Annotated in this window: 54 protein-coding genes (1 of these 54 running past the window's edge); 24 read left to right on the top strand and 30 right to left on the bottom strand. The window is 63.2% G+C overall.

The annotated features are described in order from the left end of the window. Positions 1–751: the start of an alpha/beta hydrolase gene (locus B8784_RS08755; protein WP_158085638.1), read on the bottom strand. 1,037 nt of this gene lie to the left of the window's left edge; only the first 751 of its 1,788 coding nucleotides appear in the window; it begins with the start codon at positions 749–751; its stop codon lies beyond the left edge, outside the window. Between the two features lie 262 nt (positions 752–1,013). Between B8784_RS08755 and B8784_RS08750 the strand changes: the two genes are divergently transcribed. After that, a complete protein-coding gene (locus B8784_RS08750) occupies positions 1,014–2,270 on the top strand; it encodes a multidrug effflux MFS transporter (RefSeq protein WP_084397743.1) in 1,257 nt (418 codons plus the stop codon). Here the strand turns inward: B8784_RS08750 and rimK are convergent. Together rimK and B8784_RS08740 are read right to left on the bottom strand one after the other, a co-directional pair. Continuing rightward, entirely contained in the window at positions 2,267–3,640 is a 1,374-nt protein-coding gene (gene rimK, locus B8784_RS08745; protein ID WP_084397493.1) for a 30S ribosomal protein S6--L-glutamate ligase, read from the bottom strand. The two genes, B8784_RS08750 and rimK, sit on opposite strands and share 4 nt — an antisense overlap. Positions 3,641–3,716: 76 nt before the next feature. Next, the gene (locus tag B8784_RS08740; protein ID WP_084397491.1) at positions 3,717–5,036 is read right to left on the bottom strand and encodes an MFS transporter; all 1,320 of its coding nucleotides are present in this window, start codon (positions 5,034–5,036) and stop codon (positions 3,717–3,719) included. A 242-nt stretch (positions 5,037–5,278) separates the two neighbouring features. Here B8784_RS08740 and mltF point away from each other — a divergent pair, with 242 nt between their 5' ends. From mltF to B8784_RS08725, 3 genes are all read left to right on the top strand, one after another. Continuing rightward, entirely contained in the window at positions 5,279–6,661 is a 1,383-nt protein-coding gene (gene mltF, locus B8784_RS08735; RefSeq protein WP_084397488.1) for a membrane-bound lytic murein transglycosylase MltF, read from the top strand. A gap of 125 nt (positions 6,662–6,786) precedes the next feature. Then, the gene (locus tag B8784_RS08730) at positions 6,787–7,092 is read left to right on the top strand and encodes a hypothetical protein (RefSeq protein ID WP_143435380.1); all 306 of its coding nucleotides are present in this window, start codon (positions 6,787–6,789) and stop codon (positions 7,090–7,092) included. A 162-nt stretch (positions 7,093–7,254) separates the two neighbouring features. After that, complete coding sequence (locus B8784_RS08725) at positions 7,255–8,337, top strand: hypothetical protein (RefSeq protein ID WP_084397484.1); 1,083 nt, start codon at positions 7,255–7,257, stop codon at positions 8,335–8,337. Here the strand turns inward: B8784_RS08725 and B8784_RS08720 are convergent. After that, positions 8,334–10,325, bottom strand: coding sequence for a protein meaA (locus B8784_RS08720; protein WP_084397482.1), 1,992 nt, complete (start codon positions 10,323–10,325; stop codon positions 8,334–8,336). The genes B8784_RS08725 and B8784_RS08720 overlap by 4 nt on opposite strands. Positions 10,326–10,417: 92 nt before the next feature. Then, positions 10,418–11,329, bottom strand: coding sequence for an aminotransferase class IV (locus B8784_RS08715; RefSeq protein ID WP_084397480.1), 912 nt, complete (start codon positions 11,327–11,329; stop codon positions 10,418–10,420). A gap of 147 nt (positions 11,330–11,476) precedes the next feature. On the opposite strand from B8784_RS08715, the gene ccrA reads away from it, so the two are divergent. The 3 genes from ccrA to B8784_RS08700 all read left to right on the top strand — a co-directional run bounded on the left by ccrA (position 11,477) and on the right by B8784_RS08700 (position 14,812). Further along, entirely contained in the window at positions 11,477–12,748 is a 1,272-nt protein-coding gene (gene ccrA, locus B8784_RS08710; RefSeq protein WP_084397478.1) for a crotonyl-CoA carboxylase/reductase, read from the top strand. Between the two features lie 82 nt (positions 12,749–12,830). Next, complete coding sequence (locus B8784_RS08705; protein WP_084397476.1) at positions 12,831–13,232, top strand: hypothetical protein; 402 nt, start codon at positions 12,831–12,833, stop codon at positions 13,230–13,232. Positions 13,233–13,318: 86 nt separating this feature from the next. After that, positions 13,319–14,812: a M20 family peptidase gene (locus tag B8784_RS08700; RefSeq protein WP_084397474.1), complete on the top strand. Its 1,494-nt coding sequence runs from the start codon at positions 13,319–13,321 to the stop codon at positions 14,810–14,812. A gap of 125 nt (positions 14,813–14,937) precedes the next feature. Here the strand turns inward: B8784_RS08700 and B8784_RS08695 are convergent, their stop codons facing one another. From B8784_RS08695 to B8784_RS08660, 8 genes are all read right to left on the bottom strand, one after another. After that, positions 14,938–15,819 carry an ion transporter gene (locus B8784_RS08695; RefSeq protein WP_324611913.1) on the bottom strand — a complete coding sequence of 294 codons (882 nt, stop codon included), beginning with the start codon at positions 15,817–15,819 and terminating at the stop codon, positions 14,938–14,940. 45 nt (positions 15,820–15,864) lie between these two features. After that, a complete protein-coding gene (gene pheT / locus B8784_RS08690) occupies positions 15,865–18,261 on the bottom strand; it encodes a phenylalanine--tRNA ligase subunit beta (protein WP_084397472.1) in 2,397 nt (798 codons plus the stop codon). Positions 18,262–18,264: 3 nt separating this feature from the next. Continuing rightward, positions 18,265–18,870: a hypothetical protein gene (locus tag B8784_RS08685; protein ID WP_084397470.1), complete on the bottom strand. Its 606-nt coding sequence runs from the start codon at positions 18,868–18,870 to the stop codon at positions 18,265–18,267. Positions 18,871–18,886: 16 nt separating this feature from the next. Next, the gene (gene pheS, locus B8784_RS08680) at positions 18,887–19,960 is read right to left on the bottom strand and encodes a phenylalanine--tRNA ligase subunit alpha (protein ID WP_084397468.1); all 1,074 of its coding nucleotides are present in this window, start codon (positions 19,958–19,960) and stop codon (positions 18,887–18,889) included. Positions 19,961–19,963: 3 nt separating this feature from the next. After that, the gene (locus B8784_RS08675) at positions 19,964–20,422 is read right to left on the bottom strand and encodes a GNAT family acetyltransferase (RefSeq protein WP_084397466.1); all 459 of its coding nucleotides are present in this window, start codon (positions 20,420–20,422) and stop codon (positions 19,964–19,966) included. Positions 20,423–20,430: 8 nt separating this feature from the next. Beyond that, positions 20,431–20,793, bottom strand: a complete 363-nt coding sequence (rplT, locus tag B8784_RS08670; protein ID WP_084397464.1) for a 50S ribosomal protein L20 — start codon at positions 20,791–20,793, stop codon at positions 20,431–20,433. A 97-nt stretch (positions 20,794–20,890) separates the two neighbouring features. Then, entirely contained in the window at positions 20,891–21,091 is a 201-nt protein-coding gene (rpmI, locus tag B8784_RS08665; protein ID WP_084397462.1) for a 50S ribosomal protein L35, read from the bottom strand. Positions 21,092–21,247: 156 nt separating this feature from the next. Next, on the bottom strand, positions 21,248–22,342 hold the full coding sequence (locus tag B8784_RS08660; protein WP_084397460.1) for an AI-2E family transporter: 1,095 nt from the start codon (positions 22,340–22,342) through the stop codon (positions 21,248–21,250). A 199-nt stretch (positions 22,343–22,541) separates the two neighbouring features. On the opposite strand from B8784_RS08660, the gene B8784_RS08655 reads away from it, so the two are divergent. Beyond that, positions 22,542–22,892 carry a hypothetical protein gene (locus B8784_RS08655; protein ID WP_158085637.1) on the top strand — a complete coding sequence of 117 codons (351 nt, stop codon included), beginning with the start codon at positions 22,542–22,544 and terminating at the stop codon, positions 22,890–22,892. Between the two features lie 19 nt (positions 22,893–22,911). On the opposite strand, the gene infC is transcribed toward B8784_RS08655, so the two are convergent. The 3 genes from infC to B8784_RS08640 form a co-directional block, all read right to left on the bottom strand. Next, positions 22,912–23,454 (bottom strand): translation initiation factor IF-3, encoded by a 543-nt coding sequence (gene infC, locus B8784_RS08650; RefSeq protein ID WP_084397456.1) that lies wholly within the window; start codon positions 23,452–23,454, stop codon positions 22,912–22,914. A 61-nt stretch (positions 23,455–23,515) separates the two neighbouring features. Further along, a complete protein-coding gene (locus B8784_RS08645; RefSeq protein WP_233356034.1) occupies positions 23,516–24,544 on the bottom strand; it encodes a glycosyltransferase family 9 protein in 1,029 nt (342 codons plus the stop codon). Between the two features lie 14 nt (positions 24,545–24,558). After that, positions 24,559–25,743, bottom strand: coding sequence for a glycosyltransferase family 4 protein (locus tag B8784_RS08640; RefSeq protein ID WP_084397452.1), 1,185 nt, complete (start codon positions 25,741–25,743; stop codon positions 24,559–24,561). A gap of 150 nt (positions 25,744–25,893) precedes the next feature. Between B8784_RS08640 and B8784_RS08635 the strand changes: the two genes are divergently transcribed. Together B8784_RS08635 and B8784_RS08630 are read left to right on the top strand one after the other, a co-directional pair. Continuing rightward, on the top strand, positions 25,894–26,655 hold the full coding sequence (locus B8784_RS08635; RefSeq protein WP_084397450.1) for an alpha/beta hydrolase: 762 nt from the start codon (positions 25,894–25,896) through the stop codon (positions 26,653–26,655). A gap of 16 nt (positions 26,656–26,671) precedes the next feature. Continuing rightward, complete coding sequence (locus tag B8784_RS08630) at positions 26,672–27,184, top strand: DUF6265 family protein (RefSeq protein WP_084397448.1); 513 nt, start codon at positions 26,672–26,674, stop codon at positions 27,182–27,184. 3 nt (positions 27,185–27,187) lie between these two features. Here the strand turns inward: B8784_RS08630 and dnaJ are convergent, their stop codons facing one another. The 3 genes from dnaJ to B8784_RS08615 form a co-directional block, all read right to left on the bottom strand. Beyond that, positions 27,188–28,357, bottom strand: a complete 1,170-nt coding sequence (gene dnaJ / locus B8784_RS08625) for a molecular chaperone DnaJ (RefSeq protein WP_084397446.1) — start codon at positions 28,355–28,357, stop codon at positions 27,188–27,190. A 93-nt stretch (positions 28,358–28,450) separates the two neighbouring features. Continuing rightward, the gene (gltB, locus tag B8784_RS08620; protein ID WP_084397444.1) at positions 28,451–32,977 is read right to left on the bottom strand and encodes a glutamate synthase large subunit; all 4,527 of its coding nucleotides are present in this window, start codon (positions 32,975–32,977) and stop codon (positions 28,451–28,453) included. A 48-nt stretch (positions 32,978–33,025) separates the two neighbouring features. After that, a complete protein-coding gene (locus B8784_RS08615) occupies positions 33,026–34,486 on the bottom strand; it encodes an NAD(P)-dependent oxidoreductase (RefSeq protein WP_084397442.1) in 1,461 nt (486 codons plus the stop codon). 243 nt (positions 34,487–34,729) lie between these two features. Here B8784_RS08615 and B8784_RS08610 point away from each other — a divergent pair, with 243 nt between their 5' ends. The 3 genes from B8784_RS08610 to B8784_RS08600 all read left to right on the top strand — a co-directional run bounded on the left by B8784_RS08610 (position 34,730) and on the right by B8784_RS08600 (position 37,229). Further along, positions 34,730–35,584 (top strand): undecaprenyl-diphosphate phosphatase, encoded by an 855-nt coding sequence (locus tag B8784_RS08610; RefSeq protein WP_084397440.1) that lies wholly within the window; start codon positions 34,730–34,732, stop codon positions 35,582–35,584. An 81-nt stretch (positions 35,585–35,665) separates the two neighbouring features. Next, positions 35,666–36,226, top strand: coding sequence for a PA2169 family four-helix-bundle protein (locus tag B8784_RS08605; RefSeq protein ID WP_084397438.1), 561 nt, complete (start codon positions 35,666–35,668; stop codon positions 36,224–36,226). A 400-nt stretch (positions 36,227–36,626) separates the two neighbouring features. Further along, a complete protein-coding gene (locus tag B8784_RS08600; protein WP_084397436.1) occupies positions 36,627–37,229 on the top strand; it encodes an energy transducer TonB in 603 nt (200 codons plus the stop codon). Positions 37,230–37,232: 3 nt separating this feature from the next. On the opposite strand, the gene B8784_RS08595 is transcribed toward B8784_RS08600, so the two are convergent. After that, on the bottom strand, positions 37,233–38,234 hold the full coding sequence (locus B8784_RS08595) for a complex I NDUFA9 subunit family protein (RefSeq protein WP_084397433.1): 1,002 nt from the start codon (positions 38,232–38,234) through the stop codon (positions 37,233–37,235). A 203-nt stretch (positions 38,235–38,437) separates the two neighbouring features. Here B8784_RS08595 and B8784_RS08590 point away from each other — a divergent pair, with 203 nt between their 5' ends. The 7 genes from B8784_RS08590 (at position 38,438) to B8784_RS08560 (ending at position 43,886) form a co-directional block, all read left to right on the top strand. Next, complete coding sequence (locus tag B8784_RS08590) at positions 38,438–39,052, top strand: ribonuclease D (RefSeq protein WP_084397432.1); 615 nt, start codon at positions 38,438–38,440, stop codon at positions 39,050–39,052. Positions 39,053–39,138: 86 nt separating this feature from the next. Beyond that, on the top strand, positions 39,139–39,837 hold the full coding sequence (lptC, locus tag B8784_RS08585; RefSeq protein ID WP_084397429.1) for an LPS export ABC transporter periplasmic protein LptC: 699 nt from the start codon (positions 39,139–39,141) through the stop codon (positions 39,835–39,837). Next, positions 39,830–40,357 carry an LptA/OstA family protein gene (locus tag B8784_RS08580; RefSeq protein WP_084397427.1) on the top strand — a complete coding sequence of 176 codons (528 nt, stop codon included), beginning with the start codon at positions 39,830–39,832 and terminating at the stop codon, positions 40,355–40,357. The genes lptC and B8784_RS08580 overlap by 8 nt, the downstream gene beginning before the upstream one ends. A gap of 87 nt (positions 40,358–40,444) precedes the next feature. Next, on the top strand, positions 40,445–41,179 hold the full coding sequence (gene lptB, locus B8784_RS08575) for an LPS export ABC transporter ATP-binding protein (protein WP_084397425.1): 735 nt from the start codon (positions 40,445–40,447) through the stop codon (positions 41,177–41,179). 5 nt (positions 41,180–41,184) lie between these two features. After that, positions 41,185–42,696 (top strand): RNA polymerase factor sigma-54, encoded by a 1,512-nt coding sequence (gene rpoN, locus B8784_RS08570; RefSeq protein ID WP_084397422.1) that lies wholly within the window; start codon positions 41,185–41,187, stop codon positions 42,694–42,696. 106 nt (positions 42,697–42,802) lie between these two features. Next, positions 42,803–43,396 (top strand): ribosome hibernation-promoting factor, HPF/YfiA family, encoded by a 594-nt coding sequence (gene hpf / locus B8784_RS08565; RefSeq protein WP_084397419.1) that lies wholly within the window; start codon positions 42,803–42,805, stop codon positions 43,394–43,396. Positions 43,397–43,412: 16 nt separating this feature from the next. Then, positions 43,413–43,886 carry a PTS sugar transporter subunit IIA gene (locus tag B8784_RS08560; RefSeq protein WP_084397417.1) on the top strand — a complete coding sequence of 158 codons (474 nt, stop codon included), beginning with the start codon at positions 43,413–43,415 and terminating at the stop codon, positions 43,884–43,886. 79 nt (positions 43,887–43,965) lie between these two features. On the opposite strand, the gene B8784_RS08555 is transcribed toward B8784_RS08560, so the two are convergent. Then, complete coding sequence (locus B8784_RS08555; protein ID WP_084397414.1) at positions 43,966–45,009, bottom strand: alpha/beta fold hydrolase; 1,044 nt, start codon at positions 45,007–45,009, stop codon at positions 43,966–43,968. 69 nt (positions 45,010–45,078) lie between these two features. After that, the gene (locus B8784_RS08550) at positions 45,079–45,819 is read right to left on the bottom strand and encodes a HesA/MoeB/ThiF family protein (protein ID WP_084397412.1); all 741 of its coding nucleotides are present in this window, start codon (positions 45,817–45,819) and stop codon (positions 45,079–45,081) included. A 41-nt stretch (positions 45,820–45,860) separates the two neighbouring features. On the opposite strand from B8784_RS08550, the gene B8784_RS08545 reads away from it, so the two are divergent. Next, positions 45,861–47,210 (top strand): ATP-dependent DNA helicase, encoded by a 1,350-nt coding sequence (locus B8784_RS08545; RefSeq protein WP_084397410.1) that lies wholly within the window; start codon positions 45,861–45,863, stop codon positions 47,208–47,210. Between the two features lie 8 nt (positions 47,211–47,218). After that, complete coding sequence (locus tag B8784_RS08540) at positions 47,219–48,121, top strand: alpha/beta fold hydrolase (RefSeq protein ID WP_158085636.1); 903 nt, start codon at positions 47,219–47,221, stop codon at positions 48,119–48,121. Here B8784_RS08540 and B8784_RS08535 read toward each other — a convergent pair whose 3' ends face one another. The 6 genes from B8784_RS08535 to ubiB all read right to left on the bottom strand — a co-directional run bounded on the left by B8784_RS08535 (position 48,122) and on the right by ubiB (position 53,028). Continuing rightward, positions 48,122–48,361, bottom strand: coding sequence for a hypothetical protein (locus B8784_RS08535; protein WP_233356032.1), 240 nt, complete (start codon positions 48,359–48,361; stop codon positions 48,122–48,124). It abuts the gene before it with no gap. A 69-nt stretch (positions 48,362–48,430) separates the two neighbouring features. Next, positions 48,431–48,886: a dUTP diphosphatase gene (dut, locus tag B8784_RS08530; protein WP_084397406.1), complete on the bottom strand. Its 456-nt coding sequence runs from the start codon at positions 48,884–48,886 to the stop codon at positions 48,431–48,433. A 49-nt stretch (positions 48,887–48,935) separates the two neighbouring features. Then, positions 48,936–49,127: a hypothetical protein gene (locus B8784_RS08525; protein WP_084397404.1), complete on the bottom strand. Its 192-nt coding sequence runs from the start codon at positions 49,125–49,127 to the stop codon at positions 48,936–48,938. A gap of 114 nt (positions 49,128–49,241) precedes the next feature. Further along, complete coding sequence (gene coaBC / locus B8784_RS08520) at positions 49,242–50,474, bottom strand: bifunctional phosphopantothenoylcysteine decarboxylase/phosphopantothenate--cysteine ligase CoaBC (RefSeq protein WP_084397403.1); 1,233 nt, start codon at positions 50,472–50,474, stop codon at positions 49,242–49,244. Between the two features lie 151 nt (positions 50,475–50,625). Further along, entirely contained in the window at positions 50,626–51,375 is a 750-nt protein-coding gene (locus tag B8784_RS08515) for a UrcA family protein (protein ID WP_084397401.1), read from the bottom strand. 120 nt (positions 51,376–51,495) lie between these two features. Continuing rightward, entirely contained in the window at positions 51,496–53,028 is a 1,533-nt protein-coding gene (ubiB, locus tag B8784_RS08510; protein ID WP_084397399.1) for a 2-polyprenylphenol 6-hydroxylase, read from the bottom strand. A 71-nt stretch (positions 53,029–53,099) separates the two neighbouring features. On the opposite strand from ubiB, the gene B8784_RS08505 reads away from it, so the two are divergent. Next, entirely contained in the window at positions 53,100–53,288 is a 189-nt protein-coding gene (locus B8784_RS08505) for a hypothetical protein (protein WP_143435377.1), read from the top strand. 5 nt (positions 53,289–53,293) lie between these two features. Here B8784_RS08505 and ubiE read toward each other — a convergent pair whose 3' ends face one another. Continuing rightward, positions 53,294–54,082: a bifunctional demethylmenaquinone methyltransferase/2-methoxy-6-polyprenyl-1,4-benzoquinol methylase UbiE gene (ubiE, locus tag B8784_RS08500; protein WP_084397395.1), complete on the bottom strand. Its 789-nt coding sequence runs from the start codon at positions 54,080–54,082 to the stop codon at positions 53,294–53,296. Between the two features lie 49 nt (positions 54,083–54,131). Between ubiE and mutM the strand changes: the two genes are divergently transcribed. Continuing rightward, positions 54,132–54,980: a bifunctional DNA-formamidopyrimidine glycosylase/DNA-(apurinic or apyrimidinic site) lyase gene (gene mutM / locus B8784_RS08495; RefSeq protein ID WP_084397393.1), complete on the top strand. Its 849-nt coding sequence runs from the start codon at positions 54,132–54,134 to the stop codon at positions 54,978–54,980. A 304-nt stretch (positions 54,981–55,284) separates the two neighbouring features. On the opposite strand, the gene B8784_RS08490 is transcribed toward mutM, so the two are convergent. Beyond that, entirely contained in the window at positions 55,285–56,235 is a 951-nt protein-coding gene (locus B8784_RS08490; RefSeq protein ID WP_084396263.1) for an IS110 family RNA-guided transposase, read from the bottom strand. Positions 56,236–56,438 lie beyond the last annotated feature (203 nt).

Genomic DNA, 56,438 nt, shown 5'->3' with positions numbered 1-56,438 from the left:
AGACGTCGAGCTTGGTCAGGATGGCGCGGATCTGCGTGCGCACCGTTGCGAGCTTTGCAGAGCGCGCCCGGGCAATCTGCTCAGGCGCCTCGCCGCGAACCAGCCTGAAGGCCACATCGAGCTCGGCCGCGGAGAAGCCGTAGATCTCGATCAGCCGGTCGCCCATGGTCTGGTCGAGATGGATGTCGACCGCCGCCATCAGCGTGGCATCCTCATTGGCGGTCCCCGGCCCGGAATTGAGACTGATGCGCGTCAGCAGCAGCCGGGATACCGTGCCGTTCGGCCCAAAACTGCTTGGCAGGAAAAGAAAGGACTCCTGGGCATCGGGGGCGGCGTTCGGCTTCAGCCAGGCACGCAGGGTTTCCATCGCGGGACCATCGAGCTCGAGATCGGCCAGACGGGCGGGTTCATGGCCCCCGAGCAGGTCGAGGCAGGCCTTGTTGACGTTCAGGATTTCACCATCCGCCTTCATGACCAGCGCCGGGCCGGGCATCTGGCCGGCGATACGCCGCGCGGTTTCCTCGCGCTGTTCCGCCCGGCCCATCCGGTCGAGAATGGCCAGCGCGCGCTGGAAATGCGCACTGACGCTATCGGTGCGAAAGGCGTCGTCGCTGCTGTTTTCAGGCAGGCTGGCGATATAGGCATACCAGGCGCCCAACAGGGCTTCATAACGCTCTGGATCGAGCGTGGTCGCATAGGTCTCCTCGACGACCCTGTCGCCCATATTGCGCTTACCAGATGGCTCGGACACCTGCCTGCTCCCCCTGTCCCCCGACATGCCAGCTCTGTCCGCAATCGCGTGATTACGTGACAAAACTTCAGACACATCATCAATTTTGATGATGCGAGCTATTAACCGTGAATGCAATAGAGACTGTATAAACTGTAATGCAGTGCGAGGGACGCATGCAGAGGGACAGGCGGGACCAGCAAAAAAGCCGGTTCCGCCTGTTGCCGTTTCAGGCATGGATGACCAGATAGGCGTTCTTCTAACGTCCCAAGGCGGTTTTTTCATGCGCAGCGATGATGCGTCCCTTCCGGCGGCCGGCCTGGCCCGCCCTACCCTTCCATTGCCGCTATGGGAGTTCGTCGGCATGATTGCCGCGATGATGGCGCTGAACGCGCTGGCCATCGACACCATGCTGCCGGCCCTGCACGACATTGCGCGCTCCTACTCGCTGCAGCAGGAGAATGACCAACAGCTCGTCATCTTCGCCTATGTCGCCGGATTCGGGGCCCCGCAACTCGTCTTCGGGCCGGTCTCCGACAGTTTCGGGCGCAAGCGGGTCGTACTCGGCTGTATCGTTGCCTACACGATCGCTGCTTTCTTCTGCATGGGCGTGACGAGCTTTACCATGCTGCTGGCGACGCGCTTCTTCCAGGGCATTGCCGCCTCCGGCATCCGCGTGATCGCCGTCTCGGTGGTGCGCGACCTGATGGGCGGGCGCGCCATGGCGCGTATCATGTCGCTGGTCATGACGGTCTTCATGGTCGTGCCCATTCTCGCGCCGTCGGTCGGCCAGGGCGTGATGCTGCTGGCTTCCTGGCAATGGACGTTCGGCGTGCTCGGCCTCGCCGGGATCGGCATGTTCATCTGGATCTGGATGCGGCTACCCGAAACACTGTCGGCCGACAACCGCCAGCCGCTGAACTTCAAGGCCTCCTTCCGGGCTTACCGCACCGTCGTCACGACGCGGGAGACGCTGGGCTATATGTGTGCCAGCGGTGTCCTGTTCGGGGCGCTCTTTGCCTATGTCGCCTCGTCGGAACAGGTCTTCCGCGATGTCTTCGACAAGACCGACACTTTCGTGCTCTGGTTTGCCGGGATCGCGTGTGTGATGTCGGGCGCGAACTTCATGAACTCCCGCATTGTCGAGCGCCTCGGCCAACGGCGGGTCAGCCACACCGTGCTGCTCGTCTTCCTGGCGATTTCCAGCCTGAACACGGTCCTGATGATGACCGTCGGTGAGAAGCTGGCCATCTTCTACCCGCTCTTCGCGGTAACCTTTGCCTGCTTCGGCATGATCGGCGCGAACTTCTCCTCGCTGGCCATGGAGCCGCTCGGGCGGATCGCCGGGACGGGCTCGGCCGCCTATGGCTTCATGACGACAACGGTCGCGAGCTTCTTCGGCTGGATGGTCGCAAGCCGCTTCGACGGCAGTGTCGTGCCGATCCTCGAAGGTTATATCGGGCTCGGCCTGACCTGCCTTGTCATCGTGCTGGTCACCGAACGCGGCAAGCTGTTCGGCACGCGCGAGGATGCGCTCTAGCGCTTCTGGCTCAAGGTGCGGACGCGCGCCTCCAGAAGACGGACGACCTTGCCGGCGACATCCTTGCCCGTCGCCGTCTCGATGCCTTCCAGGCCCGGCGAGGAGTTGACCTCGAGCACAACCGGGCCGGCCTTCGACTGCAAGAGGTCGACCCCGGCAATGTTGAGGCCGAGCCGTTTGGCCGCTGTGACCGCGATCTTCTTTTCCGCCGGCGTCAGCTTGATGGCCTGAGCCTTTCCGCCGCGGTGCAAGTTGGAGCGGAACTCGCCGTCCGGCGCCTGACGCTTCATTGCCGCAACCACCTTGCCGCCGATGACCAGGCAGCGCACATCGGCGCCTGCGGCTTCCTTGACGAATTGCTGGACGAGGAAGTTGGCATCGAGGCCCCGGAAGGCATCGACAAGGCTCTCTGCGGCTTTCTTGGTCTCCGCCAGGACGACCCCGCGCCCCTGCGTCGACTCCAGCAGCTTCAGAACGACAGGGCCGTCGCCGGCGAGGCGGACAAGGTCTTTCGTGTCCTTGGGCGAATGGGCAAAGGCGGTGACCGGCATGGCGATGCCGGCCTGTGAGAGAAGCTGGTGGGCGAGCAGCTTGTCGCGCGAGGCCCCGATGGCGGCAGGCGGGTTGAGACACCATGCACCCATCGCCTCGAACTGGCGCAGCACCGCCATGCCATAATTGGTCATCGAGGCCCCGATGCGCGGGATCACCGCATCGTAGAAGGGCAGCGTCTTGCCATCATAATGGATTTCCGGCGCGCGCGCCTCGATCTTCATATAGCAGCGCGAGGTGTTGATCGGGTCGATGACATGGCCACGGTCGCGGGCCGCTTCCATCAGGCGCTTGGAGGAGTAGTTGTCCGGCTCCCGCGTCAGCAGCGCCAGGCGCAGGGGCCGCTCGGCCGGGGCCTTGGTCTTCAGCGTGTCGTAGAGGCTGTAGTCGAGCTTCGGCTGGATGAAGGAGCGACCGGGCAGCACCACGGCATTGTCACCGATCGCGCCCCGCCCGAGCAGCATCCGATAGGACATGGTCTCGCGATTGGTCAGCGTAACCTCGATCGTGCGCTGGACATTGCCGATCAGCATGCTGGTCGCGATGACATAGCGAAGTTCGGTCTGGCCGTTGGAGCTGGTGACGTCCCGGCGGTCCACGACAGGTGCCTTGCAGACAACTTCGAGATTGGGCCGGTCCGGGTCGGGCCGGATCAGAAAGCGCACCTGCGGGGCGCCGGGCTTGCCGAACGGTTCGATCAGTTCCGCATGCAGGGCGGAGGTCTTCGCGCCGGTATCGACTTTTGCCTTGACCGCCGGCAGACCGAGATCCGGCAGGGCGACCCATTCTTCCCAGCCCAGCTCAACCGTGTCTGCCATGGTCTATTCTCCACTCGCTCAGGGCCCTCTCATCGAAGAGGCGCCGTCCTGCAAGTGAAATTGTATGCGCAGGCCTTCACGTCGTGTTGAGGCGCCCCACCACGAAGACGGCCACGGCCGCGATCAGCATCGGAACGGCGCCCAGCAGGAAGAGAGATGGCAGCGGCAGAGCCGAGGCAAGCGCGGCGCCGACCATGATCGGCCCGATGATCGCCCCGACACGTCCGACGGCCAGTGCCCAGCCGAGCGCGGTCGCCCGGGCATTGGTATCATAGCTGTCGCCGACCATGGCATTGATGCCGAACTGGCTGCCCATGACGGTGGCCCCCGACAGGAACAGCGTGATCAGGACCAGGATGAGCGAGGCGGTCGATTGCCCGATCAGCGCGACGGACAGGGCCGCGGCGGCAAAGGTGGCCGTCATGGTCCGGAAGGCGCCATAGCGGTCAACGGCGGCGGCGATCAGAAGACCGCCCACGACACCGCCGATGCTGAAGAGGATGGTCGCCAGAATGGCGCGCTCAAGCGGGAAGCCGGCTGCCTCGAGCACAGACGGCATCCAGCCGAAGATGGCGTAAAGCGTCAGCAAATTGGCGAAGAAGACCAGCCATAGCAAAAGCGTCACCAGGGTACGCCCCTGCGTGAAGAGTGCGCCGATGCTGCCGCCCTCGGGCGCGACAGTCACGTACTGGCTTTGCGGAGTCGCCCCGGCCTCCGGCGCAATCTTGTTGACGATCCCCGCGAGCATGTCGGGCCGGCGTCCTTTCAAAGCGAGGAAGCGCGGGGATTCCGGCAGCATGAAGAACAGGAGCGGCACCATGGCCAGCGGGATCACGCCGCCCAGAACGAAAATCGACGGCCAGCCGAACATGTTGATCAGGCCCGCAGCGAAAAGCGCGCCGACGATCGTGCCGATCGGGAAGCCGACAAACATGCTGGTCATCAGAAAGGCGCGGCGCCGTGCGGGAGCGAATTCCGCCGTCAGGATATTGATGTTGGGCATCACGCCGCCAAGGCCGAGCCCGGTCAGGAAGCGGTAGATGAAGAGCTCCGCCTCGGTCTGCGCAACCGCCGTCAGGAGCGATGACACACCCATCATCAGCACCGACAGCATGATGACCGGGCGCCGGCCCAGCCGGTCGGCAATCGGGCTGCCGACAAAGGCGCCCGCCATCAGGCCAACCAGGGCCGAGGAAATCAGCTGGCCCATGACATCCGGCCCGAGGGAGAACTCATCGGCCAGGACGGGCGCGACATAGGCGATGCTCTGGGCATCGAAGCCGTCGACCATGGCGAGGACGAAACACAAGGCGACGACGCGCCACTGCATGGCGCCGATCGGCCTGGAGTCGATCAGACCGTCGATATCAATGGGTCCAGTGGACGTGGTGGACATGGCTTCCCCCTCCCTTCGGGTAACCCGTGATCATATGTCTTCCGTGCCGCTATCCAGAGTCTTTCGCCCCTGAGAGCGGCCTGGGCGGCGCTGAATTACCTAATAGCAAATCATTTGCATGAATACCCCGAAAGCCAGACAGCGCGTTAAGGACGCTCCGGATGGGTCCGCGGGCACGCTCTTCTCCTGAAAATCGTACCCATATTAATTGAACATTTGCTATTTCGTCCCATTGTTAACGTATGGATAAGAAATTCCGCATTGGCCTTGCGGCCGGGGCGGCCCTCCTTGCGGGACTTGGCATTACCCAGTGCCGGCCCGCCCAGGACGCGGCACTTGTCACCGATTCAACGACGATCGAGACCGTCAAGGAAGGCGGCAACCTCGTCGTGCTGACCCTCAAGGGCCCGACGACCTATCGTGAAGCAGACGATGGGCCGATGGGCTATGAGGTCGACATGATCAAGGCCTTTGCCAAAGATCTTGGCGTAACGCCCCGCTTTGTCGCCATGGAGGATATCGGCGCGCTGATCGCCGCCATCGAGAATGGCGAAGGGCATGTCGCCGCCGCCGGCCTGACCATCACGGACCTGCGCGCCGCGCGCGTCAGCTATGGCCCCGCCTACAAGAATGTCGAGGAAAGCCTCGTCTGCCATCAGGATGGCCCGGCCCCGGTCGACCTGGATGAACTCACCGGTGTGAATCTCACGGTGATGAAGGATTCCGCCTATGTCGAAACGCTGAAGCGCCTGAAGACCGACCACCCGCAGCTGAAATGGAAGGCGCGCGCAGCCGGCTCGGCCATGCCAATGCTCGTCTCGGTCGCCAAGGGCCGCATCGACTGCACGGTGGCCGACAGCCATATCGCCGAATATGCCCGCCGGCTCTATCCGGATCTGGTTATCCCGATGTCGCTGTCGACCGACAAGCCGCTTGGCTGGATCTACAATTCCAAGCTCGGCGGCATGGACGAAACGCTGGACAGCTGGTTCTCGCAGGCCCACGCCAGCGGCCTTCTGGAGACACTGGACGAACGCTGGTTCGGGCATCTCGACGAGTTCGACTATGTCGAGGTCCTGCGTTTCGTCGAACGCGTCGAGGACCGGCTGCCGGAGTATCGCACCTATTTTGAAACGGCTGCTGCCGACACGGCCTTCGACTGGCACCTGCTGGCCGCCCAAGCCTATCAGGAATCCCATTGGGACCCGCAGGCCGTCAGCCCGACCGGCGTGCGCGGTATCATGATGCTGACCCTGCCGACCGCGCGCGAGCTTGGCGTCGAGGACCGCAACGATCCGGCCCAGAGCGTCGATGGCGGGGCGCGCTATCTCCAGCGGCTTTATGACCGCCTGCCGGACGGCGTTGAGGGCGAGGACCGGACCTGGTTTGCGCTCGCCGCCTATAATATCGGCATGGGCCACATCTATGACGCGCGGCGCCTCGCCGAACGCCGCGGCCTCGACAAGAACAGCTGGACCGACCTGGAAACCATCCTGCCCCTGCTGTCGAAGAAGCAGTATTATTCCACCCTGCGCCATGGCTATGCACGCGGCTACGAGCCGGTGCGCTATGTCCGTAAGGTGCGCGACTATTACAACATGCTGCGCGCCAACGTGCCGGTCTGAGTTGAACTCAGCCTGCCCTGAACAAATCACTTCGGAAACACGAATAGTTCAATTTCTGCGATCACTCTGACTATGTGGTCGCAATCATATTCTTCATCTCCCTGATCTATATACCGTTGGCATTCATGCCGCTTTTTGCCTCGGATTGGGGTTCGTGGCGGGTCCTGTCCGCAATATCGCTCACCTTTCTCGTGGCCCTGTGGGCATTGGGACTTTTGCCAGAGGCGCGAGACCTGCAACCGGATGTCTCCGTGACACTCGCGTTGCCCACATTTGCGCTCGCCGGCATCCTTTTCGGGTGCGCCACCACAGGAAGACTGGCGACGCTTTTACTGGAACGCCGGTTCGGGTGGAAACGAAGCGTCATATTTCCAATCGAAATGTTACCCTTCCTCTACCCGGCAGTGCTGATGACGGCGATCATGTCGTGAGAGCGACGAAGCGATTGCCTCTTTGAGACCGGCCCTCCTCTCCCGGCAGGTCAGCGTCCGCTCCTGTCTGGCGATTGCCCTGACAATGCCAATCAGGAGTCATGGAAACTTCACACCGCTCAACCATAAGGGGCGCCTGTTTATCTAGTTGTGGGGGCAGCCATGCTCGCTCTTGTCCTGCTGATTTGCCTGGCGCTTGGCACCGCGCCTCTCTTTTCGAGAGGCTGGATATCCTACGGCCTGCTGACAGCCATCCCTGTCCTCATTCTCGGCGGCATGTGGGTTTTCGATCTCGGCCAGACCATCGGCGACCCGGACTCCAATGCCGGTGCGGCAATCACGATGGCAATCTACTTTACCGTCTGCCTCATGCTCGTTGGCGCGGCAGTAGGCCGCTTCGCCACCCTGGGCCTGAAGCAATGGCTCGGCTGGAGACGGTCGCGAACCTTTGTGCTTGAACTCCTGCCATTCTTCGCTCCGGCGGGATTTTACGGGTGGATCTGGCTGCAGCTGGAATTCGCCCGGCGCCCGCCAGCGCAAGCCTGCCTTGAGGCGCAGCTTCCAGTTTCCCTCGATGGCCACCAGACGCGCCTGCCATTGATGGCCCAGTTGAGCCTCGACCTCGAGGAGGGCTATGACGTGCCCTCCTATCACGATCGGCTCGACCTGACGGGTCCGACCGATCAGCGGCTCGCTTGCGAGCTCACGGAAAACGGGACCAGTCCCCTCCGGCTGACCGGCTTCGAAATCGTCTCAACGACCCGCCTGGGCCATGACTGCCCGGCCGAACTTGCCCGCTGGGAGGAGGAGTATTGCCGCACAGACAATGATGAGCGGGACACTTTCGTACCCCGCTCCCTCAGCTTTGAGACGGCCCATCAAGACATAAATGACTGGTTCAGCGGCAAGGTCACGAGCTTCGGACTTTACGCAGAAGCGCGAGAGAATGACGGGCTCAATGCCATTCATACCAGACGCGCAGCTAGGAAAGGAGTGGAGCCCCATAAGAGCAAGTTCATCTTCGCAGACGAAGCCACGACCCCCTCAGGCCATCCAGTCACTGTCGCATGCATTCCGTTCGCGGAAGATACCCCCGTGTATCGCTGCCAGGTGCGCTACGAAATCCGCGATGGCCTCTATATCAATTACGATTTCGGCGTCCCGCACGAAGAGATACCCACCGTGCTCTCAGCCTATGAGCACACCGCAAGACAGGTCTACCTTCACGCCTGGCCCTCGGACTAGCTCACCCGCTCCAGCCACGCCCCTTCGACCACGTCGACCACGTCGCTCATGATGTTGGTGATGCGGAAATCCTTCGGCGTGTAGACCTTTGCGATGCCCATCTGTTTCAGCGCGCGCTCATCCTCCATCGGGATGATGCCGCCGACGACGAGCGGCACGTTTTCCAGCCCGGCCTTGCGCATTTCGGCGAGCGTGTCGCGCACAAGGTCGAGATGGCTGCCCGACAGGATGGAAAGCCCGATGACATGGGCATCCGCCGCCTTGGCCTGGGCGACGATCTCTTCCGGGGTAAAGCGGATACCTTCATAGACGACATTCATGCCGCAGGCGCGCGCCCGGCTGGCAATCTGTTCGGCGCCATTGGAATGGCCGTCGAGGCCCGGCTTGCCGAGCACATAGGTGAGCTGGCGCCCGAGCGCCTCGGAGACGGTTTCGACGCGCTTGCGGGTGGCTTCGATGTCCTCGTCGCCACCGGCCTCGACCGTCAGCGCGACGCCGGTCGGCCCGCGATATTCGCCGAACACCTCACGCAGCGCCCCGCCCCACTCACCGGTGGTGACGCCGGCCTTTGCCGCGGCAATGGAGGGCTCCATGATATTCTCGCCGTTTTCGGCGGCAGTCTTGAGCGCAGCCAACGCCGCGTCGACAGCGGCCTGGTCGCGATCGGCCCGCCAGGCTTTCAGCGCGCGGACCTGCTCGGCCTCGAGCAGCGGATCGACCGTTTCGATCATCGCCTCGCCAGCGCTGAGCGGGCTGTCGGCGCTTTCCTCATAGCGGTTGACGCCAACGACCGTCATCGTGCCGGTCTCGATGTTGCGGATCCGGTCAACATGGGCGCCGACCAGCTGCTGCTTCATGAATTCGACCGAGGCGACGGCCCCGCCCTTGCCGTCGATCTCCTCGAGCGCTTCGAGCGCGCCGGCCTTCAACTCGTCGGTCTTGGCCTCGACGACATGGCTACCGTCGAACAGGTCCTCATATTCGAGAAGGTCGGTCTCATAGGCGAGGATCTGCTGCAGGCGCAGCGACCATTGCTGGTCCCACTCGCGCGGCAGGCCGAGCGCCTCGTTCCAGGCCGGCAGTTGCAAGGCCCGGCAGCGCGCGCGCTTCGACAGGGTGACGGCGAGCGCCTCGAGCAGGATGCGGTAGACATTGTTTTCCGGCTGCTGCTCGGTGAGACCGAGCGAGTTGACCTGCACGCCATAGCGGAAGCGCAGCGCCTTCTCGTCGGTGACGCCATAACGCTCCCGGCCGATCTCCTCCCAGAGGTCGACGAAAGCGCGCATCTTGCAAAGTTCCGTTACGAAACGGACCCCGGCATTCACGAAGAAGGAGATGCGGCCAAAGACGGTCGGAAAGTCCTCCTCCGGGACCTGCTTGCCTTCTTTCACCGCATCCAGGACCGCGCACGCCGTCGCCAGCGCATAAGCGAGCTCCTGTTGTGGGGTCGCACCCGCTTCCTGCAGGTGATAGGAGCACACATTAAGTGGGTTCCATTTCGGAACTTCTGTATAGCACCAGCTCACCATGTCCGCGATCAGCCGCATGCTGGGCGCCGGCGGGAAGACATAGGTCCCCCGCGAGAGGTATTCCTTGATGATGTCGTTCTGGGTCGTGCCGCGCAGTTTCTTGCGGTCGTCGCCGCGCTCATCGGCCAGCGCCACATAGAGCGCCAGCAGCCAGGCCGCCGGCGCGTTGATCGTCATGGAGGTGTTCATCTCCTCCAGCGGCAGACCGTCGAACAGCGTGCGCATGTCACCCAGATGGCTCACCGGCACGCCGACCTTGCCGACCTCGCCCTTGGCGAGCACATGGTCGCTGTCGAAGGCGGTCTGCGTCGGCAGGTCGAACGCGATGGAAAGCCCCGTCTGCCCGCGTGCGAGATTGCTGCGATAGAGCGCATTCGACTTTTCCGCCGTCGAATGGCCGGCATAGGTCCGGAATATCCACGGCCTGTCCGGGTCGTGCTGATAGGCCCGTTCTGTCATCGCTACCCTCCGTTTTTTATTGCGGCGCAACATGGACCGAACATGGCAGGAGGGCAAGACGGGTCTGGCTGCGCCAGCCTGGCGCGCAGCGCTCAGGGCTTGCTGCCCAGGCTGCCCGGAAACGCGTTGAGCCATGGCGCCCGCGCATCGATATCCGCTCCAATCGCCCGGTAATAGAGCCCCTGCACATGCCGGGTGACCGGGCCGGGCTTGCCGTCTGCCACAGGCCTGCCGTCGAGGGTGACAACCGGCAGGACCATGGACGTCGTCGCCGTGGTGAAGACTTCGCGCGCCGTGCGCAGCTCCTGAACCGCAATGGCGCGCTCTTCCACCGCCAGGCCGCTGCCGGCGAGCCGGTCGAGGATGGACTGGCGGGTAACCCCCGGCAGGATCTGGTGGCCGAGATTGCGGGTGATGAGCGTACCGTCTTCAGTCACCACCCAGAGATTGGCGGACGCGGCTTCGGTGACCATGCCATCCTCATGCAGGATCGCCGAGCTCGCCCCGGCTTTGGCGGCGTCGCGATAGGCCAGCGCCTGCGCCAGAAGCTGGGTCGTCTTGTAGTCGCGCCGCTTCCAGCGCTGATCCTCGACCAGGATGGCGGCCACACCGTCGCGGGCCTTCTCGCCAATCAGGCGGCGGGCTTCGCAGAAAAGGAACAGGCCGGGCTTCAGCGTCTCGGGACCGCCAAAGTCGCGGTTGCCATAGGCGCCACCGGTCACCTGCAGATAGACAAATCCTTCCGAGACATTGTTGCGGCGCAGCAGGTCGAGATGGAGTGCTTCGAGGCGCTCGCGGTCCCAGTCGGTCTCGATGTCGATTCCGAGCAGGGTGCGTTGCAGGCGCGCCACATGTCCGGTGAAATCGATCAACCGCCCGTCAAATACCGATGTCACTTCATAAGCGGCGTGAGCGAAGAGGAATCCCCGGTCGAACGGCGAAATGGCCGCGCTGGCGGCATGACAGAACGACCCGTTCAGATAGACCCAGTCTGCTGGTCCCATACATCTATCCCCCTACACTCATGTTGCGGCGCAACAATTTTCTGCTTGCCTTGGTGTGAATGTTTTGGTCAGTCTCCAGCCAATAAGAGGAATGTGGAGTGAGAGAAACAATCTTGCACACATCACACAAATCGGAGGCCCGAGAGCATGACCACCGCCACAAAAGCGCGTGAAAAGAAAGATATTTATGAACTTGGCGAAATTCCGCCAGAGTTTCACGTTCCCAAAATGATGCATGCATGGGCGATCCGGCGGGACCGCCACGGACGCCCTTCCACCGCCATGCAGATCGAGCAGGTCCCGGTTCCGGAGATCGATTCCGACGAAGTGCTCGTGCTCGTCATGGCCGCCGGCGTCAATTACAATGGCATCTGGGCGGCACTCGGTGAGCCGGTCTCGGTCTTCGACGTACACAAGCAGGATTTCCATATCGCAGGCTCGGATGCCTCCGGCATTGTCTGGGCCGTGGGCCGCAAGGTCACCCGTGTGAAGCCGGGCGACGAGGTCGTCATCCACTGCAACCAGGACGATGGTGACGATGAAGAATGCAATGGCGGCGACCCGATGTTCTCGCCGTCCCAGCGCATCTGGGGCTATGAGACGCCGGACGGCTCGTTCGCGCAGTTCTGCCGCGTGCAGGCGCGCCAGTGCATGCCGCGCCCGAAACACCTCACCTGGGAAGAAAGCGCCTGCTATACGCTGACGCTCGCGACCGCCTACCGCATGCTGTTCGGCCACCGGCCGCACATCGTGAAGCCGGGCAATAATGTGCTGGTCTGGGGCGCGTCTGGCGGCCTTGGCAGCTTCGGGGTGCAGCTCTGCGCCGTCACGGGTGCGCACGCGCTCGGCGTGGTGTCGGACCCGGACAAGTTCGACTTTGTCTATTCCATGGGCGCCAAGGGCGTGCTCAACCGCAAGGACTTCAATTGCTGGGGCCAGCTGCCCAAGGTCAACGGCCCGGAATTCGGCGACTATATGCGCGAGAGCCGCAAATTCGGCAAAGCCATCTGGGAGCATACCAACAAGAAGGATGTCGACATCGTCTTCGAGCACCCGGGCGAGAGCACCTTCCCGGTCTCGGTTTTCGTGGTGAAACGCGGCGGCATGGTGGTCATCTGCGCCGGCACGACCGGCTTCAACCTGACCATGGATGCCCGTTTCCTCTGGATGCGCCAGAAGCGCGTACAGGGCTCTCACTTCGCCAACCTCATGCAGGCCTCGGCCGCCAACCAGCTCGTCATCGACCGGCGGATCGACCCGTGCATGTCGGAAGTCTTCCCATGGGCAGACATTCCCGCCGCACACGAAAAGATGCTTGATAACAAGCACTTGCCAGGCAACATGGCCGTGCTCGTCACGTCACCGAAGCCGGGCCTGCGCACCGTAGAAGACGTGCTCGCCGTGAGCGGGCAGGCCTGATACTGAAATTTCACTAGCTGTTTCATGCCAGTGTGCCTAGGATACTACCTGCCGGGGTGTTTCCCGGCAGGATGCACACGCCATGAAACCGGCCCTCTCCCTATTCCTGATCGCGGCAATCGCCTTGCCTGCCTGGGCCCATCCCTTAGGCACGCTGCACTATAGTTGCGACCTGGACGGGGTCGCCGGTGAACTGACCGGCGAGTATGAGATCATCGACGCAACCGGTGCCCCTCACACGCCTGATGCCGGCCTGTCCGAGCTTGTCGGCGTCGGCGCCTCGCGTGTCTTCTACAATGGGCAACTCTCCACGCCCTCGGGCAAATATGTGTTTACCGGCGAAAACCAGTTCGCCGAGTTCACCGATCTCGCCACGCATGAACGCTTCATCGTGAGGATGATCGCCGAAGGCCCGCAATTGCAGCTGACGGCCAATCCGAACGGCGCCGTCCAGACCCATTATCTCTGCCAGTCCAGCCAGTGAGAAACTGACGCGGGCGTCACCTCTTGTCCTTGAGCGGTTCGCAGACCAGACTGCGCCGGAATAAGATCACAAGAGGGGAAGCTGGTTTGAAGAATATCCTGCTCGGCATCGGGGGACTTGTCGTCCTCCTGATCATTGTCCTGGTCACGCGCACATTCCTGTATGGCGGCGCGCCGGAAGGCGTTCAGTCGGTGGACCTTCCCGACCCGCCCGCCGTCTCGGCCGAGACCGCCGCCCAGCACCTCTCCGAAGCCATCCAGTTCCGCACGATCACGGTCGCCCCGGGCGATCCGCGCCCCGGCCAGGAGGGCCCATGGCTCGACCTTCAGGCCTGGCTGGAAGAGACCTATCCGGCCTTCCATGCCGCCGCCGGCAAGGAGACCGTGCCGGGCGGCCTGACGCTGCTCTATACGTGGCAGGGCTCGGACCCGTCGCTGAAGCCGCTGCTGCTGATGGCCCACCAGGATGTTGTGCCCGTGAATATCGGCACCGAAGGCGACTGGGACGCCCCGCCCTTCTCCGGCGAGATCAAGAACGGCTATGTCTATGGCCGTGGCGCGATCGACGACAAGGGCTCGCTCATTGGCATCATGGAAGCGCTCGACGCGCTCGCCCGTGACGGCTTCGAGCCGCGCCGGACCATTCTTGTCCAACTTGGCCATAATGAAGAAATCTCCGGCTCGGGTGCGCAAGCGGGCATCCAGCTGCTGCAGGACCGCGGCGTCGAGCCGGTCATGGCGCTCGATGAGGGCTTCATGGTGCTGGAGACCAATCCGCTGACCGGCGGCACGCTCGGCTTTATCGGGATTGCCGAAAAAGGCTATCTGACGCTGAAGATCACGGCAAAGGGCGAAGGCGGCCACTCCTCGCAACCGCCGCACAACAGCGCCACGGTGCGCCTGTCGCGCGCCCTTGTCGCGCTGGACGAAAACCAGCTGGAGGCCGACTTCTCCAAGCCGCCCATCTCCGACATGATGCGGGTGGTCTCGATGGAAATGGGCTTCGTGCCCCGCATGGCGATGGCCAATCAGTGGCTGTTCGGCGGCATGCTGGACAGCCAGTTCTCGGCCACCCCGGCCGGCAATGCGATGATCCGCACGACCACCGCGCCCACCATGCTGTCGGGTTCGGCCAAGGAAAACGTGCTTGCCCAGCGCGCCATGGCCATCGTCAACTTCCGCATCCATCCCAACAACACGCCTGAACAGGTGATGCAGCATGTGCGCGACCTCACAGACGACATTGGCGGCATCGAGGTAAGCGAGGCTGAGGGCAGCATCGGCAGCGAAGCCTCGCCCGTCAGCGCCATCGACAACCGCGCCTATGGCGTGCTCAACGCTGTCGCCGGCGAGGTTGGCCGCGGCGCGCCGGTCACGCCGGCCTTGGTGCTGGGCGCGACGGATTCACGCTATGCCGCCGCGATCACAGACGATGTCTACCGCTTCATGCCGGCCATCATGACCGAGGAGGACATTACCGGCTTCCACGGCACCAATGAGCGCATCACGGTCGAGAATATGGGCCGGCTCGCGCGCGGCTATGGGCAGATCGTGCTGGCGATGGATGCAGGCGAGGAATAGCGCAGGCCCACCCTAACCCTCTCCAGAGGGGAGGGAATGCGTTGTGCCTGGCTTTCAGGATTGTACGAAGACTGTGCCACATGTTCTCCCTCCCCGCTTGCGGGGAGGGTCGGGGTGGGGCTGGGTCAGGCTTGGCTTTCCGGCGCCGAGGCTTCGCGCGCTTCATATTCGTCGACTTCGGCTTCGAGTTCCTTGTTGCGCTCTTCCAGCTTGGCATTCTCGCGCTCGCGCAGCTCGTCCGAGAAAGCGCTGGCGAAGACACCTGCCGGAAGGGCGACCACGCCGATGCCGGCAATGGCGATCACCGAGGCGAAGAACCGCCCGAGCGGGGTGACCGGATAGACGTCGCCATAACCGACCGTCGTCAGCGTCGCGATGGCCCACCAGATAGCCCGCGGGATCGACGCGAAGCTCTCCTGATGCTGGCCACCGACGCCCTCGATGAAATAGAGCGCCACCGCCGAGACATAGACAAGCGCCAGCGCCATAGCGAGCGTGGTGAAAAGCTGCTGGCCGGACCGGCGCACCGTCGCGCCCAGCACGTCGAAGGCCGGGATGAAGCGTGCAATTTTGGCAAGACGCGCCAGCCGCAAGACCCGCAGCACCATCACCACCTGCTGGCCGGAATCCTCGGGCTTGAACAGGATCCAGAGCAACTCCGGCAGGAAGGCCACAAGGTCGGCCATGGCATAACCGGAAAAGACGTATCGTACCCGCCCCATCAAGCCGCGATAATGCGGGTCCTCCCCGGCTACCCAGAGGCGCAGGACATATTCGACGCCGAAAATGGCGATGATGGCGATGTTGAAGACCTTGATCGCCTGCATCCAGGCGTCACTCATGGTCGGCTCGGTCTCAAGCGCCAGCGCCAGGAAGCTCAGCAGGACAAGGATGACGATGAAGAGGTTGAGCGGCGAGAGACCCCGCCGGTCGCGCGCGGTCGGCTCCATCTGGCGATAGAGCCGGTGGCGCAAGCCCATTTGCGTCATGATCTGCTGAACGGCCATGAAGTCCCCTCTTCCGTCAGAGACTTCAGGCTTATCCGCAGATGATCAGCCCCGCAACACGCCGCCCGTGCCCTTGGAGACCGAAGCGACAATCTTGTCGGCGATCGCGTCGATATCCTTGTCCTTCAGCGTCTCGCCGGCCGGCTGGATCGTCACCTCGATGGCGACCGATTTCTGCCCCGGCTCGATGCCGGTCCCCTGATAGACGTCGAAGACCTGCACACCCGTAATGAGCTTCTTCTCTGCCGACTTCGCATGGCGCACGATGTCGGCAGCCGGAACCCCCTCATCGACAACGAAAGCGAAGTCGCGCCGGATAGGCGTAAGGTCCGAGCGCTCGAACACGGGCTTGGTCTTGGTCGCCCGCGCCTTCATCATCGGCAGAGCGTTGAGATTGAGTTCGAAGCCATAGACCGGCCCGTCGACATCAAGCGCCTTCAGTGCGCGCGGGTGCAGCGCGCCGAAATGCGCAACAGTGACCTTGGGCCCAAGCTTCAGGCAGGCCGCCTGACCGGGATGCCAGTGCGGCTGGCGCGGAGCCTCGACCTGGAAGCGCTCCGGCGGCTGGTCGAGTTCAGCCAGCAGCGCGAAGAGATCGGCCTTGGCGGCGATGGCGTCATAGGGCGCGATCTTGCCACTCCAGTGGCGTTCGGCCACGGGGCGGACAATGGCGGCAACCACATTGCGCTGATCCTTCGGCCCGTCGCCGATATAGACCGGGCCGGCCTCGAACAGACGCATCTCGCGCTCGCCACGGTCAAAGCCGCGCTGGGACGCCACGGCGAGGTTGGGCAGGATGCTCGGGCGCATCTGGTTGAGTTCGCTGGCAACCGGGTTCGCAATGGTCAGCGCCTCGCCGCCCCCGCCGAACAGCTCGGCCTGCGCCTTCGGCATGAAGGACCAGGTGACCGCTTCCAGGAAGCCGCGTGCAGCCATCACACGGCGGGCCGTGCGCATCCGCGCCTGCGCCGGGGTGACGACCACCTTGCGGCCTTCCGGCGGCAGCGGAAGCGAAGTCGTCGGCAGGTTGTCGTAGCCAACCAGCCGGGCGACCTCCTCGACAAGGTCGGCCGACTGCTCGATGTCGAAGCGCCAGGTCGGCACGGTCAGATACCAGGCCTCGCCGGCATCCTCGATCCCGAAGCCAAGCTCCTTGAGCATCTTCTTGATCTCGCCCGGCTTGATGTCGAGGCCCGTCAGGCGCGGGATGTCGTGACGGTCGAAGGAGACACGCTTGCCCTCGACGGGGGCCGTGCCGGCCACATTGGCCGAGGAGAGTTCGCCGCCGCCATACTCCTTGATGAGCGCCAGCGCGAAATTGAGCCCATCCACGCAACCGGCCGGGTCGACGCCGCGCTCGAACCGGTAGCGCGCATCCGAGACAATGCCGGTGGTGCGGCCGGTGCGGGCCGTACGCATCGGATCGAACCACGCGCTCTCGATGAAGACGTCCGTGGTCTCGTCGGTCACGGCCGTGGATTCGCCGCCCATGACACCGCCGAGGCCGATCACGCCGCTATCATCGGCGATCACGCACATATCCTCATTGACCTCATAGGTCTTGCCGTCCAGCGCATCGAAGCTTTCGCCCGGCTTGCCGAGGCGGGCCGTCACAGCCCCTTTCAGCTTCTTCGCATCATAGACGTGAAGCGGGCGGGCCCGGTCGAAGGAGATATAGTTCGTGATGTCGACGAGCAGGGATTTCGGCGTGATGCCGACCGCTTTCAGCCGCTGCTTCAGCCAGTCCGGAGACGGACCGTTCTTCACCCCGCGCACAAGCGCGCCGGCAAAGACCGGGCAGGCTTCCGGGGCCTCCAGCTTGATCTGGACCGGACACGGATAGCTGCCTTCGACCTTACGGATCGGATTCTCGAGAAAGCGCCCGGTGCCAGCAGCCGCCAGGTCTCGGGCGATGCCCTGGACGCCCAGCCAATCCGGGCGGTTGGGCGTGACCTCGAAATCGATGACCGGATCGGTCAGCCCAAGCGCTTCGGCGGCCGGCGTGCCGACCTTCCAGTCGCCGTCCAGATCGGCGATGCCGTCATGATCCTCGCCGGCCTCGATCTCCTTGGTCGAGCACAGCATGCCCTGGCTCTCGATACCGCGGATCTTGCGCGGCTTCTTGTCGAGCGCAAAGTCGAGCCCCGGAATATAGGTCCCAAGCGGAGCATAGATCGCCGTCATCCCGGCGCGCGCATTCGGGGCGCCGCAAACGATCTGCTTCTCGCCATCCTTGGTATCGACGGTGCAGACGCGCAGACGGTCCGCGTCAGGATGCGGCTCGGCGGTTTTCACATGGGCGACCGTGAACTCGGCCAGTTTCGCACCCGGATCCTCGACCTCTTCCACCTCGAGGCCAGCCTTCAGCATCGTCGCAAGGATGTCCTCCAGCGAAGCCTTGGTGGCGAGATAGTCCTGCAGCCATGAGAGCGTGAATTTCATCGTCTAGTCCACTTCAGGGGTATCGGTTGTCGAAAGGGCCGGCCGCGTGGCCAGCGCCTCGAAAATGTCGGCGTCGCTCTGCTCGCACTGCTTCACCCGCTCGGAGCGGGCAGTCCCGATGCCGCGCGTGACCCAGCAGCGGTCGAAGACCGAGCAGTAGCAGACCTCCAGGCTGAGCTCGGCCCATTCGGCCGCCGTACTGTTCAGCCGGTCGTCGGAAATGTCCTCGCGCGTCCAGAGAAGCTCGATCGGTGCAACCTCGGCGCCCGGCGCAATGGCCCGGCCCGTCAGGCCGCTCCAGGAGAGGTCGTAGTTTTCCGGCAAGCGGTCGACATAGGGCTGCAGGCTGTCGACAGGCGCACCATCCTTGAGCATCTGTACCCGCTCGATCAGCGCCGGGCCAACCCCGCTATTGCTAAGCCGGACGCCCATGGAGGCATGGTCGGCGGTCGTCGAGACGAAGCCGTCGATCTGCACCACAGGGAAGACGGCGCCATGCTGCTGGGCGCGCATGACGCGGCCCTGGTCCCAGGCGACAAAAAGGGCAATCACGCTGGTCAGAACAGCGCAGATCGCAATCAGCATTTCTGCCTTGTTGCCCGTGCCCATGGCCCTCAGTCGCCTCCTAGCTCAACCCGCCAGCAACGCTGGGCGAAAGCCATGGCCGGAAGCCATAATGGCGCGTCCAGCCGGCATCGGCCTCGAAATAGGGGCGCAGGTCCGGCATGCCGTATTTCAGCATGGCCAGACGGTCGATACCCATGCCGAAGGCGAAGCCCTGATACTCGTCCGGGTCGATGGTGCAATTGCGCAGCACGTTCGGGTGCACCATGCCGGAGCCGAGGATTTCCATCCAGCTGTCGCCGGCGCCGATCTCGATCGACTCGCCGCGCTTGGTGTACTTCACATCCATTTCCGCCGACGGCTCGGTGAAGGGGAAGAAGTGCGGGCGGAAGCGCGCCTCGACGGTCGGGACTTCGAAGAACTCCCGCACGAAGTCGATCAGGCAGCCCTTGAGATGGCCCATATGGATGTTCTTCTCGATCACCAGCCCCTCGACCTGGTGGAACATTGGCGTGTGGGTCGCGTCCCAGTCATTGCGGTAGACCCGGCCTGGCACAAGGATGCGGATCGGCGGCTTCTGGGCCTCCATCACACGCACCTGCACGGGGCTGGTATGGGTGCGCAGCACCTTGGGCGCCGCGCCCTGTTGCGAATTGAAGAAGAAGGTGTCGTGGGTCTCGCGCGCCGGGTGGCCTTCGGGGAAGTTCAGCGCGGTGAAATTGTGCCAGTCATCCTCGATGTCGGGGCCTTCCGCGACGGTGAAGCCCATATCGCCGAAGATGGCGGCAACCTCCTCGAAGACCTGCATGACCGGATGCAAACGGCCTTCCGGAACGGCCCGGGGCGGCAGCGTCATGTCGATGCGCTCGGTCTCGAGGCGCTTTTCGAGCTCGGCTTCTTCCAGCTCGGCCTTGCGGGCCTCGACGGCTTCCTGGACGCGGTTGCGCAGACCGTTGAGCTTCGGGCCCATCTCCTGGCGCTCTTCCGGGCTCATGCCGCCCAGCGTCTTCATCAGGCCGGAGATGCGGCCCTTCTTGCCCAGCTCGGCGACGCGGACAGCATCGAGCGCGGCCAGATCCTCTGCCGCTGCGACAGCGCCGAGCGCCTCTTTCTCGATGGTTTCGATCTCTGACATCTCTCAGCTCCGATCCGGCGGGGGGTTGCCCGCCACTTCCTTATCAAGCCATTTCGCCATGACCAGCCGTGGTGTTTCGCCATAGCCCGTCTGCTCGTAAAATTCTTGTATTTCGCTGTTGGATGGGCGGACCATGAGCTGGATTTTCCGCACGCCGCGCGCATCAGCCCAGGCTTCGACCTCGGTGAGAAGGCGCCGGGCAATGCCCCGTTTGCGAAGGGCTGGCGAAACAGCGAGGTAATAGATCCAGCCGCGGTGGCCATCATCGCCGGCCATCACGGCTCCCACGATCTTGCCGGCCTGCTCGGCGACAAGAATGGTGGAGACCTGTGAGGTGAGCGCGCGCTCGAAATCGGCCATGGGCGGATTGTAGTCTGCGACGAGGCCGCAGGCTTGCCAGAGCGCAACAACAGCCGGCCCATCGGCCAGCAGGGCGGGCCGAAGGACGAGCTGATCAGTCATTGGTTAGCTTACGCCAGCGCGCCCTTGGCTTTTTCCACCAGGGCGCCAAACGCTTCCGGCTCGTGCACGGCGAGATCGGCCATGACCTTGCGGTCGACCTCAATGCCGGCCTTGGACAGGCCGTTGATGAAGCGCGAATAGGTCAGCGAGTCATCATGCTGGCGCACGGCAGCATTGATGCGCTGGATCCAGAGCGAGCGGAAGGTCCGCTTCTTCTGCTTGCGGCCGATATAGGCGTTGGTGCCGGCCTTCCAGACAGCGGCGTTTGCCGTGCGGAAGGTATTCTTGCGGCGGCCATAATAGCCTTTGGCGGCCTTGAGGATTTTCTTGTGGCGGGCGTGTGCCGGCACTTTGGCTCTTGAACGGGGCATCTAGGCCTCCTGCTGAAATGTGTTCGGTTCGAGTTCTGTTGAGATGGCTCCCGGCTCATTCCCCCGGATCGGGTCCGGGGCCGGCCGGGTAACGGGCTTAAAGCCCGTAGGGCAGGTACTTCTTGACGCGGTATTCGTCGGCCTTCGCCACCGGCTTGGTGCCGCGGTTCTGGCGGATATACTTGGCGTTGTGGCTGATCAGGCGGTGGCGCTTGCCGGCCACACCGTGCTTCAGCTTGCCCGTGGACGTGAACTTGAACCGCTTCGCAGCGGCCTTTTTCGTCTTCATCTTCGGCATTTCGATCTCCTGTCGGGGCGGCGAACGCCCGCTGATTTGTCGTTCATGGGCCTGAAGGCATGCCGTTTTCGGCCCGCAGTGCCCGGAAAGATCGCGCTTATGACGCAAGGAAGCGGCAGAATCAAGGTGGCAGGACGCGCGGCGCTGCGATCCGTATCAGCTTTTCGCCGCGCCCCGGTCGCCCTGCTGGCCGTCAGTCTTCTCTTCCACGCCGACCTTGATGTCATGGCCAAGCATGTCCTCGACATAGAGCATCTTCACAAGCACGAAAACCACGACGGCGAGCGGTGTCGCAAACAGCATCCCGACAAAGCCGAGAAGGGCACTGAAGGTAACGACCGAAAACATGGTCAGCACCATGGGCAGCGAGACGACGCGCTGCTGCACGAAAGGGGTGATGACATTCGATTCGAGCTGCTGGACCAGCACATAGACGCCGACAGCCCACAGGGTCGTATCGATCCCGACCGACGAGGCGGCAAGGATGCCGGGAATGGCCGCCACGATGGGCCCGATAATCGGGACGAATTGTGCGACGAAGGCAAAGATGCCGAGCGCAGTCGCCGCCGGCACGCCGACAAGCGTGAGGCCAAGCCATGTCAGGATGCCGACCACGGTCATCGACATGAGCTGCGCGATGAGCCAGCCATTCAGCGCCCGCCCGCTTGCATTCAGCGCGTGACGGAAGCGCGCCTGCTGATTGGCGGGGATGAGCGCGACCAGCCCGTCGCGGTAAAGGGCGGGATTGGCAGAGAGGTACAGGCCGCCCGCGAGCACGACGATCAGGCTGACAGTCCCGCCAAATGCACTGGCGAGAAAAGCCGGTGTCCCGCTGGTCAGGTTCAGGGACCGGTCGTCCAGGGAGATGAAGCCTGAGACCATCCGGCCAAATTCGCTGCTCTGGAGCTCGCCTTGTAACGCATCAATGCGCTCCGGCAGGATGGTCAGGAGCTGATCGGCCTGATGAGCGACCTTGATTGCGAAGAACACCCCAATGCCGATCAGGCTGCCGGCCACCAGAAGGACGGAAATGCCCAGACAGAGCGGCGCGGGCATGGGGGTATGCGCCCGCAGGGGATCCATGATGGCGCGAAGGAGCACCGCCACGATGACGGCTCCGAAGACGAGGACCAGGACACTTGCCAGCTCCACGACCATCATGGCGATCATGATGGCGGCGAGGACAAAAAGCGCCCGTGTGATGAAGATACGGTCTAGTGCCCGGCTCCGGTCGGTCTCAGTGTCATTCATGCATATCCTTCACCCACAGCCCATGACAGAGCCCGGATCAGGGGTGTTGCACGCGCTGGGCAATTCAAACTGCCCCGGCAGGACACCGGGACACGTGTGAAACAGGACGCCTCACGCGGGCTTAGGTTCCGCGCCAGCGGGCTGAAAGGAAAACGCTCTTCAAGGCTGCGCGATTTCCTGCTTTACTCAAGACCCACGCATGGGGAGGACACAGGAGATGCGCTGGCAGCCCGCACTGATACTCACCTGCCTGGCTGCGGTGGCCTGTGGTGGCGAAGAGACGAACAAGACCGATCAACTCGCCGAGGCCTGCTTCATGGACCAGATGGGCACGCGCGAAGACTGCGCCTGCATGGCCAATGAAGCCGAGGCCCGGCTGGATCCGGAGGTCTTCGACATGTTCGTGACCATGGGCACGCTCTCGCCCGGCGACAATGGCGAAGCCACCCGCAGGGCGAAGGAAACAGCGGCCAACATGACGCCCGAGCAGCAACAGCAGATGCTCGACTTCATGAACGCCGCTATCTCGGACTGCGGGATGAAACCGTAAGGCCCGAGGGCCCTGGCGCCTAGCGCGGCGCCATCACCATGGTCATCTGGCGGCCTTCGAGTTTCGGCTCGAGCTCGACCTTGGCAATCTCGTCGAACTCTTCCTTGACCCTCTGGAGCAGCTCCATCCCGAGATGCTGGTGGGCCATTTCGCGACCACGGAAGCGCAGGGTGACCTTCACCTTGTCGCCCTCCTCGAAGAAGCGGGTCATCGACTTGGTTTTCACCTCATAATCGTGAGTGTCGATGTTCGGCCGCATCTTTATTTCTTTCAGTTCGGCCGATTTCTGCTTCTTCTTGGCAGCCGCTTTCTTCTTCTGCTCTTCGTAGCGAAGCTTGCCATAGTCGATGATCTTGCAGACCGGGGTGTCCTGGTTCGGCGACACTTCGACAAGGTCGAGACCGGCCTCCTCGGCCGCTTCAAGCGCCGCCATCAGAGGCATAACGCCTTGTTTCTCACCGTTTTCGTCAATGAGCAGCACCTTGTCTGCCCGGATATCCCTGTTAGTGCGCGGTCCACTGTCGCGTTTGGACGGCGGGGCCGCATGAGGTCTGCGTGCTATGGCTCTTCTCCTTTGGTAGCCTGTAAAAGGTGGCTCAATATGCCGATTTCCGGCGTAATTTTCAAGATTGACCGCCAGCCGTCTCGGCCGGGATCACACTGAGCATCTGTACCGCCTGCCAGACGTCGCGGACACTCAGCTGGTCGAGCGTGTCGGCTTTGCAGACAATAATGTTTGCGCCACGCGGACATGCTCGTTCCGGATCGCTCTCGCTTGTCGCGAAAAGGGCAACGCCCGGACAGCCGGAAAGTGCCGCCATATGCATCGGTCCAGTGTCGTTGCCAACCGCAAAGAGTGCTTTTTCTGCAAGCGTGACGATCTGGAAGAGGTTCGTGCGGGTGACAATGTTGCGCGCGCGCGGCTCGATCCGGGTGATTTGAAGGGCAATTTCCGACTCCGCCTTGCCCCCGATGATGACCGGCGTCACGCCGGCATCGGCGATTTCCTGCGCCAGTCCGCCATACCGCTCGGCCGGCCAGCGCTTGGCTTCGCGGTGGGCCGACGCACCCGGGATGAACAGGGCGTACGGGCCCTTGATCCCGAAATATTCCGGCGTCAGGGACGGCTTGCTGCCCTGGGCCCGGCGGACGAAAGACATGTCCGCGATCGGCGGCCAGTCGAGCGTCAGCGCCTTCGGATCAAGGCCGGCGACTTCCAGCTGCTCGGCGAGGCGGTCAATCGAATGCATCTCGCCGCGCTTCGGATTGTCATGGAAGAAAGCCGCGCCCTCGGCATGGCCCGACCAGAGCGGCGGGGTCGAGAAAGGCAGGTTCAGCGCCTTGAAGTAATTCGCCGTGCGCCCGGAAGTCTGCAGGTCGTAGATGATGTCATAGCGGGCCGCCTTGATACGTTTCAGCAGCTCACGCGTGGCCTTCACGCCCTTCGGCCGGCCATCGGTCTCGACATGCTGGAAATAGCCGGTGGCCTTGGCGAGCTCCTGAAAAGGCGGCGTGGTCAGCAGGGTGAGCACAGCCTTGGGGTGCTGCTCGCGGATCGCGCGCATGGCACCGAGCGCTAGGACGAAATCGCCCAGCGCACTCAGCTTTATGACGAGAACGCGCTTTGCCGCCTCGCCCGGATTGCTTGCCACACCCAAATCGAACCTTACCTGTCGTCCCGCGTCTCCAGGAGGCGCTTATAGACCCCAAGTGTGGCAGCTTGAAGCCCCCGTTTGGAGAAGCGCTCACCGACATGCTGGCGGCCCGCCTCGCCCATGCCGGCCCGGCCTTCGGGGCCGAGCTGCAGGATGGCGCGGATCGAGGCGGCCAGGTCGGCAGCGCTGCCCGGTTCGGCGCGTGACCCGGTGGCCCCCTCGATGACGATTTCCTTCTGCCCGCCATGATCGGCGACAATCACCGGCTTGCCCATGGCGGAGGCTTCCGCCGCCACCCGTCCGAACGCTTCCGGCCGCGTCGAGGGCGCCAGCACGATGTCGGCAGCCTTGTAGGCAGCGGCCATATCCTCGCAATGGCCGACAATCCGCACCGATCCGCCCAAGCCTGTCTCGACGATGCGGTCTTCCAGGGCAGCGACGTAGTTCGCCCGCCCCTGCGCATCGCCGGCGAGCACCAGCAGCAGCTTGACCCGTTCGGCACCGGAGAGGCTGGCCAGCGCATTGATCGCCACCTTCTGGCCTTTCCATTCCGTCAGCCGGCCGGGCAGCAACAGGACGAGACGTTTCTCGTCGGCGCCGATCTCCCAGCTCTCACGGACGGCGCGGACGCGTTCGTCACTCACAACGGCCGGGTCGAAGACCTCGAAATCGACCCCGCGCGGAATGGTGATCAGCCGCTCGCGCTCGATGCCGTGAACACTGCGTACATGCGCGGCGGTCCATTCGGAATTGGCGATGACGAGGTCGCCGCGCGCCATGATCGAGTTGTAGACCTTTTTCAGCCCCGACACGCCAGAATAGGCGCCATGATAGGTCGTCACGAACGGAATGCCGGTCTTCTTAGCGGCCCAGTAGGCGCTCCATGCTGGCGCGCGCGAGCGGGCATGGATCAGGTCGATGGATTTTGCCTGGATGAGCTTGGCGAGCTTGCCGGCATTGCTGCGGACCCGGAACGGATTCTTGGAGCTGAGCGCCATGTCCACATTCAGCCCGCCAGCGGTCTTCAGTTCCTCGACCAGACGCCCGCCTTCGCTTGCTACCAGCGGCCAGCCGCCAGCTTCCCGGATCGCCTCGGCCATTTCGACGGTTGTGCGTTCGGCCCCACCGGCAGACAGCTCCGGGATGACCTGAAGAATGGTCTTTCCGCGAAGGTCGGGGAATTCGATTGCACTCATGCGCGCCTTTTCAAGGTACTTCAAAGCTACCGCCACAGGCCACTCCAGCTAGCACGCCCCCCGGCGCTGCATTCGCGTCTAACCGTATCCGTGCCATCCGCAAAGCGCCTTGCTTGACTTCGCCTGCAAGCCGTTGGAGGCCATGGTATCATGACAACACTTCATCTTGATTGCACTAATGGCAGACGCCTCGCCTATCGCCAGTCCGACGGGCGATCCGGGCTTACCTTCGTGTGGCTGTCGGGCTTCAAGTCCGACATGACGGGCACCAAGGTCATGGAGCTGGAAGCCTGGGCCGAAGCTGAAGGCCACGGCTTTTTTGCCTTTGACTATTCCGGCCATGGCGAATCGGCCGGCGCCTTCGAAAACGGCACAATCACCACCTGGCGTGAGGACGCGCTTCAGGCCATAGAACAGTGCACGCGCGGGCCGCTCGTTTTGGTCGGCTCCAGCATGGGCGGCTGGATGGCACTGCTTTCCATGCTGGCGCTGAAGGATCGGGTGGATGGCCTTGTCCTGATTGCCCCGGCGCCGGATTTTACCGACAAGCTGATGTGGCCGGAATTCGACGAAAGCGCGCGCGCCGACATCATGGAGAAAGGCGTCTTCATGCGCCCGTCGGAATATGGTGACCCCTACCCCATTACCCGCGCACTGATCGAGGATGGGCGCCAGTGGAACCTGCTCGACAAGCCTATCCCCTTCGAGGGGCCTGTGCGCATCCTGCAGGGCCGGGAAGATCCGGATGTGCCATGGGAACATGCCTTCCGCCTGGTCGAGGCGATGACGGCCGAAGACCTTGTCTTCCATCTCATCAAGGATGGCGATCACCGCCTCTCGCGGCCCCAGGACATCAAGAGATTGAAGGCGACGTGCGCCGAAATCGCGGATATAGTGTCCGCAAACGGGTAAGCGGGACGCAACGCCAATGAAACCGATCCTCTGCGCGCTGGCCATGACGGCCTTAAGCGTCACGATGGTAGCCCATGCGGACGAGGCCGCGCCGGTCGAGATCAAGTCACTCGCCCCCGGCACAGCTCCTGCCGCGGCGACCATCGAGGATCTGGCCTGGCTTGAAGGCCGCTGGACAGGCGGCGGGCTTGGCGGGGTTTCGGAGGAAATCATGTCGGCCCCGTCCGGCGGACAGATCATGGGCATGTTCCGCCAGTCGAAAGCCGACGGCACGCTGCAATTCTACGAGTTCTACCACTTCGCCGAGGAAGACGGCTCGGTGATCCTGCGCATCAAGCATTTCCACCCCGACCTGACAGGCTGGGAGGAGAAGGACGAACGCGAGGCGTTTCCGCTGGTCGCCCTCGGGGAAACGGCCGCCTATTTCGACGGGCTGACCTTCGCGCTGGTGGCCCCGGGCGAGTTGCGCGCAGCCGTCCGGATCAGCGATCAGGGCCGCGCGGATTTCAGCTATTCGAAGGCCGACTAGGCTTTAATTCGGGCGCTGCTGGTCTTCGCCCGTCATGCCGTCCCAGAACTTCTTCACCCGGCCGAGGAAGCCCTCGCTCTCCGGGTTGCAGTCGGCGCCCGAGCATTCGCAGAATTCGCGCAGCAGCTCTTTCTGGCGGTGCGACAGGTTGCGCGGGGTCTCGACGATCATCTCGACATAGAGGTCACCGGCATGACCGGCGCCGCGCAAGCTCGGCATGCCCTTGCCGCGCAGACGCAGCTTGCGGCCGGTCTGGGCGCCTTCCGGAACGGTGACCTTGGCACGTCCGCCATCGATTGTCGGGATCTCGATCTCGCCGCCAAGCGCTGCGGTGACCATCGGTACCGGCGCCGGACAGTAAAGGTTCGGCCCATCGCGCTCGAAGATATCGTGTTCGGCCACATCGACGAAGATGTAGAGGTCGCCCTTCGGCCCGCCACGCAGGCCCGGCTCGCCCTCGCCCGACAGGCGGATGCGCATGCCGCTTTCGACACCGGCCGGAATCTTGACCTGCAGCGCGCGGTCCTCGCGCACCTGGCCGGCGCCATGGCAGGCCTTGCAGGGGTTGGGGATTACCTTGCCACGACCGGAGCAGCGCGCACAGGCGCGCTCCATGGTGAAGAAGCCCTGTGTGGCACGCACACGGCCCGCGCCGGAACAGGTCGGGCAGGTTTCCGGGCTGGTACCCGGCTCGGCACCCGATCCCTCGCATACGCTGCATTCGACAGCCGCAGGAAGAACGATCTCGGTATCCTTGCCGGTGAAGGCATCTTCGAGGGAGATTTCAAGATCATAGCGCAGATCATTCCCGCGCGCCGGGCCATTGCGGCGGCGTCCGCCGCCAAAACCGCCGGCACCGCCGAAGACCTGGCTGAAAATATTCTCGAAAATGTCGCCCGGATCCATGTTCCCGAACGGATTGCCACCGTCCGGGCCACCGCCGCCGCCTTCAAAGGCCGCATGACCGAACCGGTCATAGGCCGCCTTCTTTTCGGGGTCCGACAGGATGGCATAGGCCTCGCCAACTTCCTTGAACTTGGCTTCGGCTTCCTCGTCACCTGGGTTCTGGTCGGGATGGTACTTCAGGGCGAGCTTGCGATAAGCGCTCTTCAGCGCCTTGGCGTCGGCGTCCTTCGCGACGCCAAGAATCTCATAGTAGTCCCGTTTGCTCATGGCAGTGGTAAAAGTCCGCTGTTTGGCAGTTAGCAGGAAAGCTGGGGAGCGCCGCCCCTGGTTGCAAGGGCGGCACTACAGGCAGTGTGCGTCTTATCCGGCCTTTGCAACCGGGCTTTCGCCCAGAATCATGCCGGCCACTTCCTTCGGGACGATCAGCAGCGTCTCGCTGAGCGTCTGCTCCCAGTTCTCGAGCAGCTTCTTCGCCCGCTTCGACCCGGTGCGTTCGGCATGCATTTCCAGCATCAGCTGGAAGCGTCCGATATGCTCTTCCGGCATGTCGGCCAGCGTGTACCAGTCGATGGAGTCCGGATTCGCGACACGGGCGAACCTCTCGTCCGGGTCCCAGATCCAGGCGACACCGCCGGTCATGCCGGCGCCGAAATTGTCGCCCACAGGCCCCAGAATGGCGACGCGGCCGCCGGTCATGTACTCACAGCCATTCGCGCCGCACCCCTCAACCACGGCTTCGGCGCCGGAGTTGCGAACCCCGAAGCGCACGCCGGCCTGCCCGGCGGCGTAGAGCCGGCCGGACGTGGCACCATACAGGCAGGTATTGCCGATGATCGTGTTGTCGGATTCGTCAAGCTGGGAACCGCGGCGCGGCCGCAGCTGGATCGTCGCGCCCGACAGGCCCTTGCCGACATAGTCATTGGCGTCGCCATAGACTTCGAGCAGCAGGCCCTGAACGGAGAAGGCGCCGAGCGACTGCCCGGCACTGCCCGTCAGGCGCACCCGCAGGCGGCCTTCCGGCAGGGCCTTCTCGCCGAACTTGCGCACGATGGAGGAACTGCAGCGCGCGCCGATGGAGCGCTGGACGTTCTGGACGTCATATTCCAGCTGCATCTTCTCGCCGCGCATGAAGAAGGGCTCGCCGTCGCGCAGGATCTGCGCATCCAGCGTGTCCCAGACTTCGGTGCGGTGGCCCGGACGATAGACGACCGGTGTGGCGGTCTCGACCTTCACCAGAAGCGGGTTGAGGTCGAGGTCGTCGAGGTGGGACGCCCCACGGCTGACCTGGGCCAGCAGGTCGGTGCGCCCGATGGCTTCATCCAGCGAGGAGAGCCCCAGGCTCGCCAGGATGCGGCGGACATCCTCGGCCAGGAAGGACATGAGGTTCACGACCTTCTCCGGCGTGCCGGTGAATTTCTCGCGCAGCGCCTCGTCCTGCACGCAGACGCCGACCGGGCAGGTATTGGAGTGGCACTGACGCACCATGATGCAGCCCATCGCCACGAGCGAGGCGGTACCGACGCCATATTCCTCGGCGCCGAGCATCGCCGCGATCACCATGTCCCGGCCCGTCCGCAGGCCGCCATCGGTGCGCAGCGTGACCTTGTCGCGCAGATTGTTGAGCGAGAGCACCTGGTGGGCTTCGGCGAGCCCCATCTCCCAGGGAAGGCCGGCATATTTGATCGAGGTTTGCGGGCTGGCACCCGTACCGCCAACGCCGCCGGCGATCAGGATGACATCGGCCTTGGCCTTCGCCACACCGGCTGCGACCGTGCCGACACCCGACTGGGCGACAAGCTTCACACAGACGCGCACTTCCGGATTGATCTGCTTCAGGTCGTATATGAGCTGTGCCAGATCCTCGATGGAATAGATATCGTGGTGCGGCGGCGGCGAAATCAGCGTCACGCCGGGCGTGGCATGCCGGTTCTTGGCGATCAGTTCGGTCACCTTGAAGCCGGGCAGCTGGCCGCCCTCGCCGGGCTTTGCGCCTTGGGCGATCTTGATCTCGATCTCGCGGCACTCATTGAGATATTCAGCCGTCACGCCGAAACGGCCGGACGCGACCTGCTTGACGGCGGAGTTCATATTGTCGCCATTCGGCAGCGGGCGGTAGCGTTCGCGGATTTCGCCGCCCTCGCCTGAGACAGACTTCGCGCCGATCCGGTTCATCGCCACGTTCAACGTGCCGTGTGCCTCGGGGCTCAGCGCGCCGAGCGACATACCGGGGGTCACGAAGCGCTTGCGGATTTCGTTGACCGACTGGACCTGCTCCAGCGGGATCGCCGTCTGCTTGTGGGTCTTGAAGTCGATCAGGTCGCGCAGCTGGATCGGATGACGGTTGGACAGCGCTTCGACATATTTCTCGTAGAGCGCATAGTCGCCACGGTCGCAGGCCGCCTGCAGCATGTGGATGAGGTTGCCATCCAGCGCATGCGGTTCGCCGGAAGCGCGCAGACGGTAGAACCCGCCGACCGGCAGCGAGATGACATCCTCATCGAAACCGGCTTCGTGGCGGTCGACCACATTGTCCTCAAGGCCCGCCAGGCCGATGCCGGAGATGCGGCTGGTCATGCCCGGGAAATAGTCCGCCACCAGGGCGCGCGAGAGGCCAAGCGCCTCGAAATTATAGCCGCCGCGATAGGAGGAGATCACCGAGATGCCCATCTTGGACATGATCTTCAGCAGGCCGGCCTCGATCGCCTTCTTGTAGTTCTGGACAGAGGCCGCCAGCGGCTCGTCGCCGAGCAGGCCGCGCGCGTGACGGTCGGCGATGACTTCCTGGGCAAGATAGGCGTTCACGCAGGTCGCCCCGCAGCCGACCAGCACGGCAAAGTAGTGCGTGTCGAGGCATTCCGCCGACCGCACAGTCAGCGAGCAGAAGGTGCGAAGCCCCTGGCTGACCAGGTGGGAGTGCACCGCCCCGGTGGCGAGAATCATCGGGATGGCGACATTGTCGATATCCTGATGCTCGTCGGTGAGAACGATGTGTTCCCGGCCCGCGCGCACAGCTTCTTCGGCTTCGGCCTGGATGCGCGAAAGGGCATTCTTCAGTGCGGCGCCGTCCCCCATGACGTCAGCAAGCTTGAAGGTACAATCGACATGCTCGACGCCGTCGCCGAGCGTATCCATCAGGCGGCGGTACATGCCCGTCGACAGGAAGGGGCTCTCCAGCACGAAGACGTTCTGCTGGGTCTCGTCGGTCGTCAGGATATTGCCGAGATTCTTGAACCGCGTCTTGAGCGACATCACCCGGTCTTCCCGCAGCGGATCGACCGGCGGGTTGGTCACCTGGCTGAAATTCTGGCGGAAGAAATGCGACAGCGGGCGGGCCTCGGAGGATAGCACGGCAAGCGGACTGTCATCGCCCATCGAGCCGATGGCTTCCTTGCCGGTCTCGGCCATGGGCGCGAGGATCAGCTCGGAGGTCTCCAGCGAGAAGCCGGCCACCATCTGGCGACGCATCAGCATCTCCTTGTCATAGAGACGCGGCTCCTCGCCCTGGATGATGTCCTCTTCCAGCTCCTTCACATTCTTCAGCCACTTGTCATACGGATGCTCGGCGGCGAGCTCGTCGATGATCTCGTCATGCTCGTAGAAGCGGCCCTCTTCGAGATTGGCCGCGATCATGCCGCCAGCACGGACATGGCCGCGGCGCACGACTTCATGCCCAGACAGCGGACACATGCCGGTCTCGGAGCCGACGGCCAGAATACCATCGGCCGTCAGCGCATAGCGCAGCGGGCGCAGGCCGTTGCGGTCCAGCCCGGCAATCGCCCAGCGCCCGTCATAGGCACAGATCGCGGCCGGTCCGTCCCACGGCTCCATGACCGAGTTGCAGTAGGCGTAAAGCGCGGCGTGATTATCGGGAATGATGGACGCGCGCTTCGACCAGGCTTCCGGAATAAGCAGCGCCTTGGTCATCGGCGCGGTGCGACCGGCCTTGCAGAGGATTTCGAAGACAGCGTCCAGGGCGCCGGAGTCCGACTGGCCCTTCGGCACGACCGGCTTCACGTCTTCCACGTCGTCGCCGAACGCGCCGGAGACCATCTTGATCTCGTGGCTCTTCATCCAGTTGAGGTTGCCGCGCAGCGTGTTGATCTCGCCATTATGGGCGAGCATGCGGAACGGCTGGGCCAGCTCCCAGCGCGGGAAAGTGTTGGTCGAATAGCGCTGGTGATAGATCGCGATCGGCGAGACGAAGCGCTCATCCTTCAGGTCGAGGAAGAAATTGTCGATGTCCTGGGCGAGGAACATGCCCTTGTAGATCAGCGACTTGTGGCTGAGCGAGCAGATATAGAAGCCCGGAATGCCGGCTTCGCGCGCCTTGCGCTCGATGCGGCGGCGGCAAAGGTAAAGCGAGCGCTCAAGCTCGTCCGGTGTGCGCTCCCGCGAGTCGCGGAACATGACCTGCTCGATCTCGGGGCGCGTATCGGCCGCCTTCTGGCCAATCACCGAAATGTCGACCGGCGGCTGGCGCCAGCCATAGATATAGAAACCGAAGTGCAGGATCTCGGTCTCGACGATGGCACGGGCGGCTTCCTGCGCGGCGAGATCGGTGCGCGGCAGGAATATCTGGCCGACGCAGATCGGGTCCTCGGTCGGGTTGTGCCCGGTGCGCTCGGCCTGCTCGCGGAAGAAGTCCTGCGGGACCTCGATGCGGATGCCGGCACCGTCACCGGTTTTGCCGTCGGCATCGACGGCCCCCCGGTGCCAGACATTCTTCAGCGCCTTGATGCCCATTTCGACGATTTCACGCTTCGGCTTGCCGTCGAGCGAAGCGACGAGACCGACGCCGCAGGCATCCTTCTCGTGTTCCGGGTCATAGGCGTGCGCCTCGATCAGCTTCTGGCGCTCAATGAGATATTTGTCGATCGTATCGGTCATGGTTCTGGTCCCTCGGGGGAAATAGGTCTGGCGCGGTGTGGGGCGGGCTTATTCGGCCGCCACGGGCTCACGCACCGGCGCCTTGTCGCGCGCCATCTGCTTCATCCGCTTGTGCATCTGTTCGGCGGCGTCGCGGCCATCCTTGATTGCCCAGACGACGAGCGAGGCGCCGCGGACAATGTCGCCGGCGGCGAACACGTTCGGCACGCTGGTTTCCATCGTCTTGAAGTCGACGCGGATCGCGCCCCAGCGGTTTACCGTCAGCGCCGGGTCGCCGAACAACTCCGGCAGGTCTTCCGGATCGAAGCCAAGCGCCTTGATGACCATGTCGGCCTTGATGTCGAAGGTCTCGCCGGTCTTCTCAGGTGACTGGCGCCCGGACGGGTCCGGCGCGCCGAGCTTCATGCGGGCCGCACGGACGGCTTTCAGCTTGCCGGCCTTGGTGTCGAGCACCGCTTCAGGAGCCGCCAACCATTCGAAGACGACGCCTTCCTCCTCGGCATTGGCGACCTCGCGCTGCGAGCCCGGCATGTTGGCGCGGTCGCGGCGATAGAGGCAGGTCACGGATTTCGCGCCCTCGCGGACCGCGGTGCGGACACAGTCCATCGCCGTGTCGCCGCCGCCAATCACGACGACGCGCTTGCCTTCGGCATTGTGCGTGCCGTCATCGAAGCTCGGCACGGCATCGCCGAGGCCCCGGCGGTTGGAGGTGGTCAGGAAATCAAGCGCCGGCAGGACGCCCTTCGTCCCGGCGCCCGGCACCATCAGGTCGCGCGCCTTGTAGACGCCCGTGGCGATCAGCAGCGTGTCATGCTCGTCGCGCAGCTCGGCCAGCGTCTTTTCTTCGCCGATCGAGGTGTTGAACGCGAATGTGATGCCGCTGTCCTCAAGCCGCTTGATGCGGCGCTCGACGATGTGCTTCTCAAGCTTGAAGCCGGGAATACCGTAGATCAGCAGGCCGCCGCCACGGTCATAGCGGTCATAGACGGTGACCTGATAGCCCTTGCGGCGCAGCTGTTCAGCCGCAGCCAGACCGCCCGGCCCGGCGCCGATGATGCCAGCCGACTGGTCGCGCTCACGCGGGGGCTTGATCGGGGTGACCCAGCCCTCTTCCCAGGCATTGTCGGTGATGTAGCGCTCGACCTGGCCGATGGTGACCGTGCCATGGCCGGACTGTTCGACCGTACAGATACCTTCGCAGAGACGGTCCTGCGGGCAGATGCGCCCGCAGATCTCGGGCATGTTATTGGTCGCCGACGAGACCTGGTAGGCCTCTTCCATACGGTCTTCGGCGACCAGCTTCAGCCAGTCGGGAATATTGTTGGAGAGCGGGCAGCCCTGCTGGCAGAACGGGACCCCGCACTGCGAGCAGCGCCCGGCCTGATCCTCGGCGACTTCGCGGGCATATTCGCCATAGATCTCATGAAAGTCCTGCGCGCGCGCCTTCGCATCGCGCTTTTCCGGCATGGCGCGGTCAACTTTTGTAAATTTCAGCATACGACTGGCCATGGAAGCGTCCTCAGTTTCTGCAAGTTTGTGCCTTATGATCCGCACGACAGGAAAGCGCAAGGCAAATTGCACCCCTATATATCAAAACGATATGCGATTGCGGCGATTTCTTAAAATATAGCTGAAAAAGCGCTGAAATGCAAATTTAGTAAATATCAGTATGATACATAACTTTGCAGGCTGCGTTTCGGCACGATCCGTGCGAGACAGGCCCCGGTTCTTTTTTCAGGGCGAAAGTGTGCCATGTCACTCCTGCAGCTTATCATCATCGCGGCGATCCAGGGCCTTACAGAATGGCTGCCGATTTCCTCTTCCGCACATGTCCTGCTCGCGTCCGGGTCCTTTGGCGTCACCGGACAGGATGAATTGCTCATCAATGCCGTCTCCAATCTCGGCACCCTGCTCGCCATGTTGGTCTATTTCCGCAAGGATGTCGCCCTTGCCGTAGCGGGAGGCGTCGAGCTTCTGGCCGCGCCGGTTTCAAAAAAGAAACTGTCGCCCGGCGCCCGTCTGGCAGCCTGCGTAATCGTCGCGACCCCCATCGCCCTCATTGCCGCACTTCTTTACGAGACGGCCCTGCCGGCCAGCCTGCAGGCCGGGCTGCGCAGCCCCTATACCGTCGCCGGGGCGACCATCGTGTTCGGCCTGCTGCTCTGGTGGGCCGACGTGGCAGGCCCACGTGAGCGTAAGGAGCAGGACATGACGCTCATGCACGCCACGCTGATCGGCGCGACGCAGGCCATCGCCGCCATCATTCCCGGCACCAGCCGCTCCGGCATCACCATGACGGCAGCTCGCGCGCTCGGCTATGAGCGCACCGAAGCCGCCCGCATTTCCATGCTGATCGGTGCCCCGATCCTGGCCGCCGCCGGGCTCTACGGCGCCTATGGCCTGCTCACCGCCGATGCCGAGGCCGGCGGCGTGCTGACCTTCCAGGACGGCATGGTGGTGGCCGTGGTCGCCTTCATTACAGGGCTTGCCTCGATCTGGGGCCTGATGGCGCTGCTCAAGCGGATGAGCTTCCTGCCTTTCGTGATCTACCGCCTCCTGCTCGGCGTCGCCATTCTCGCCCTGATGCCTTATCTGTCGGCAAGTTAATCCACGCCGCGACCGCACGCGCGGAACCGCCCTATTGGCCCGTCCGTTCTGACATTCATTCCAGAATGGAAGGACAAGACAATGAAACCGATCCTCCTCGCCACGGCAGCCCTGACGCTGCCGCTCGGCCTCCAGGCTTGCAGTTCGGCCGGCCTCTCCCCGTCACAGGAAGCCCGCGTGGCCGATAGCCATGAGATGTCGGAAGCGCTTAAGACGGAAGTCTCCAGCCTCAATCACCTCACACGGCTCTATATCGACGCAGCCGCGCTCTATAAGCAGGCCGCCGACATCCCCGACCAGAAAAACGGCTTAAAGCCGTCGCTGCTCGCCATGGCGAAAGATCGCAATGCCCAGCGCGAAGAGCTGCAAGACCGCGTCACGACGCTCGGCGGCCAGCCCGCCGAACACGGCCAGGCACTAGGCACCATGCACCGCTCCTTCACGACGCTGCGCACGGTCGTCGACAATGACAGCGAAGTCGCCGTCGAGGAGGTGCTGCGCGGCGAGCGCTATATCCGCGACGAGATCGACAAGGCGATGGAAACCGCGATGACGCCGGAGACACGCGATCTGCTGGCCGAACTTCGCACCGATGCCGACGCCAATATCGCGCGCCTGGAAGGCATGAAACAGGCGACCTGACCGGCCGCCCTCCGCTGGATATATCCGAAGATGGCCCGCGTCTCGCCCGAGAGGCGGGCCTTTTTCATGAAGAAGAGAGACCGCCCCACAAGACGACGCACGGCAGCAGGCAGATTGCCCCCTTCCGTACGTCGCCCCCTTCCGCTCGTGCGTCCCAGCGCCTGCGGAAAGCCCTCTTTGATGACGTTATTGTAAGAGAATGCAGCAGGAAGCCGCTCGCAATGTGATCTTTTGCGGGCGGTCCCGTTCATCTCCCGTTGGGCGGGCGGCAAAGCCATATTCAGAGAAAAAAGAGCGTGTCCGGACACGATAATTCTGGTGTCGGGGCGTCATTCTGGTTTCAATCACGGCGTGAGCCCACTCTCATGGAAAGGTCCGACGCGACAGCCAGAGGCACCGCATGAATATCAAACGCCGCGAAAAGAAATCAGACACGCTCGAAGTTCGCCTGCCGCATTCCAAGAAGGAGGCTTTCAAGGAAGCCTGCGAGAAGGAAGGCATCACGGCGAGCCACGCGGTGCGCACCTTCATCGATGCCTATCTGCGCCGCTCTCGCCGGATGAGGTTGAAACGCATCACGAAGGAGCTTTCCATGACCCTCATTCACAACCCCATCAAGACAACGGGCGGGCTGGCCGCGACCGGCGCCGCTCTCGCGACCATCACGTTCGCAGCTCTCCCGAGCACGGCGGAGGAGACATATGTCGAGCCAATCGCCCCGCCGACGCCCCACTATCCGATTGATCTCGCCGAAGAAGGCATCTCAGGAGACTGCACGGCTCACTTCGACGTCTCAGCCGAGGGCTTCGTCGAAACTGGCATTGAGGTCGATTGCACCCATCCCGGCTTTGCAGATGCAGTTCGTGAAGCAGTGGAGACCCTGCGGTTCACGCCGAAAATGGAAGACGGAAAACCAGTACGGATGACGGATGTCGCCTACCCCATCAGCTTCCAGATCAGACCGGATGCGCCCGAGAGTGCGGACGAGCCGGCCCCTGAATAAGCCTCAGGCTTCGCCCTTCTGGTGGAATTCGCCATAGGCGCGGTAGGGCCAGAGATAGCTCGGGGTGATGGACTCGACGCTTTCGATGTCCGGCACGCCGAGATCCTTCAGCGTCAGCGCGCCTTCGGAGACAACATTGTCGTGCTTCAGCATCTCGACCTGGTCGCCGGTGATCGGCGGCGGGCCGAAGAAACCCCAGGCAAGCGGCGGAATCCGCCAGGCCGCCCCGCAGGCCAGGCCGAGCGGCTTGGCAATGAAGAAGGGCAGCGGCATCGCATAGCGCTTGCGGTCGATGGTTTCGAAGATGAACTCGTAGAGTTCCTTGAAGGTGTAGGTGCGCGGACCGCCAAGCTCATACGTCTTGCCCTCGACATCGTCGCGCAGGAGCGCGGCGGCGATGGCATCGGCCACATCCCCGGCATAAACCGGCTGCAGCTTCGTCTTGCCCCCGCCAATGGCCGGCAGGAAAGGCAGGACATTGGAGATCGGGCTGGAGGCCATGGCCGCGAACTTGTTGAAGAAGTCGTCTTCCGGCCCGAACACGATGGACGGACGCAGGATGACCGCTTCCGGAAACGCCTTGCGCACGCCTTCCTCAGCCTCGGCCTTGGTGCGGGCATAGTCGGACTTGGAGTCCTCGTCGGCGCCGATCGCGGAAATCTGGACGAAACGCTTGATCCCGGCCTTGGCAGCCGCCTCGGCGACATTGATCGCGCCATCGCGCTGGGCGGCCTCGAAGCTCTGCTGGCCTTTCTCGAAGAGAATGCCGACCAGGTTGACCACGGCATCGGCGCCTTCAAGCGCACGCTCGACCGACATGCGGTTGCGAATATTGGCCTGGGCGAGATCGACCCATCCGGGCGGGCCGGCCAGGCGGACATCGCCTGCCAGGTGCGGTTTGCGCACGGCGACGCGCACGCGCCAGCCTTCCCTGACCATGACACGGGCGGCATAGCGGCCAATGAAGCCGGAGCCGCCGAAAATGGTAACCAGACCCTTGGACATGAGTATTCGACCTCGCTTTTCTAAGGCCCGCTGATTTGCGTCTTGCTTGCGCGCCTTTCACCATGCCTCGCCCGGCTTGTCCATGCGACGAATGGCAAAAGCCGCATATGGCGCCCGGCTGCCTGCATTGTGACAGACAGACCGGCCTTTCGCGTGCAGTCGGGCATTTGCGTATTCGCCCAGACAGGCTATTGCCTTGGGCCATGAACAAGATCTCGCTTCACAAGGGTGATCTGCCGGACGGGCTCGATCTTGGCAGCACCATCGCCGTCGACACCGAGGCCATGGGCCTTAACCCCCACCGTGACGCTCTCTGCGTGGTGCAGCTTTCGTCCGGTGACGGGACCGCGCATGTCGTCCAGCTCGGCCGGACTTTCGACTGCCCGAACCTGAAAGCCCTGCTCAGCGACAAGAGCAAGCTGAAGATCTTCCATTTTGCCCGCTTCGACGTCGCCATGATGCAGCACTGGCTGGGTATCGAGTGCACCCCCGTCTGGTGCACCAAGATCGCCTCCAAACTCTGCCGCACCTATACCGACCGGCACGGCCTGAAGGATGTCTCCCGCGAAATCGCCGGGGTCGACATGTCCAAGGCGCAGCAATCCTCCGACTGGGGCGCGGAAGAGCTGAGCGACGCCCAGCTGCAATACTGCGCCAATGACGTGCTCTACCTGCATGAGATCAAGGCCGGCCTGGAAGCCATGCTCGAGCGCGAGGGCCGGATGCATCTGGCCCAGGCCTGTTTCGACTTCCTGCCGGTGCGCGCCGATCTCGACCTGAAGGGCTGGGGAGACACCGACATTTTCGCGCACAGTTGACCGGCCGGTTTTCGCCCCGCTCCGGTCACGGAATGATCATGCGTCCGGTGCTATCAAATCACAGCGATCTGTCCTAAATTCCGGGTATGGAAGTTTCCGCCGAAACCGAACGGACGCTGAGCGTCTGGGAACCGCGCCGCCAGATGACTCTGGAGCAAGCGCGCCAGCGTTCCGCCATGGTTTCGTTCATGCGGCTGGCCTTCACCGCCGGGGCGGCCATCGCCGTCGGCATCATGGTCGGCCATCTGACGGCCAATGCGATCTCTGCCTCGCCGAGCGCGGTCGAGAAGCTGTCGGCCGACCAGGTCGTCACCATGGTGAACCCGCGCTTTACGGGCCGCGACCTGGCCGGGCGCTCCTTCGTGATTACCGCCGACACCGCCCAGCGCCAGCGCGGCGGCGGCGATGGCATCGACCTGCGCAGCCCGAAACTCGTCAGCGAAGACGGCACCGTCGTGACGGCGCCCTCCGGGCTGTACAATCAGGACGCCCAGACGCTCGAACTCTATGAAGATGTCCAGGTCACGACCGAGCGGGGCTACACTTTCGCCTCGCGGTCGGCCAAGATGTTCATCAATGAAGGCCGCGTGGAAGGCATCGACCCGCTGAGCGGGTCCGGTCCCCTTGGCGACGTGCGATCCAACACGTATGAGATCGTGGAGGAAGGGGACAAGATCGTCCTCAGCGGTGGGGTCGAAATGACGATTGTCCCCGAGGAAAAGACAGAAGAAGAATCTGAAGCCGCCCCGGCGGACGGCGATGAGGAGCGTGGTGGTAATGAATAGAGTATCGATGGCGCTTGCGAGCCTGGCCCTCGCGGCGGTTCCGCAGGCCACAGCCCAGGTCTCCGGCCAGGGCGGCACGATCCGCGTGAATGCGGACAAGAGCGAAGTGATCGAGCGCCAGCATCAGGTCATTCTCATCGACAATGTCGACATCATGCAGGGCAATGCCCGCCTGCGCGCCGACCGCATCACGCTGAACTATACCGGCAATGGCAACACTGAAACGAGTGGCCTGTCCGGCTTCGGCGACATTTCCAGCATGGAAGCCGTCGGCGAGGTCTTCTATGTGACGCCCGAGCTCAAGGCCACCGGCGATCGGGGCGTTTACCAGTCTTCCAGCGACACGATCACGCTGACCGGCAATGTCGTCCTGATCCGCGGCGAGGATGTCGCCACCGGCGAGCGCCTCGTCATGCGCCTGTCAGAAGGCCGCACCGTCCTTGATGGCGGCACCGGTCAGGTCCAGATGAACATTAATCCGAATCAGATCGAGGATTCGGACGATGATGCGTCAAATTAGACAGAGCCGCCTAAACGGATTTTAAGCCTATTGCCCTAGCTGTTCTGACGGGCAGCGCAAACCGCGCAAAGTGGGAGGACCACAGGTATGACAGACATGGCCAACGGCCTTGCAGCGACCGGTCTCGCCAAGACATTTGGCAAGCGTCAGGTCGTGAAAGATGTCTCCCTGTCTCTCCAGCGTGGCGAAGTCGTCGGGCTTCTCGGTCCCAACGGGGCCGGCAAGACGACATGCTTCTACATGATCATGGGCCTGATTGGCGCAGATGCCGGAGCCATCACCATCGATGGCGCCGATGTCACCAATCTGCCGATGTATCAGCGCGCCCGGCTTGGGGTTGGCTACCTGCCCCAGGAGGCCTCGATTTTCCGCGGCATGACGGTGGAGGAGAACATCCTCGCCGTGGTCGAGCTTGTCGAAAAGGACAAGCAGGCCCGCGCGGCCGAAGTCGATGCCCTTCTGGACGAGCTGCACATCACGCATCTGCGCAAGCAGTCCGCGACATCCCTGTCCGGTGGTGAACGCCGCCGGGTCGAGATTGCCCGTGCCCTCGCCTCCAGGCCGAGTTTCATGCTTCTGGACGAACCGTTTACCGGTATCGACCCCCTCGCCGTTTCGGATATTTCCGATCTGGTCGGTTATCTGAAACAGCGCGGCCTCGGCGTGCTGATCACAGACCACCAGGTGCGCGAGACACTCCAGATCGTTGATCGGGCATCCATCATTTACGATGGCGGCGTGCTGTTCGAAGGCGCACCGGACGATGTCCTGACCAATGAGGATGTGAGGCGGGTCTATCTGGGCGAACGGTTCGCTGCGTAGATATTATGGCGATTTCACAACGTCTCGACATGCGCCAGGGCCAGTCCCTGGTGATGACCCCACAGCTGCAGCAGGCCATCAAGCTCCTGCAGCTGTCGAATATCGAGCTCGCCGAGTTCGTCGAAGCCGAAATCGAGCGCAACCCGCTGCTTGAGCGCGGCGAAGCCGGCGACAATGACGAGTATGCACGTGAGGAAGTCGAGCCGAAAACGCGTGACAGCGAGCTCTCGCTGGACGACAGTTCGGGCCTCAACGAAGCGCGTGAGGCGATGGATGCGCCCGGCGAAGACCTTTACGAATCCGGCACCACTTCCGACAGCGGCGAAACCGCCAGTCAAACGTCCGGCCCCTCGGCGCAGACCGACTGGTCGCAAGCCGGCTCGGGCGGCAGCTTTTCCGGCGAGGATTATGATTTCGAAGGCTCGCTCTCCAGTGAGAAATCGCTGCACGAACACCTGCACGACCAGCTTGCCATGTCCGGCCTCTCACAGGCCGACCAGCTGATCGGGGCACGTCTTGTCGACGAGACCGACGAGGCCGGCTACTGCAAGGCCGATCTTGAGGAAATCGCGACCGCACTCGGCGCCGACCTCGGCAATGTCGAAGCGGTGCTGGAGGTCTGCCAGGGCTTCGAGCCGACCGGCGTCATGGCGCGCACGGTGGAAGAATGCCTCGGCCTGCAGCTGAAGGAGCGCAACCGGTTCGATCCGGCCATGAAGGCGCTGCTCGACAATCTCGACCTTGTGGCCAAGCACGACATCAAGGGCCTCTGCGCGGCCTGCGGTGTCGACAAGGAAGACGTCCTCGACATGATGTCGGAGCTGCGCATGCTGACCCCGCGTCCGGGCTCGGCCTTTGCCGGCGGCACCACCATCGCCGTCGCGCCGGACGTTTTCGTGCGGGAGATGCCGAACGGCATGTTCGCGGTGGAGCTGAACTCCGACACGCTGCCCAAGGTGCTGATGGACAAGGCCTATTATGCCGAGGTCTCGACGCTGCCGATGCGCGAGAAGGAAAAGGAATTCATTTCCGACTGCGCCCAGAGCGCGTCCTGGCTGATCAAGTCGCTCGACCAGCGCGCGCGCACCATCCTCAAGGTCGCCAGCGAGATCGTGCGCCAGCAGGACGCCTTCTTCGCGCATGGCGTCGCCCATCTGAAGCCGCTCAATCTGAAGCAGGTCGCCGACGCCATCGACATGCACGAGTCGACCGTCAGCCGGGTCACCTCGAACAAATATATGGGCACCCCGCGCGGCCTGTTCGAACTGAAATACTTCTTCTCCGCCGCCATTCCGGGCACCGCCGGGGGTGATGCCCACTCGGCCGAAGCAGTGCGTTACCGCATCAAGCAGCTGGTCGACGAGGAAGGCCAGAACGTGCTTTCCGATGACCAGATCGTCGAGATCCTGACCGAATTCGGCATCGAGATTGCCCGGCGCACGGTCGCCAAATACCGGGAAAGCCTCAACATTCCGTCCAGCGTGCAGCGCCGGCGGCGCCTGAGAGCCAGTGCCTGACCCTGCTTGAGGGTCATTGACTCAATATCCTATCATTTTAAGGAGGCCGCGGTCTCGATTTCCGCAATCAGGACGTTATAGTAGGACCTCGTTATCGGAGAGTTCCGTGCAGATACAGATCGCAGGACGGAAGATGGATCTCGGCGATGCGCTACGCACGCGCATCGAGACAGGTCTGGAAGCAGCCGTCACCAAATACTTCGACCGGGATTTTGATGGTCACGTGACCGTCAGCCCGAATGGCCACGAAACCGAAATCGACTGCAATATTCATCTGCCTTCGGGCATCATCCTGCAGTCGACCGGCAAGGCGAGCGACCCCTATGCCGCCCTCGACGAGGCGCTCGGCAAGATGGAAAAACGGGTGCGGCGTTACAAACGCCGCCTGAAGGACCATCACAAGAATGGCCGTGACCCGTTCCCGACCGAGCCGGCATCGGCTTTTGTGCTTAAATCCGCACCGGATGATGAAGAGCCGGACGTGCCGGGCGAAGACGGCGAAGCGCCTGTTATTGTAGCAGAAACTGCCTCTGAAATTCGCACCATGACGGTTTCCGAGGCCGTGCTACAACTTGAGCTTGCCGATGCCCCTGCTCTCATGTTTCGCAATGCAAAGCATTCCGGGCTAAACATGGTCTATCGGCGACCGGACGGAAATATTGGCTGGGTTGACCCGGTCACCAACAGCAAAACCTCCTGAAACCAACTGGCACGCCATGGCAACCGATCTTTCAGGCCTTCTCGGTGAAGGCGTTATCCTTGATCCTGTTGCGGTCGAAAACCGCAAGCAGGCCCTGACGACTCTCGCCAGTGCGCTGGCGGAGCGGACCAGGCTGGATACGCGCGACATTTTCGATGCCGTCATGGAGCGCGAACGCCTCGGCTCGACCGGCGTTGGCGAAGGCGTTGCCATTCCTCATGCCCGTATCGAGAAACTGCCGCATCCGATTGGCGGTTTCGTGCGCCTTGAAGACGGCGTGGACTTCGATGCCGTCGACAGCCGCCCCTGCGACCTCATCTTCATGCTGATCGCGCCGGTCGGCTCCGGTGCCGACCATTTGCGCGCGCTCGCCCAGGTCAGCCGCACGCTGCGCCAACCCGACGTTCGCGAAGCCCTGCGCGAGGCCCAGACCGCCGATGAGATGAAGGCCATTCTCTGCCCGGAAGCGGCCAACGCCTCAGCTGCCTGACACGGACAAAGCCGCGTGACCGGCCAGCCACCAGCGCCAGTATCGGGGCGCCAACATCGAAAAATTGTAGCTTCCGCCTCTAGCGCGGCCGGGCCCCGCCGCCGGTGGCCTGCTGCGGCGCAGCTGCCTCGCTGACCGTCTCGGTGCGGCCTGCCTGGTCGGAGCTTGCCGTGCGGTCGAGGAAGGCGCGGACATCGCCCGCACTCTGAACCGCCAGCTCTTCCTGCGGAATATGGCCGGCCTCGTCATAGATGATGGCGACCGCGTTCGGGATGGCCTCCTCGAACTGTTTCGCATGCGCGACCGGGACAAGATTGTCGTGCTGTCCCCAGAGGATCAGCGTCGGCACCGAGAGATCGCCCAGCCGCTCCCGGCTGGCCTTCATCCGTTTCGGACCGCCCGCGGCAAGGCTGAGCAGGGCCTGGCGATGGCCGGGCGCGCGCGACAGGGCCGAATAGCGTTCGGCCATTTCGCTGGTCACGAAGGACGGGTCGGCGAATGACTTTCTGAGGCCGTCCTCGATCAGCCTGGACATATCGAGATCCTTGATGACCAGCCGCGCCAGACGGAACCGCAACAGCTTGAAAACCAGCGGTGCCTGATCGGCTTCGCCCTCGGCTGGCGGCCAGCCTGCGGCATCGACCAGGACGAGGCTGTCCAGACGATCCGGATGATCGAGCGCATAGCGCCAGGCGACATTGCCGCCCATGGAGCTGCCTGCCAGCGAAAACCGGTCGATGTCGAGACGATCCGCAAGCTGATCCACGATCTCTGTGTAATAGCCAATGCTGACTGGCTTATCCTCGGGTGTGCGCGACAGGCCATGGCCCGGAAGGTCCAGCATCACGATGCGGTAATTGTCGTCGAGCACGTCGCGCCAGGCGAGCCAGGTATGCAGGGAGGCTGCATAGCCATGCACCAGCATCAGAACCGGCGCGTCGCGCGGGCCGGTGTCAACATAATGGACCTTCACATCATCGCCGAGCGTGGTGAATTTCGATCCGGCGACCGAGTAAGTTGATTCCAGGGTTTCATAGGGAATGTCGGGGCGGCGGAGTGCCAGCCAGCCTGCCGCCAGAACAGCGACGAGAGTGAGTATTATCGCAGCGAGTTTGCGAACCATCTTCCCTCACCGGTCACCCAAGTCACATGTCGTAAAACCGTCAATTCGAGCCGGTGTCAAAGGAAAGTTTCAGGCCCCGCAGACAGGGCAATCCGTGTCCTGATTAAGTCTGACGGACCGGGAAATCCCGGTAAGCCCGTCCAGCAGGAGAACCTGGCCGATCAGGGGCCGGCCGGCACCGGTGACAAGCTTCAGGGTTTCAAGCGCCATGTGGCTGGCGACAATCCCCGTAACCGGGCCGACGACGCCGGCATCCTCGCACGCTTCGGCATCCGGCGGGGTCTCCGGCACGAAACACTGATAGCAGGGGGCGCCCTTTTCGACGCCGGAGGCGAACACCGAAACCTGTCCGGCCCAGCCCATCGCCGCGCCTGAGACGAGATAGCGCCCGCTCGCATGAGCGACGCGGTTGAGCGCGAAGCGCGTCTCGAAATTGTCCGTTGCGTCGATCAGGATGTGGCCGGCCAGTGTCTCTTCCTCACCCCAGCGTGCCAGCTGCTCGGTGATCTCGCAGTCCGGCGAGGCGGCTTTCAGCCGCTCTGCAAGCTGACGTATCTTGGACTTGCCGGTATCGGCGGTGGTGAACTGAACCTGGCGCTGCAGATTGGAGACATCGACGGTATCGGCGTCCCAAAGTTCGATACGGCCCACCCCGGCAGCCGCGAGATACATCGCACACGGACCGCCAAGCGCCCCGGCCCCGACAATGGAGACGCTGGCGCCGAGCAGTTTCTGCACGCCCGGCCCGCCGATCTCCTTCAGCAGGATATGACGCTTGTGACGGTCGAGCTGTTGTGCAGTCAGGGCCATGCCCTCGCTTAGCAGGGCGGAAGCGGTTAAGGCTACAGACAATGAGTGACTCACCTCCCTCCGACGTGCCCGACACGATCTATGCCACCCCGGCCGAATGGGTGGCGAAAGGCGCCGGCGCGCAAGGCAATCTCTTCCTGACGGGCCGGGCCGGCACCGGCAAGACGACCATGCTGCGCCGCTTCCTCGCCGAGTCGGGCGAGAATACCGTCGTCCTGGCGCCCACCGGCGTCGCAGCAATGAATGCCGGCGGGCAGACGATCCACTCCTTCTTCAAACTGCCGCCGCGCCTGATCGAGCCGACCGACATCAAGCGCCTGCGCGGGGTGCGCCTCATCAAGGCGGTCGAGACGATGATCATCGACGAGATCTCCATGGTGCGCGCCGACATGCTGGACGCCATCGACAAGAGCCTGCGGCTCAATCGCGGCTCCAAGCGCCCGTTTGGCGGTGTGCGGATGATCCTCTCGGGCGACCTGCACCAGCTGCCGCCTGTGGCGCGCGGGCCGGAAGCGGAAATCCTCAATGAGCGCTATGGCGGGCACTATTTCTTCAACGCGCCGGGCTTCAAGGATGCCGAGTTTGCCCTGCTCGCGCTGAAGCATGTCTTCCGCCAGGCCGATCCGCGCTTCCTCGCCCTGCTGGGTGCGATGCGTCAGGGGCGGCTCACCCCGCCCGACGAACGCCTGCTGCAGTCGCTGGTCTCCGGGCGTACCGCCGTGGAAGCAAGCGAGACCCATGTCGTGCTGACGCCGAACAATGCCAATGCCTTCCGCATCAATCAGGCCCGCCTCGCGGACCTGCCCGGCAAGCCTCACCTGCTGGAAGCCAAGGTGCAGGGCGAATTCGACGAGAAGTCCTACCCCACCGAAGCCGACCTCGAACTGAAGGAAGGCGCCCGCGTCATGCTGATCAAGAACGATCCGGAAGGCCGCTGGGTCAACGGATCGCTCGCCACCGTGGACGGCTTCAAGGGCGACAATGTCATGGTCGAGCTGGACGGTCATCTCTACGAGATCGAGCCGGCCGCCTGGGAGAAATACCGCTACGAGCTTGATCCGGAGACGAAGAAGGTCTCACGCGACGTGGTCGGCACGTTCAAGCAGGTGCCGCTCAGGCTCGCCTATGCGGTGACGATCCACAAGGCGCAGGGCCTGACCCTCGACAAGCTCTATATCGATTTCGACCGGGGCATGTTCGCCCACGGACAGGCCTATGTCGCTTTCTCGCGGGCGCGCTCGCTCGAAGGGCTGGAAATTTCGCGCGCTCCGCGCCCGCGCGATCTCGTCGTCGACCGCAGCGCCTTTGCCTTCGGCAAGCTGGAAACGATCGAGGACACCGACGCCTACCTTCTGGCGCGCTTTGCAAAGGGGGAGGATGTATTACTGTGAGGATGACCATGTCGAAACTTGTAGCCGCCTGTCTAATGGCGATCTGTCTGGGAGGAGGTCTTGCCATGGCCGAGCATGATCCGAATGCAGAGGCACGGCCCACCGTCGGAACGCGCCATGACATGACCGCATCGAATGGCGCGGTCCTTGTCTGGTACGATCTTGGCGCAGGCGCACCCGGCAAGCCCCGCCTCATCATGTTCCCGAGCGCCGGGCGCGAAGCCAGCGACTTCAACGAACTCGCCCTCACCCTGCATGAGGCGGGCTATCCCGTCTGGCTGGTCCAGCATGCCGAGATCGACGGAGCGAAAGCTGGCCAGCCAGCCCCAAGCCTGATGGACCTCGCCCGCGATGCCGCTCAACTGGTCGAGACGTCCGAGGGCGAAACCGTTCTCGTCGGGCATGCCTTCGGCAACCGGCTGGCGCGCGCCACGGCAACGGTGAAGCCCGACAAGACCGCTGGCGTCGTTCTGCTGGCGGCGGGTGGCCTGCGCCCGATCGAGGACAAGGCGCGCAAGGCGCTCAACGACAGTTTCCGGCCGGACCTGCCGGCTGAAGAGCAGAAAGCCGCCGTGCGCTATGGCTTCTTTGCCGAGGGCAGCGAGATTCCGGATTACTGGCTACGCGGCTGGCACATTGCGACGGGCCAGCTGCAGGGCGGCGCAGTCCAGAAGACAGAGACGAGCGAGTGGTGGACGGCCGGGGGCGCCCCCCTGCTGGTCGTCACCGGTCTGCAGGATGCCATCGCCCCGCCAGAGGACACGATCGACGTGCTCGAAAAGGCCTTTCCCGGTCGGGTCACGGCCGTGCGGATAGAGGGCGCCGGGCATGCCCTCCTGCCGGAAAAGCCCGATGAAATCGCCACTGCCGTGCTGGACTGGCTGGAAAAGCTCGATCCGGCCGGCGAGTGATCAGGCCAGCCGGCTGATCTCGTCGCGCAGGCGTTCATCCTTGTCGGTCGCAATGGTCTCAAGCACGCGTACGCGCTCTGTGAGCCGTTCGACATCCTGGCGCAAGCGATGGAGCTCTTCCTGGTCGGCGGAGCCTTCCTCGCGGCGAGCTTTCATCTTGATGTAATTGTTGACGACGCCCGCCCCCACCGCGATGAGGACGATCAGCACCACCATGGTGAAAGGCTCATTGATTTCCATTGTGCGACCCTTGTTATTATCGAAAATCGATAATACGTCGACTATGACGAAAAGGCAAGGGCCCAGACGCTAGCGCCCTGTCGACCCGAAACCGCCTTCGCCGCGCACCGTCTCCGGCAGGGTCTCGACCTTTTCCCAGGCGATGTGCGTGACCGGGGCGAGCACCATCTGGCCGATGCGTTCGCCGCGCGCAATGGTGAAGGCCTCGGTCCCATGATTGATCAGGATGACCTTGAGCTCTCCGCGATAGTCACTGTCGATCGTGCCCGGCGTGTTGAGGCAGGTGATGCCGTGCTTCGCCGCCAGACCGGAGCGCGGGCGCATCTGGATCTCATACCCTTCGGGGATCGCCACGGCGAGACCGGTCGGCACCATGGTGCGCTCACCTGGTTTCAGCTCGAACGGCTCGCCTTCCGGCAAGGCTGCGCGCACATCCATACCTGCGGCTCCCTCGGTCTCATAAGCCGGCAGGGGAAGACCCTCGAAATGGGGCAGCAATTTTACGGCAACATTTACGTCTTTCATGACGCGTCAATGCGCGGGAGTCGCGCAGCGCTGTCAACTCGAAAGCGCTTCAGATGGCGTAGCTGTCCACATCCATCGGCTGGCCGTCATGCACCAGAAGGCCGGACTCGGCGCTTGCAGGGGTGCTTTCGACAGCGTCTGCGGAAGGCGTGGCATCGGCCTTGGCCTGCTGCGCCCCGAAGACAGGCAGCGCAATCAGGAGGGCCGCCACAAAGGCAAAATAAGCAATGATCAGTCGCATGATCGGTTCGTCCCGACGTCTCGAAGAATTACGGATACCAGCCATCCGCAAACAAAGTGTTGTCAGGGATCACAAACCCGCACCTTGCTGCCGGGTTCCAGCAGCTTGTGTCCTCTACTCGGCAGCGACCTGTTCGCCGCCCTGGCCTTTCAGGGCCTCGGCGATGCGCTCAGCCAACTGGCGGGCGACGGCAATCTTGTCCATGCGCGGCCAGTGCTCGACGGAGTCCGGGGTCACGAGCGCGACCTCGTTGACATCCCCGCCCATCACGTCGCCGGAAACGTCATTGGCGACGATCCAGTCACAGCCCTTGCGCTTCATCTTGGCGCGCGCGAGCTGCTCGACATCATGGGTTTCAGCCGCAAATCCGATGACCAGGCCGGGACGGCCTTTCTCCTTCTTCGACAGGGTCGAGAGGATGTCAGGGTTTTCCGAAAGCGCCAGCGATGGCAGCGTCTTGCCTTCATCCTTGAGCTTCAGCTTCTTCGCCGCCGCCATGGACGGGCGCCAGTCGGCGACCGCGGCCACCGAGATGAAGACATCGGCCGGCAGGGCCTCCTCGCAGGCCTGCAGCATTTCGCGCGCGGTCTCGACCGGCACGACATCCACGCCGCGCGGCGGGCTGAGCGAGACCGGGCCGGAGACCAGGGTGACCCGCGCGCCAAGCGCAGCAAGCGCCCCGGCAATCGCATAGCCCTGCTTGCCGGAGGAATGATTGGAGAGATAGCGCACCGGATCGAGCGGTTCGCGCGTCGGGCCGGCGGTGATCAGCGCATGCTGGCCGTCCAGCGGTTTCGGCCCGCTCAGCATATCCAGCTGGTGCTCGATCGCGTCGGCAATGACCGCGACGTCCGGCAGGCGGCCGGAGCCGAACTCACCGCACGCCATGGCGCCTTCGTCCGGGTTCATGACATGGACCCCGTCGCCGCGCAGCGTTTCGACATTCCGTTTCGTCGCCGCATGCTCCCACATGCGCACATTCATGGCCGGCACCATCAGGACCGGCTTGTCGGTCGCCATCAGCGTGGTCGAGGCGAGATCATTGGCATGGCCTTGGGCGGCCTTGGCCAGAAGGTCCGCTGTGGCCGGACAGGCAACGACCAGGTCTGCCGAACGCGACAGCTGGATATGCCCCATCTCGGCCTCGTCATCGAGGCTGAAGAGATCTGTAAAACACTTCTCGCCCGACAGCGCCGAGACAGAGAGCGGCGTCACGAATTCTGCGCCCGCCTTGGTCAGGATGCAGCGGCTGGCGACACCCCGCCGGGACAGCTCGCGGATCAGCTCGAGCGACTTGTAGGCGGCGATCCCGCCACCGATGATCAGAAGAATACGTTTGCTGCTCATACGACCATAATCTGGTTTCTCGACGCCTCTCATACAGGCAAAAGATTGAGAAATCGACGCCACGAATGTGTGAACCGCAGCAAGGAATTAACCGGGCACGGCTGTCAATGGCAGCCGCGCCCGGCAATCCGAGACCGTGTCCCTTGCGCCTTTAGGGGCGCACCGGCCTCAAAATCACCTGAGGAGAATGGTCCGTCTGCGTCAGGTGATAATCGACAAGGGCCTGAACCCCCGATCCGTAAACCGCATTATCGACAGCCTGCTCCATGCAAGCCCCGCGCCGGGTCGAAGCACCATAGCCGGCACTCGGACCGCAGGCGCGCCGGGCGGCTGTCTCGACCCGGTCATAGAGCCGCTCCACGCGCTTTCCGGTCACCGGCTGCAGGTCGGCAAAGCAGACATCGTAGCGCGTGCGCCGCTGGCTGGAGCTGGCGCGGCGCTGGATCTTACGGTCGCAAATACCGCGCTCGACGCCGATCACGGGAAGATATTCCGATGGCTCTGCCATCTGACCGGGCCGCCCGCCAGCGAGTTCACCGCCGCCAGCCAGGCCATAGGCATACCCCTCAAGACAACCGGAATAGGTTGTCACGCCAGCTGTCGATGATTGCCAGCTGCAGGGCCGGCTGGGGCCTGCATAGCCGCTGCGGAAGACTTTCACGCCCGCCACCTCGGGCAGGGGCGCGCCAGCCCGGTAGGCCGGCTCGCCATAGGAATAGGTCCGCGTGACGCGCGGGGCTTCGGCAGTATCGGCGCCAACCTTGACGATCTTCGCCGTAGCTGGCGGCGGGGTGGTCTGGGCCTTCGTATAGCGCTCGGCATGAGACAGCCCCTGCCCCGCCGCAGGACCAGCGAGCATCGTCGCGGCGAGCCCGGAAAGCAGGATGACGGGAAATCTCATGAACGGGCCTCCGCTGATCGGTCCGGACTGTCATCTTAGGACAGTGTTAACCTATCAGCCCCGGACACGAGGCAGAAGTCCCTTCTCGTCTGAGGCGAAGAAATCCGCGTGCTGAGGCCGTCAGGCGAACTGGACCGCCGTCAGCCCGGCAATCCCGGCCAGTATGATGACCAGCCCGAACCAGGCCCACCAGGGCGGTCGGCCTGTCTGGTTCACATTGGCCATCTGGGCATCCGGCTCGGCCAGACTCGCCTCGAACCGGTCCATGACCTCCGGCAGCCGTTTCAGCCGGTCGGCGACGTCGCGGATATTGCGCGCCGCCAGCCTTGCCGCGCCGGCGGGTCCGAAATTCTCGCTGATCCAGCGTTTCACAATGGGTTCGGCGGCCTTCCAGATGTCATGGCGCGGATCGATGGCGCGCGCGACGCCTTCGACCTGCACCATCGTCTTCTGCAGCAGGACAAGCTCCGGCCGCAAATGCATGCCGAAGGTGCGCGTATAGTCCAGCAGTTGCAGCAGGATACGGCCCATATAAACGTCCTCGGCGGACTTGCCGTGGATCGGCTCGCCGATGGAGCGCAGCGCCTGGGCGAATTCCCCCACCGACTGATGCGCCGGCACATAGCCCGCTTCGAAATGCACTTCGGCGACACGTTGATAGTCCCGATGCAGGAAGCCCCAGAGGATTTCCGCGAGGAAGCGGCGCTCATTCAGTCCGATCCGCCCGATCAGGCCGAAATCCACCAGCGCCACGCGATTGTCCGGCAGAATCAGGATGTTGCCCTCATGCATGTCGGCATGGAAAACGCCGTGCCCGATGGCCTGCGAGAGAAAGCCGCGCGTGATCGAATTGGCGAGCTCCGTCCGGTTCAGGCCCGGCTGGTCCAGCGCTTTCGGGTCCGTCAGCGGGATACCCTCGACCCAGTCGGTCGTCAGCACGCGCTGGCCGGTCCGGTCCCAGTCGACGGCCGGGACGACGAACCAGTCTTCCTTTTCGGAGATCGAGCGGATCTGGTCGGCCCCGCCCGCTTCCAGGCGGAGATCAAGCTCCTTCATCATCGAGTCGGCGACGGTTTCGGTGAAGGCGACCGGCTCCAGCCGGCGGCTTTCGACCGAGGCGCGCTCGACGGTGCGCGCGGCCCGCTTCATGGCGCGCAGCTCCTGGGCGATCAGGCGCTCGACACCCGGCCGCAGGATCTTCACTGCTTTCGGGCCGTCGGCGGTTTCCAGCTTGTGGACCTGGGCCAGCGAAGCGGCGGCAACAGGCTCCCCAAGCTCGGGAAAGAGCCGCTCGGCCTCATCCTTGCCGAACTCGCGCTCCAGCGCCTTGCGCGCCTCAGCCATCGGAAAGGGCGGCAGCTTGTCCTTCAGCCGGGAAAGGTCGCTCGCCACATCGGTACCGAAGACATCCGGACGGGTCGCGAGAAACTGGCCGAGCTTGATATAGGCGGGTCCGAGTTTTTCCAGCGCCTTGGCCAGCCGCTCCCCGGGGCGGCCCCGGGCGCGGCCGCCGAAGACCCGCATCGTGCGTCCGGCCAGCCGTGCCGGCAGCGGCAGACGGGTCTGATACTCGCCCGGCAGGATCACGTCATGGCGCACCAGCGCCGTGCCCGCCCGCATCAGGCGGCCATAATCGGCAATCGCTTTCAGCAAGGGTGGCCTCCGCCCATCTGGAACCGCTCAGAGGCATGAGCGTTTTCACCGCCACACAATGGAGACTGAAAATGGCTGAGAACACACAATCGGGTAATGGCGCTCTCTGGTTCATTGTGGGCGCACTGGTCGTCGCCGTGATCGGCTTCGGCGTCTGGTTTTTCGCCGGCCAGCCGGCCTCTTCCGGCAACAATGGAGATGCCGATTTCTCCGTCTCCGTCGACGAAGACGGCATGACGGTCGATACCCAGGAAGAATAACGCCTTCATACCGCCCATCCGAAATGGAGGGCGGCGATCCCGCCAGAGAAATTGGTGATGGAAACGCCGGAGAAACCGGCGCTCTCGACTTCTTCCCGGAACGCTTGCTGTTCCGGGAATTTTCTTATCGACTCAACCAGATACTGATAGCTGTCACGGTCGGAGGCGACGAGTTCGCCGATCCGCGGAATGACGTTGAAGCTGTAGGTGTCGTAGAGTTTCTGCAGCATCGGCGCCGTCATGTGGCTGAATTCCAGCACGGCGAGCCGTCCGCCCGGCTTCAGCACGCGGCGGAATTCCGAAAGGGCAGCGGCCCGGTCGGCGACATTGCGGATACCAAAGGCAATGGTCAGCGCGTCGAACGAGCGGTCCTCGAAGGGCAGCGCCTGGGCATCCCCGCAGACCCAGCCGATCCGGCCCTCATAAGCGGCCATGTCCGGGCGCTCGCGGCCCGCCTCAAGCATCGCATCATTGATGTCGCAGACGATGGCGCTCGCCATGTCGGCCTTGCCGCGCCGGCGGGCGACCCGGTCGGCACGGTCGATGAAAGCCTTGGCCAGATCGCCCGTCCCCCCGGCCACATCGAGCAGGCGCTCGCCCGGCTGCGGATTGAGCTTGGCGATCGTGTCGTGCTTCCAGAGGCGGTGAACGCCGGCCGACATGAGGTCGTTCATCACGTCATAGCGGCTGGCGACCGAGCGGAAGACGCCCTTGACGCGGCTCACCTTTTCGTCGGGCGAGACCTCTTCAAAGCCGAAGCTGACGGTCTTTTGTGAATCTCTGTCATCTGTCATGCGCGAGGACCATAGTGGCAGCGAAATCTAAACGCTATATGCGGAAGCCATGCCTGAATTGCCCGAAGTCGAGACAGTTCGCCGCGGCCTTGCGCCCGTGATGGAAGGCCAGAGGATCCTCTCGGTCGTCCTGAACCGGCCGGACCTGCGCTTTCCGCTGCCCGCGCGTTTTGCCGAACGCGTTGGCGGCACGCAAATCACGCGTCTATCGCGGCGGGCAAAATTCCTGGTCGCGGAGCTCTCTTCCGGTGACGCGCTGATCATGCATCTAGGCATGTCGGGCCGTTTCACCATTTCCGACGGCTCCCGGCCGGGCGACTTCCATCATGAGGTCGCCCCCGATCCGAAGCACGACCATGTCATTTTCCATATCGAGGGCGGTCATGTCGTGACCTATAACGATCCGCGCCGCTTCGGCTTCATGGAGCTCTGGCCGCTACAGCAGATGGAGCAGTATCCCCGCCTGGCGGGCTTCGGGCCGGAGCCGCTGTCGAACAGCTTCTCGCATGCCTGGCTGAACGAGGCGCTCCGGGACAAGAAGACACCGATCAAGTCCGCCCTGCTCGACCAGCGCGTCATTGCCGGGCTCGGCAACATCTATGTCTGCGAAGCGCTCTTCCGGGCCGGGATCAGCCCGCGCCGACGCGCCTCGACAGTGCCAGGCGAACGCGCCGCGCGTCTGGCTACGGCGATCAACGATGTCATTCGCGAGGCGATAGCCGCCGGCGGCTCCTCCATTTCGGACTTCAAGGCCGCAACCGGCGAGCTTGGCTATTTCCAGCACACCTTCTCGGTCTATGACCGTGAGGGCGAGCCCTGCCGCAAATGCGGCGCCCCGATCCGGCGCATCGTCCAGTCGGGGCGCTCAAGCTTCTATTGCGGGACGTGCCAGCGCTAGGCGCCAGCCTCAGCCATTACCCCAGAGGCGCTGCCACCAGGGTTTGTCGGTCTTTTTCTCGAGATCGATATTGATCGAGGCTTCGGAATAGCCGCCTTCGGCCATCTTTTCCTTGATGTCATCGAGGTCCCAGCCGGTCAGCTTGGCGAGGTTCTTGGCCTCCTCGTCCCAGCGGTCGACGAGATCGTCGGCATAGTCGCGGGCCTCCTCGCACTGATTATAGTCGCCGCGCCATGGATGACGCAGGACATAGCGGCCCTGATAGTTCTGCTTGTCGCCGGTGACCTGGAAGTATCCGTCTTCGTCAAGTCCGGCTTGGAACCCAGTTTCGGCTATCGCGAAGCAGACTGTTCGCCAGGACGATAAGCTTTCTCATTATGGCTGTGATGGCCAGTTTTGGCGCTTTTCCGGTGGCGACCATCATCTGGTATTTCGCGCTGAATTCCGGATTATGCTTTATGCTAACGAGGGTGGGCATATAGAGCGCCTGTCGCAAATGTGCTCTTCCACCTTGTATGTATCGCTTGCCTCGAAACGTGCCGCTGTCCCGAGCGATCGGAGCAAGTCCTGCAAGACTGGCGGCCGCCTTGTGATCGATGAAGCCGAGTTCGGGCATCTCGGTCAGAAGCATGATCGCGGTTGTTTCTCCAATGCCAGGAATAGTCTGTAGAATGTCGAATCTGGCTTTCAGGAATTCATCATCACGGACCAGCAAACGAAGAGCCGCGTCGATTGCTTTCATGTGACGGTCGATCTGCTCAATCCTTTCCCGTGCCTGGCGCCGCAACAAGGGAGCTATCCGGGCGGAAGACCGGTTGGACGCGCGTGTCCTGTCTTTCACCAGAGCGCGCCGAGCCGATTGTAGCTCTTTCATTTCATTGAACTTGATCGTTCTGTCGCTGACGCGGCGCACAGAAATCATCGCCCCGTATTTTGCGATAAGCCCGGCATCGATCGTGTCTGTTTTCGCCGACACACCCAATGCGTCCGCAAATCGTCGAGCCTGCCGTGGATTGACCTTGCCGAGAGGTATTTCGGCTTTCAGGAAGAACTTCTCGAAGGCAAGATGATACTGCCCGGTCGGTTCATAGAGTAGCTGTTCAAGATGACATCCTGCCATCCAGGTCAGCAATTGCCTGAATCCTTTTTTATCATTCGGGACAGTTATGGTCCTGCCCTCAGGATACATGTGCGCATCCAGAGTGCTCTTTGAAATATCGACGCCGATATGCTGGCGAACTGGTTCGATGGACATTCCAGATCCTTTGCTTGTCGTACGGGCCTAGATGCCCTCGTATCCGTTCAGGTCGCATGGAAATGAAGAGGACGATCAAACTTCCCAACGGCACTTACTCAGCCAGCGCAGGCACGATCCGTTCCTCTACGCCGGCGGGGAAATTGCGCAGTCCCCACCAGCGGTTCTTTTCTAACCAGAAGACCAGGAATCTCTAAGACAAG

It is taken from the genome of Henriciella aquimarina (assembly GCF_002088975.1).
Taxonomy (GTDB): domain Bacteria; phylum Pseudomonadota; class Alphaproteobacteria; order Caulobacterales; family Hyphomonadaceae; genus Henriciella; species Henriciella aquimarina.
The sequence above is the reverse complement of the archived record's forward strand: the minus strand, read 5'-3'. Positions and strand labels throughout refer to the sequence as shown.

Excerpts from the sequence above, each read along its gene's own strand:
- B8784_RS08750 (WP_084397743.1), top strand. The coding sequence starts at position 1,014 with ATGCGCAGCGATGATGCGTCCCTTCCGGCGGCCGGCCTGGCCCGCCCT.
- rimK (WP_084397493.1), bottom strand. The coding sequence starts at position 3,640 with ATGGCAGACACGGTTGAGCTGGGCTGGGAAGAATGGGTCGCCCTGCCG.
- B8784_RS08740 (WP_084397491.1), bottom strand. The coding sequence starts at position 5,036 with ATGTCCACCACGTCCACTGGACCCATTGATATCGACGGTCTGATCGAC.
- mltF (WP_084397488.1), top strand. The coding sequence starts at position 5,279 with ATGGATAAGAAATTCCGCATTGGCCTTGCGGCCGGGGCGGCCCTCCTT.
- B8784_RS08730 (WP_143435380.1), top strand. The coding sequence starts at position 6,787 with ATGCCGCTTTTTGCCTCGGATTGGGGTTCGTGGCGGGTCCTGTCCGCA.
- B8784_RS08725 (WP_084397484.1), top strand. The coding sequence starts at position 7,255 with ATGCTCGCTCTTGTCCTGCTGATTTGCCTGGCGCTTGGCACCGCGCCT.
- B8784_RS08720 (WP_084397482.1), bottom strand. The coding sequence starts at position 10,325 with ATGACAGAACGGGCCTATCAGCACGACCCGGACAGGCCGTGGATATTC.
- B8784_RS08715 (WP_084397480.1), bottom strand. The coding sequence starts at position 11,329 with ATGGGACCAGCAGACTGGGTCTATCTGAACGGGTCGTTCTGTCATGCC.
- ccrA (WP_084397478.1), top strand. The coding sequence starts at position 11,477 with ATGACCACCGCCACAAAAGCGCGTGAAAAGAAAGATATTTATGAACTT.
- B8784_RS08705 (WP_084397476.1), top strand. The coding sequence starts at position 12,831 with ATGAAACCGGCCCTCTCCCTATTCCTGATCGCGGCAATCGCCTTGCCT.
- B8784_RS08695 (WP_324611913.1), bottom strand. The coding sequence starts at position 15,819 with ATGGCCGTTCAGCAGATCATGACGCAAATGGGCTTGCGCCACCGGCTC.
- pheT (WP_084397472.1), bottom strand. The coding sequence starts at position 18,261 with ATGAAATTCACGCTCTCATGGCTGCAGGACTATCTCGCCACCAAGGCT.
- B8784_RS08685 (WP_084397470.1), bottom strand. The coding sequence starts at position 18,870 with ATGGGCACGGGCAACAAGGCAGAAATGCTGATTGCGATCTGCGCTGTT.
- pheS (WP_084397468.1), bottom strand. The coding sequence starts at position 19,960 with ATGTCAGAGATCGAAACCATCGAGAAAGAGGCGCTCGGCGCTGTCGCA.
- B8784_RS08675 (WP_084397466.1), bottom strand. The coding sequence starts at position 20,422 with ATGACTGATCAGCTCGTCCTTCGGCCCGCCCTGCTGGCCGATGGGCCG.
- rplT (WP_084397464.1), bottom strand. The coding sequence starts at position 20,793 with ATGCCCCGTTCAAGAGCCAAAGTGCCGGCACACGCCCGCCACAAGAAA.
- rpmI (WP_084397462.1), bottom strand. The coding sequence starts at position 21,091 with ATGCCGAAGATGAAGACGAAAAAGGCCGCTGCGAAGCGGTTCAAGTTC.
- B8784_RS08660 (WP_084397460.1), bottom strand. The coding sequence starts at position 22,342 with ATGAATGACACTGAGACCGACCGGAGCCGGGCACTAGACCGTATCTTC.
- B8784_RS08655 (WP_158085637.1), top strand. The coding sequence starts at position 22,542 with ATGGGGAGGACACAGGAGATGCGCTGGCAGCCCGCACTGATACTCACC.
- B8784_RS08640 (WP_084397452.1), bottom strand. The coding sequence starts at position 25,743 with ATGAGTGCAATCGAATTCCCCGACCTTCGCGGAAAGACCATTCTTCAG.
- B8784_RS08635 (WP_084397450.1), top strand. The coding sequence starts at position 25,894 with ATGACAACACTTCATCTTGATTGCACTAATGGCAGACGCCTCGCCTAT.
- B8784_RS08630 (WP_084397448.1), top strand. The coding sequence starts at position 26,672 with ATGAAACCGATCCTCTGCGCGCTGGCCATGACGGCCTTAAGCGTCACG.
- dnaJ (WP_084397446.1), bottom strand. The coding sequence starts at position 28,357 with ATGAGCAAACGGGACTACTATGAGATTCTTGGCGTCGCGAAGGACGCC.
- gltB (WP_084397444.1), bottom strand. The coding sequence starts at position 32,977 with ATGACCGATACGATCGACAAATATCTCATTGAGCGCCAGAAGCTGATC.
- B8784_RS08615 (WP_084397442.1), bottom strand. The coding sequence starts at position 34,486 with ATGGCCAGTCGTATGCTGAAATTTACAAAAGTTGACCGCGCCATGCCG.
- B8784_RS08610 (WP_084397440.1), top strand. The coding sequence starts at position 34,730 with ATGTCACTCCTGCAGCTTATCATCATCGCGGCGATCCAGGGCCTTACA.
- B8784_RS08605 (WP_084397438.1), top strand. The coding sequence starts at position 35,666 with ATGAAACCGATCCTCCTCGCCACGGCAGCCCTGACGCTGCCGCTCGGC.
- B8784_RS08600 (WP_084397436.1), top strand. The coding sequence starts at position 36,627 with ATGAATATCAAACGCCGCGAAAAGAAATCAGACACGCTCGAAGTTCGC.
- B8784_RS08595 (WP_084397433.1), bottom strand. The coding sequence starts at position 38,234 with ATGTCCAAGGGTCTGGTTACCATTTTCGGCGGCTCCGGCTTCATTGGC.
- B8784_RS08590 (WP_084397432.1), top strand. The coding sequence starts at position 38,438 with ATGAACAAGATCTCGCTTCACAAGGGTGATCTGCCGGACGGGCTCGAT.
- lptC (WP_084397429.1), top strand. The coding sequence starts at position 39,139 with ATGGAAGTTTCCGCCGAAACCGAACGGACGCTGAGCGTCTGGGAACCG.
- B8784_RS08580 (WP_084397427.1), top strand. The coding sequence starts at position 39,830 with ATGAATAGAGTATCGATGGCGCTTGCGAGCCTGGCCCTCGCGGCGGTT.
- lptB (WP_084397425.1), top strand. The coding sequence starts at position 40,445 with ATGACAGACATGGCCAACGGCCTTGCAGCGACCGGTCTCGCCAAGACA.
- rpoN (WP_084397422.1), top strand. The coding sequence starts at position 41,185 with ATGGCGATTTCACAACGTCTCGACATGCGCCAGGGCCAGTCCCTGGTG.
- B8784_RS08560 (WP_084397417.1), top strand. The coding sequence starts at position 43,413 with ATGGCAACCGATCTTTCAGGCCTTCTCGGTGAAGGCGTTATCCTTGAT.
- B8784_RS08555 (WP_084397414.1), bottom strand. The coding sequence starts at position 45,009 with ATGGTTCGCAAACTCGCTGCGATAATACTCACTCTCGTCGCTGTTCTG.
- B8784_RS08550 (WP_084397412.1), bottom strand. The coding sequence starts at position 45,819 with ATGGCCCTGACTGCACAACAGCTCGACCGTCACAAGCGTCATATCCTG.
- B8784_RS08545 (WP_084397410.1), top strand. The coding sequence starts at position 45,861 with ATGAGTGACTCACCTCCCTCCGACGTGCCCGACACGATCTATGCCACC.
- B8784_RS08540 (WP_158085636.1), top strand. The coding sequence starts at position 47,219 with ATGTCGAAACTTGTAGCCGCCTGTCTAATGGCGATCTGTCTGGGAGGA.
- B8784_RS08535 (WP_233356032.1), bottom strand. The coding sequence starts at position 48,361 with ATGGAAATCAATGAGCCTTTCACCATGGTGGTGCTGATCGTCCTCATC.
- dut (WP_084397406.1), bottom strand. The coding sequence starts at position 48,886 with ATGAAAGACGTAAATGTTGCCGTAAAATTGCTGCCCCATTTCGAGGGT.
- B8784_RS08525 (WP_084397404.1), bottom strand. The coding sequence starts at position 49,127 with ATGCGACTGATCATTGCTTATTTTGCCTTTGTGGCGGCCCTCCTGATT.
- coaBC (WP_084397403.1), bottom strand. The coding sequence starts at position 50,474 with ATGAGCAGCAAACGTATTCTTCTGATCATCGGTGGCGGGATCGCCGCC.
- B8784_RS08515 (WP_084397401.1), bottom strand. The coding sequence starts at position 51,375 with ATGAGATTTCCCGTCATCCTGCTTTCCGGGCTCGCCGCGACGATGCTC.
- B8784_RS08505 (WP_143435377.1), top strand. The coding sequence starts at position 53,100 with ATGGCTGAGAACACACAATCGGGTAATGGCGCTCTCTGGTTCATTGTG.
- ubiE (WP_084397395.1), bottom strand. The coding sequence starts at position 54,082 with ATGACAGATGACAGAGATTCACAAAAGACCGTCAGCTTCGGCTTTGAA.
- mutM (WP_084397393.1), top strand. The coding sequence starts at position 54,132 with ATGCCTGAATTGCCCGAAGTCGAGACAGTTCGCCGCGGCCTTGCGCCC.
- B8784_RS08490 (WP_084396263.1), bottom strand. The coding sequence starts at position 56,235 with ATGTCCATCGAACCAGTTCGCCAGCATATCGGCGTCGATATTTCAAAG.